We start from the raw sequence: 56870 nt of genomic DNA on the forward strand, positions 1-56870 counted from the left end.
CTGACCATCGGCATCGTCGCCCTGGAGACCCGGACCCGCGGACGGCGCGGGCACGCCAGGACCGGCGGCGGAACCGCCCGGCCGTCCGTCCCGGTCCCGCTCGGCCGGGCGACCGCCCCCGCGCTGGCCTGGTGCGGCGCCGTCGCCGCCGCCGCCGTCGCGTTCCCGCTGGGCACGCTCGCCTACTGGCTGGTGACCGGGAACCGCTCCACCTGGGACCCCGCCGGGCTGGCGAACACCGCGGGCACCACCCTCGCCGTGGCCGGGGCCGGCGCCGCGCTCACCGCCCTGCTCGCCCTGCCCGTCGGGGTGCTCGCCGCCCGCCACCGGGGACGCGCCACCGAGCTGATCGAGCAGGCCGCCTACGCCGGGCACGCGCTGCCCGGCATCACGGTCGCGCTGGCCCTGGTCTTCTTCGCGGTCCGCTACGCCACCCCGGTCTACCAGGAGCTGCCGCTGCTGGTCTGCGCCTACGCGGTGCTGTTCCTGCCGGTCGCGGTCACCGCCACCCGCGCCGCCGTGCTGCAGTCCCCGCCCGTCCTGGAGGACGTCGCCCGCTCGCTCGGCCGCGGCCCCGTGCGCGTGCTGCGCGCGGTGACCGTCCCGCTGGCCGCCCCCGGCATCGCGGCGGGCGCGGCGCTGACCTTCGTGATCTGCATGAAGGAACTGCCGGCGACACTGCTGCTGCGCCCCACCGGCATGGACACCCTCGCCACCCGGCTCTGGACGGAGACCGGCGTCGCCTCCTACTCCGCCGCCGCCCCCTACGCCGCCGCGCTGATCCTGCTCGCGGCCGTCCCCTCCTACCTCCTCGGAAGACAGCGCCCGTGACCGAACTGCGCATCGAAGGCCTGACCAAGGCCTACGGCCCGGACACCACCGTGCTGGACGGGCTCGACCTCACCGTCCCCGGCGGCTCGCTGGCCGCCGTCCTCGGCCCGTCCGGCTGCGGGAAGACCACGCTGCTGCGGATCGTCGCGGGTTTCCTGCGCGCCGACGCCGGCACCGTCACCGTGGGCGGACGCGCCCTCACCGGCCCCGGGACGCACGTCCCGCCGGAACGCCGCCGCATCGGCATCGTGCCCCAGGAGGGCGCGCTGTTCCCGCACCTGAGCGTGGCCCGCAACGTCGCCTTCGGCGTGACCGACCGGGCCGCGCGGCGGCGCCGCACCGAGGAGATGCTCGACCTGGTGGGCCTCGCCGGGTACAGCGACCGGATGCCGCACGAGCTGTCCGGCGGCCAGCAGCAGCGCGTCGCGCTGGCCCGGGCCCTCGCCCCGGAGCCCGCGCTGGTCCTGCTCGACGAGCCGTTCAACGCGCTCGACAGCGCGCTGCGCACCGGGATCCGCGCCGACGTGCGCGCCGCCCTGCGCACCATCGGCGCGACCGCCCTCCTCGTCACCCACGACCAGCAGGAGGCCCTGTCCACCGCCGACCTCGTCGCCGTCGTCCACGCCGGGCGCATCGCCCAGTGCGGCACCCCGCAGGAGGTGTACGGCCGGCCCGCGGGCCCGTGGGTCGCCGGATTCGTCGGGGACGCCGTGCTCCTGCCGGGGACCGCCGCGAACGGCACCGCCACGACCGCCCTCGGCACGATCGCGCTGGCCGCACCCGGCGAGGCCGGCCGCGACGGCACGGTGATACTGCGCCCCGAGCAACTGCGCCTCACCGACGCGGGCGGGACCGCCCCCGGCGGGACGGTGACCGACGTCCGCTACTACGGCCACAACGCCATGATCACCGTGTCGGTCGAGGGCCTCGCGGCCCCCGTCGACGTCCGCGTCGACGGCCACGTGCACCTCCGCCCCGGCGACCACACCGGCATCCGCCTCACCGGCAAGGCCACCTTCCACCCCACCACCCCCTAACCCCCACCCCACCAGCCCAGCAGAGCATCGACACCCCAGCCCCCGGGCCGACCGCGCACCAGAGCAGGACACCAAGGCCCCTACACCCCGGGGCCTCGGAACATCAGCACCAGAACACCACAGCATCGACATCCAGACCCCCAGGCCGACCGGCCACAGAGCAGGACACCAGCGCGCCTACACCCGGGGGCCTCGAAGCACCGGAACATCAACACCAGAACACCACAGCATCGACATCCAGACCCCCAGGCCGACCGGCCACAGAGCAGGACACCAGCGCGCCTACACCCGGGGGCCTCGGAGCACCGGAACATCAGCACCGGAGCACCAGAGCGTCGACGCCGCGGGCCGCTGGACCTGCGGGGCATCAGACCGTCGGCATCTCGGCCGGCGGGGCTTCGGCATCGCCGGCCATGGGGCCGGCGGCGGGTTGGCGGGTGGTGGCGCATGCGGGTGGGGTGGGGAACGTGGGCGTGGTCAGTCGAAGGGGGTGGGGTCGGGGATGGTCTCCAGGTCGGCGCCCTCTTCTGCCAGGGCCTCTTTGACCACTCGGTAGGCGAGGCCGGGCGGGTAGCCCTTGCGGGCGAGCATGCCGACCAGGCGGCGCATGCGTTTGGCGGGGTCGGCGCCTCGGGTGGACGGGAGCCGGCGCAGCACCAGGGCGCGGGCCGTCTCCTCCTCCTGGGCCGGGTCCAGGGATTCGACGGCCTCGTTGACGGTGTCGTCGGCCACGCCGCGCCGGCGGAGTTCGGCCGCCAGGGCGCGTTTGGCCAGGCCGCGCCCCGTGTGGCGTGACTGGACCCAGGCCTGCGCGAACGCCTCGTCGTCGATGAGGCCGACGTCGGTGAAGCGTGCGAGCACCCGGTCGGCGACGTCGGCGGGGACGTCCTTGCGGCGCAGCGCGTCCGCGAGTTGGGCGCGGGTGCGGGGCGATGCGGACAGCAGGCGCAGGCAGACCTCGCGGGCCTTCGCCTCGGGGTCGGCGCCGCCGCCCGGCGGGCGTCCTTCCCGTGCCGCCGCGCTCATCCGGCCCCGCCGCCCCGTGCGCGGGCCGGAACGTCGCGCACCTTGACCGCCGGAGTGCCCGAAGGCTCCGCCTCGTCGGCCGCACCGGGCGCTGGAGGCATCGGCGACCGGCCGCCCCCCGGCAAGCGTCGGGCAGGCGGGGCGGCGGGTGGGGCCGTGGGAGCGGCGGCGCCATCGGGGAAGGTCCGCGCACCGATCGTGCGGTGCCGGGTAAGGCGCCGCCGCCCTGCATACGAGATCATCGCCTACTCTTCGTCAAGCGTCACCCGGATCAGGGGATTCTCTGTCAGGAATCACCCGTCTTGGCGGCCCTGGCGCTCTTCTTCGCGGAGACCGGCTTGGGGGCCGCCACGGGCGCGGGGACGGCGTCCGGAGCGGCGGGCTCGGCCTCCTTGTCGACCTTGGGGCCGATGCCGAGCTTCTCCTTGATCTTCTTCTCGATGCCGTCCGCCAGGTCGGGGTTGGCCTTGAGGAAGTTGCGGGCGTTCTCCTTGCCCTGGCCGAGCTGGTCGCCGTCGTAGGTGTACCAGGCGCCGGACTTGCGGACGAAGCCGTGCTCCACGCCGAGGTCGATCAGGCCGCCCTCGCGGCTGATGCCCTGGCCGTAGAGCAGGTCGAAGTCGGCGACGCGGAACGGCGGGGCCATCTTGTTCTTGACGACCTTGACCCGGACGCGGTTGCCGACGGCCTCGGTGCCGTCCTTCAGGGTCTCGATGCGGCGGACGTCGAGGCGGACGGAGGCGTAGAACTTCAGCGCCCGGCCGCCGGTGGTCGTCTCCGGCGAGCCGAACATGACGCCGACCTTCTCGCGGAGCTGGTTGATGAAGATGGCGGTGGTCTTGGTCTGGTTGATCGCGCCGGTGAGCTTGCGCAGGGCCTGCGACATGAGGCGGGCCTGGAGGCCGACGTGGCTGTCGCCCATCTCGCCCTCGATCTCGGCGCGGGGCACGAGCGCGGCGACGGAGTCGATGACGACGATGTCGATCGCGCCGGAGCGGATCAGCATGTCGGTGATCTCCAGGGCCTGCTCGCCGGTGTCGGGCTGGGAGACCAGCAGGGCGTCGATGTCGACGCCGAGCTTGCTCGCGTACTCGGGGTCGAGGGCGTGCTCGGCGTCGACGAAGGCGGCGATGCCGCCCTTCTTCTGGACGCTCGCCACCGCGTGCAGGGCGATGGAGGTCTTGCCGGAGCCCTCGGGGCCGTACACCTCGACGACCCGGCCGCGCGGCAGGCCGCCGATGCCGAGCGCGATGTCGAGGGAGATCGCGCCGGTCGGGATGACCTCGACGGGCGCGCGCGCCTCCTCGCCCATCCGCATGACCGACCCCTTGCCGAACTGCCGCTCGATCTGGGCGAGTGCGGTCTCGAGAGCCTTCTCCCGGTCGTTCGCTGCCATTGAGATGTCCTTCTCGGTCGTGACTGCCGGCTCTCGGCCGCCGGTTGCGATGTCGAGGGCGACGTTACGGCGGGCCACCGACACTTTCGAGCCGCCGCCGCGATTGTGGATGACGCCGCGTGCCGGGCACCAGCCTACCGAACATCCGTTCGATCATCGTCCGGTATGGCGATTCGGGTGGGAATCGCCGTGCGCGCGATGGTCCGGACCCCGTACGCTGGCGCCGTCCACGGAGGGCTCCAATCATGACGCTGACCGTCCTTTTCTGCGTCGATCCGCTCCATCCCCGGCGCGTTGACCCCCATTTCTCCCGCGAGGCCGCGGCCGTAGGGGACCACTACGGCGAGACCGCCCTGATCGACCACGACGCGCTGCGGCGCGGTGACGTGGAGGACGCGGTCGAGGAAGTGCCCCCCGGCCTGGGCCCGGTCTGGTACCGCGGCTGGATGCTGTCGGCGGACGAGTACGCCGCCATGGCCGCGACCCTGAAGCGGCGCGGAACGTTCCTGCTGACGCACCCGGACGACTATAGGCGCGCGCACGAGCTGCCGGGCTGGCACGAGACGTTCGCCGGGCTGACGCCGCACAGCGTGTGGCGCCCGCTGGGCACGGGCCAGGATCCGGGCGACCTCGGCGAGCTGGCCGAACTGGTCCGGCCGCTGCGGCCCGGGCCCGCCGTGGTCAAGGACTACGTGAAGTCGTGCAAGCACGAATGGGAGGAGGCGTGCTTCGTCCCGGACGTGAGGAACCTGGCCCAGTTGCACGACATCGCCTCCAAGATGGTCGCGCTACGGGACGACCACCTGGCGGGCGGTCTCGTCGTGCGCGAGTTCGAGGAGTACGACGGCGACGGCGAGGCGCGCGTGTGGTGGGTGGACGGCGAACCCGCGCTGGTGGGCCCGCACCCCGACAGCCCCGGCGTGGAACTCGACCCTGATCTGGACGCGGTGGCCCCGGCCGTCCGCGCCCTGGGCTGCCGGTTCATCACGACCGACCTGGCCCGCCGCACGGACGGCGCCTGGCGCGTGGTGGAGGTCGGCGACGGCCAGGTCAGCGACCTGCCGTCGTCCGTGGACGCGATGGACCTCTACGCGCACCTGCCCGTCCCGGACTGATCCCCTGCGGCGCCGATCCCGCTACCGCAGCGCCGATCCCCCTACTGGAGGGTCGAGGGGACGTCGAAGGTGGCGACGACGGCCTGCCAGACCTTCTTGGCCGGCTCGCCGTCGGCGAGGGCCTGCTCTATGGTGCGGCCGCCCAGTTCGGCTATGACGTAGTCCTTGGCCACGCTCTGGGCATAGCTCTCGCCGAACTGCTGATTCATTCGATCCCAGAAAACTGTGAGCCGCACACCGTCCACGCTATCCGACGGAGGGTTCCTCCAAGGACTGCACGACCTCGCCGGGGACGGCGGGTCCGGTCCCCTGGCGGTACTGGCGGTGCAGTCCCGTCAGGTAGCGCTCGACGGCTTCGATGACGCGGGCCGTCCGGTAGGAGGGGAACACGTCGAACCCGTGCTGGGCGCCCTTCATCTCGGCGTAGATGACGGGTGACCCGGAGGCGTCCCGGAGCCGTTCGACGAAGCGGCGGGCCTCCGCTGCGGGGATGAGCGAGTCGCGGCTTCCGTGGATGACGAAGAAGGGCGGCGCGTCCTCGCCGATGTACGAGACGGGGGACGCCTGTGCGTACACCTCGTGGTTCTCGGCGAACGGCTTCTTCACCACCATCTTCTCCATGATGCGGGTGGCTCCCATGGGGACCGGCCATGGTCCCGCTTCAAGGAGGTTGTAGACGCCGTAGAACGGGACGGCACCCTGCACGGTGGTGTCGACGTCCTCGAAGCCGGGTTGGAACCGCGGTTCGTTGGCGGACAGCGCCACCAGCGCGGTGAGGTGCCCGCCGGCCGAGCCACCGGTCACGCAGAGGAAGTCGGGGTCGGCGCCGTACTCCTCGGCGTGCTCCTTGTACCAGGCGACGAAGTGCTTCAGGTCGATCAGATGCTCGGGCCAGGTGGCGCGGGGGCTGAGCCGGTAGTTGACGTTGAAGCCGACCCATCCCTGCAGGGCCATGTGGTTGAGCAGGGGCAGGCCCTGCTCGCGCTTGTCCCCGATGACCCAGGCGCCACCGTGGATCTGCATGAGCCCAGGGCGGAGCCGACCGTCCTCGGCGGGCCGGAAGACGTCCAGTTTCAGGCGCAGCCGGCCTTCCTCCCGGTACACGATGTTCCGGTCGACCCGCACGCCCTTGCGCGGGATCAGGCAGAGCGGCGGGACGATCAGGTGCGCCAAGGGGTAGCGGGGCGCGCCCTCGGGTTCCAGGTCGAGGGGCGCGCCGCAGTCCCGCAGGGTGACGACCGTACGGCGGGACGCGGCGATCGTGGCCGCGATGCCCGCCATGCCCGCGAGCGCCAGGGCGAGGCCCGTCCAGCCCGCCCAGCCGTCCAGCCCGCCGAACGCGGCCGCGAGCGCGGTGGCGGCGGCCCCGACGGCGAGCACGTGCGGCGCCATCTCGATCGTCAGCCAGCCGAGGAAGAAGCTCGGCACGAGCAGCACGGCGTCGCGCCGGGGAGCGTGCGCGTTGGCGGCGGCCAGCGCGACCAGGATCCCGAGGGCGAGCAGGACGTAGGGCATGGAGAGCTCCCTTGGGGGTGTGCGTCCTTCCCGTAGACCCTGCCCGGACAAGCGCTTGCTTACAACGTGACGCACGCCACATCGGCGCGTTCTGTCAGACCCGCGAGGCAGTATGGCGCCATGGGCGGTGACGTGCTCGAACGCTTCTCCCCGGCGACCCGCGCCTGGTTCGCCGGGGCCTTCGCCGCGCCCACGCCCGCCCAGGCGGGGGCGTGGGAGTCGATCGCGGGGGGCGACAGCACGCTGGTCGTGGCGCCGACCGGGTCCGGCAAGACGCTCGCGGCGTTCCTGTGGTCGCTCGACCGGCTCGCCACCGAACCCGTCCCGGACGACCCGCTCCGCCGCTGCCGCGTCCTGTACGTGTCGCCGCTGAAGGCCCTCGCCGTCGACGTCGAGCGCAACCTGCGCGCCCCGCTGACCGGCATCCGGCAGGCGGCGCGGCGCCTCGACCTGCCGGAACCGGGCGTCCGGGTCGGCATGCGGTCCGGCGACACCCCGGCCGACGAGCGCCGCCGGCTCGCCGTCAAGCCGCCGGACATCCTGATCACGACGCCGGAGTCGCTGTTCCTGATCCTCACCTCGCGGGCGCGCGAGTCGCTGCGCGGCGTCGAGACCGTCATCGTCGACGAGGTGCACGCGGTGGCGGGCACCAAGCGCGGGGCGCACCTGGCGCTGTCCCTCGAACGGCTCGACGCCCTCCTCGAACGGCCCGCGCAGCGGATCGGGCTGTCGGCGACCGTCCGCCCGGCGGACGAGGTGGCCGCGTTCCTCGGCGGCACCCGGGCGGCGACGGTCGTCCAGCCGCGCTCGGACAAGGTCTTCGACCTCGACATCGTCGTCCCCGTGGAGGACATGGGCGAGGTCGGCCAGTTCGTCGACGACTCCGGTGCGGCCGATCCCCGCCAGCGCAGCATCTGGCCGCACGTCGAAGACCGCCTGCTCGACCTCATCCAGGCGCACCGCTCGACGCTCGTCTTCGCGAACTCCCGCCGGCTGGCCGAACGGCTCTGCGGACGCCTCAACGAACTCGCCTATGAACGCGCGACAGGCGAGCCCCTGCCCGAAGACCACTCCCCCGCCGCCACGATGGCGCAGGCGGGCGCGGCCCGGGGCGCGCCTCTGGAGATCGCCAGAGCGCACCACGGCTCGGTGTCCAAGGAGGAGCGGGCGGGCATCGAGAACGCTCTGAAGGAGGGCCGCCTCCCCGCGGTCGTGGCGACGTCCAGCCTGGAACTGGGCATCGACATGGGCGCCGTCGATCTCGTCGTCCAAGTGGAGTCGCCGCCGTCGGTGGCCAACGGGCTCCAGCGGGTCGGACGCGCCGGTCACCAGGTCGGCGCCGTGTCCAAGGGCGTCATCTTCCCCAAGTACCGGGGCGACCTCGTCCAGACGACCGTGGTGGCCGAACGCATGCGCGGCGGCGAGATCGAGGAGCTGCGCTACCCGCGCAACCCCCTGGACGTCCTCGCGCAGCAGATCGTCGCGATGGTCTCCATGGACGAGTGGACGGTCGACGACCTCGAATCACTGGTCAAACGCGCCGCCCCCTACGCGACCCTCCCGCGTTCGGCGCTGGAGGCGACCCTCGACATGCTCGCCGGGCGCTACCCCAGCGACGAGTTCGGCGAGCTCCGCCCCCGCCTCGTCTGGGACCGCGTGACCGGCGTCCTGCGCGACCGCCCCGGCGCGCAGCGCCTCGCCGTGACCAGCGGCGGGACGATCCCCGACCGCGGCCTGTTCGGGGTGTTCCTCGTCGGGGAGAAGTCGTCCCGCGTCGGCGAGCTGGACGAGGAGATGGTCTACGAGTCCCGCGTCGGCGACGTGTTCGTGCTCGGCGCCAGCTCGTGGCGCATCGAGGACATCACCCCCGACCGGGTGCTCGTCTCGCCCGCGCCCGGCCAGCCCGGCAAGCTGCCGTTCTGGCACGGCGACACCCTCGGGCGCCCCGCCGAACTGGGGCGCGCGCTCGGCTCGTTCACCCGCGAGCTGGCGGGCCTGCCCGCCGAGGAGGCCCAGAACCGGGTCTCCGCCGCCGGGCTGGACGCGTGGGCGTCCGCCAACCTCGTCTCCTATCTGAGCGAGCAGCGCGAGGCGACCGGGCACGTCCCCGACGACCGCACGATGGTCGTCGAGCGCTTCCGCGACGAGCTCGGCGACTGGCGGATGGTCGTCCACTCCCCGCTGGGGGCGCGCGTGCACGCGCCCTGGGCGCTCGCCATCGCGGGCCGCCTGCGCGAACGGTACGGCGTCGACGCCCAGGCCATGCACGCCGACGACGGCATCGTCATCCGCATCCCCGACATGGACGAGCCGCCCGGCCTCGACCTCGCCGTCTTCGACGCCGACGACGTCGAACGCGTCGTCGTGGACGAGCTGGGCGGCTCGGCGCTGTTCGCCGCCCGGTTCCGCGAGTGCGCCGCGCGGTCGCTGCTGCTGCCCCGCCGCCGTCCGGACAAGCGCATGCCGCTCTGGCAGCAGCGCCAGCGCGCCGCGCAGCTCCTCGCCGTCGCGAGCAAGTACCCGTCGTTCCCGATCGTGCTGGAGACGATGCGCGAGTGCCTGCAGGACGTGTTCGACGTCCCCGGCCTGGTGCAGCTGATGCGCGACCTGTCGGGACGCAAGGTCCGCATGGTCGAGGTGGAGACGCCCGAACCCTCGCCCTACGCGCGCTCCCTGCTGTTCCACTACGTCGGCGCGTTCATGTACGAGGGCGACTCGCCGCTGGCCGAACGCCGCGCCCAGGCACTCGCGCTCGACTCGGCGCTGCTCGCCGAGCTCCTCGGTCAGGCCGACCTCCGCGAGCTGCTCGACCTCGACGCCGTCGCCGAGACCGAACGCGAACTCCAGCGCCTGGCCGCCGACCGCCGCGCCCGCGACCTGGAGGGCGTCGCCGACCTCCTCCGCACCCTCGGCCCCCTCACCACGGCCGAGGCGGCCGAACGCACCCTCTCCGCCGGCGAACCCGACGCCGGCGTTCCGAAGGCCGTCGACCCGGCGGAGAGGCTCAGTGCGGAAGCGGTCGACCCGGCAGAGGGCCTCAGCGCGGAGTCCGTCGACCAGGCGGAGAGGCTCAGCGCGAAGGCCGTCGACCCGGCGGAGAGCCTCAGCGCGAAGGCCGTCGACCCGGCGGAGAGGCTCAGTGCGGAGGCGGTCGCTCAGGTGGGCCGGTGGCTGGTGGAGCTGGAGGGGACGCGGCGGGCCATCCGCGTCCGGATCGCCGGAGAGGAGCGCTGGGCCGCGATCGAGGACGCCGGACGGCTCCGCGACGCGCTCGGCGCGCCGCTGCCCGTGGGCGTCCCGGAGGCGTTCCTCGAACCGGTGGACGACCCGCTCGGCGACCTGGTCTCGCGCTACGCGCGCACGCACGGGCCGTTCCGGGCGGACGCGGCCGCCGCCCGCTTCGGGCTGGGCATCGCCGTGGTGACCGAGACGCTGCGCCGGCTGGCGGGCGCCGGACGCGTCGTCGAGGGCGAGTTCCTGCCCGTCGAGGCGGTGGCGGGCCCGCTGACGACCGAATGGTGCGACACCGGCGTCCTGCGCATGCTGCGCCGCCGCAGCCTGGCCCGGCTGCGGGCCGAGGTGGAGCCGTCGCCACCGGAGTCGCTCGGCCGCTTCCTGCCCGTCTGGCACGGCATCGCGGGCGGGTCGCGGCTGCGCGGCATCGACGCGCTCGTCCAGGCGATCGAGCAACTGCAGGGCGCTGCTGTACCCGCGTCGGCGCTGGAGTCGCTGATCCTGCCGTCCCGCGTCCCCGGCTACACCCCGGCCATGCTGGACGAGCTGACGTCCGCCGGCGAGGTCGTGTGGGCCGGCCAGGGAGGCCTACCGGGAGGCGACGGCTGGGTGGCGCTCTACCTGGCCGACACCGCGCCGCTCCTCATGCCGGAACCCGCGGAGATCACCCTCACGCCCGTGCACCGAGCGGTTCTGGACGCGCTGGGCGACGGCGGGGCGCTCTTCTTCCGCACGCTGTCCGACCGGGTGAACCAGGACGCCACCGCCAACGACGCCGACCTGGTCACCGCCGTCTGGGACCTCGTCTGGTCGGGTCACCTCACGAACGACACGATGGCGCCGCTGCGTGCCGCGCTGGGGTCCGGCCGTCCGACGCACCGTTCCCGGACGACGCGCCGCGGACGTCCCGTCCTGCCGTCCCGGACGGGTCCGCCCACGGTCGCCGGGCGCTGGTGGCCCCTCCCCGAACGCGAGACCACCGCGACGCTGCGCTCCCACGCCCTGGCCGAGGCGCTTCTGGAGCGGTACGGCATCGTCATACGCGGCGCCGTCGCCGCCGAACGCACCCCCGGCGGGTTCTCCGCCGTCTACCCGGTGCTGCGCGCGTTCGAGGAGACGGGCCGCTGCCGCCGGGGCTACTTCGTCGAGGGCCTGGGAGCCGCGCAGTTCGCCCTGCCGGGTGCCGTCGACCGGCTCCGCGCGCTCCGTCCCGCGACCACTCCCCCGGACGACATCTCCGCACTCTGGGAGACACCACGCAAACCCGACGTCCGCGCCCTGGTCCTGGCCGCCGCCGACCCCGCCAACCCGTACGGCGCGGCACTGCCCTGGCCGGGCCGCGACGACGAGGTCGCCAGCGGCCACAAGCCCGGCCGCAAGGCGGGCGCCCTGGTCGTCCTGATCGAGGGACGCCTCGTCCTCTATGTCGAACGCGGCGGGAAGACCCTGCTGACCTGGGACGACGACCCGGACGTCCTGCAACCGGCGGTCGACGCCCTGGCCCTCGCCGTCCGCGAGGGCGCACTCGGCAAGCTCACCGTGGAACGCGCCGACGGCGAGTCGATCAACGACTCCCCCCTGGCCGCCGCGCTGGAAGCAGCAGGCTTCCACCCGACCCCCCGAGGCCTCCGCCTACGCTCCTGACCCGCCCGCACAAGGCGACCCGCCCAACCCGAGCAAGCCGCCCACCGCGTACCCGCACAGGGCGCGCTGCGTCTCGATGGGGTTGATGAAACGGGCGTGCCCGGGGGCTGACCGGGGGCTCTCAGGGTCAGCGGCGTTTGAACATGGCTATCAGGCCCCGTAGGGCTCGTTCGTCCAGGGAGCCGAAGGGGTTGTCGTGGACGAGGTAGGTCCAGGTCGCGGACGGGCGTTTCAGGCCGGCGGCGTCGAGGTCTATGCCGTCCTCGGTCGCCGTGAGGGACTCGAAGGTCTCCACTGAGCGCTTCCGGGCCTCGCCGAGGAGGCCCTTGCCGGCGGGGACGGCCTCCCGGTTGAACTCGACCAGGGGGTCGAGGCCGCGGCCCAGGGAGCGCAGGTGGATGCCCTCGCGCAGGTCCGCGAGGTAAGCGAGGTGCTCGGCCCAGCAGCGGTCCAGCGCGTAGAGGACGATCTGGCGGGCGGCGGCGGCCACCGCGGCGGCGCCAGCGATCTTGGTGAGTTCGGCGTGCTGAGCGGGGGATGAGGAGGCCATGGCCTTGTCGGCGGCGTCGCCGCGCAGGACGGCGTCGCGTTCGGTGAGCAGGTCGCGGCGCTGGAGGCCGATCAGGTGGTTGTAGCGCCAGGTGTTGCGGTGCAGTTCGAGGTCGACGCCTTCGGCGACGCGCTGGGCGTGGCCGACGATCCAGTGCGCGCCCTTGTCAGTGATGAGCCCGTCGTCGTCGGACGGGGCCTTGCTCTTCTCGTCGGGGGCGTAGCGGGTGACGAGGCCGTCCTGGAGGCTGGTGAAGAAGACGGAGGCGCCGGGGTCGCCCTGGCGGCCGGCGCGGCCGCGGAGCTGGTCGTCCAGGCGGCTGCTGTGGTAGCGGCCGGTGCCGATGACCAGGAGGCCGCCGGCCGCGGCGACGCGGTCGTGGTCGGAGCCGGGGGTGTCGGCGGGCGCGGTGCCGGGCGCGGCGGGCGGGCTGCCGCCGAGCCGGATGTCGGTGCCGCGGCCGGCCATCTGGGTGGAGACGGTGATCGCGCCGTACGCGCCGGCCTCGGCGATGATCGCGGCCTCCTCGGCGTCGTTCTTGGCGTTGAGGACGACCCGGTCGAGCCCGGCGCGGGCGAGGCTGCGGGCGAGGCGCTCGGACTCGGCGACGTCGCCGGTGCCGATCAGCACCGGGCGGCCGGCGGCGTGCGCGGCGGCGACCTCCTCGACGATCGCGACCTCCTTGTCGGCGGTGGTCGCGTAGAGGCGGTCGGGCCGGTCGTCGCGGACGCAGGGCCGGTTCGGCGGGACCACCGCGATCTGCAGCGCGTAGAACTCGGTGAGCTGGCCGGAAACGGCCATCGCCGTGCCGGTCATGCCGCACCGGACGGGGTAGCGGCCGATCAGCTCCTGCACGGTGATCGAGTCGAGGATCTCGCCGCTCGGGGACGCTTCGAGGGCCTCCTTCGCCTCGACCGCGGCCTGCAGGCCGTCCGGCCAGCGCTGCAGGAGGGCGACCCGGCCGCGCGACTCGCTGATCAGCTTCACCGCGCCGTCCCGGACGATGTAGTCGACGTCGCGGTGCAGCAGGACCTCGGCGTGCAGGGCCACGTTCACGGCGGTCAGCGTGCGGAGGTTCTCGGGGGCGTAGAGGTCGACGCCGAGGACGCGCTCCACCTCGCGCGTCCCGGCCGGGGTGAGCTGGACGTTGCGCGCCTCGTCGTCGCTCGCGTAGTGCAGGCCGGGCCGCAGCCGCCGGACGAGGTCGGCGTACCGCGGGTCGGCGGGGTCGAGGTCGGCGGCGCCGGCGAGGACGAGCGGCACCATGGCCTCGTCCACCAGCACCGAGTCGGCCTCGTCGATCAGCGCGACGGACGGCTCCGGCTGGACGAGGTCGGCGGCGTCGGTGCAGAGCCGGTCCCGGAGGAGGTCGAACCCGACCTCGCTGACCGGCGCGTAGGTCACGTCGGCCCGGTAGGCCGCGCGGCGCTCGTCCGGCGTGGACGACTGCCCGACCCAGCCGACGGTCACGCCGAGCATCGCGTAGAGGGGGCCCATCCACTCGGCGTCGCGGCGCGCCAGGTAGTCGTTCACCGACATGACGTGGACCCGGCGGCCGCGCAGCGCGTACCCGGCGGCGGCCAGCGCGCCCGACAGGGTCTTGCCCTCGCCGGTGGCCATCTCGGCGACGTGCCCGGACAGCAGCGCCAGCGTCCCGATCAGCTGCACGTCGTAGGGCCGCTCCCCGAGCGTCCGGCGGGCGGCCTCGCGGCCGAGGGCGCACAGTTCGGCGAGGTCCTCCTTCTCGCGGAGGGCGGAGGCGGCGGCGGTCAGCTCGGCGTCCGGCAGGTCCTGGACGCGCGACTCGCGCTCGCCCGCCTCGCCCACCAGCGCGCGGAAGGGCGCGAGGTCGACGCTGCCGGGCTTCTGCACGAGCCGCCGCAGCCGGTCACGCAGCGCCATGGCGGCCCTTCGGTTCTTCTCTCACGGTTCCCCCCAACGGCGGATACGCGGCGGTCGTTCCCTCCATGATCCCAGGGGGAACCCCCGCGGCGGTCCGGGCGGTCTCCGCTGTTGGTCTGACCTCGAATTCATCCCTCGGACGGACCCCCGCACCCCTCTCATTTGAGAGCATGGAGGCATCACGGGGTTTGCGGTGGCCAAGGGGAAAGCGCCACCGCGGAACGGGGTTTCGCCATGACACCTACGGCACGCAAGGCCGCCGCGCTCCGGCGCAAGCGCCAGATCATCAGCCAGACCGTCATCGACCGCGCGCTGAACGACCCGCGGCGCCACAAGGAGGCCGCGGTCGCGGTGGCGGCCGCCAAGTAGCGGAGCGCACCGCGCGGGGAACGGTCCACGCGAGGGAAGAGCCCCCGGCCGCACCGGCCGGGGGCTCTTCCCGTCTCTCAGGACGCGCCGTCCGCCGAGAAGACGTCGTCGCGGGCCTTCTGCAGCGCCGCGTACAGGGCGCCGCGCAGCACCGGGTTGCCCTCCACCTCGGTCACCGCCACGGTCGGGCGGGTCGGGGTGATCCGGCCGACGATCCGCTCTATGCGCGCGGCGAGCGGCCGGCCGCCGGCCCGGCCGAGGCTGCCCGACAGGACGACGAGGCCGGGGTCCAGGACGATGTTGACCGAGGTCACGCCGTAGGAGATGCGGTTGGCGAGCTCGTCCAGGAACGCGCCGCCGCGGTCCTCGTCGGCGGCGGCCGCGCTGACGCAGTCGTAGGCGGTCTCCCCCGCGATGCCGTGCCCGTGCGCGAGTTCGCGGACGGCGTCCGCACCGACCAGGGCCCCGTAGCCGCCGGAGAGGGTCGGGATGCCCCACGACCTCGACTCGGTGACGCCCTCGTCCTTCGGGCCCCGCCGGGCGGCCCCGACCGGCAGCGGCGCGCCCGGGACGGGCAGGTAGCCGATCTCCCCGGCGCCGCCCCACCGGCCGCGGTGCAGCCGGCCGCCCAGCATGACCGACAGGCCCATGCCGCGGTCGAACCACATCAGCGCGAAGTCGTCGGCGTCGCTCGCGGCGCCGTAGGCCCGCTCGGCAATGGCGGCGAGGTTGACGTCGTTCTCGATGGTCACGGGCCGGCGGAGATCGGTCTTCAGTGCGGCGAGGACGCCCTCATGCCACGTCGGAAGGTCGAAGGCGAACTGGACGTCACCGGACTGGGGGTCGACGACACCGGGCGACCCGATCACGAAGGCGCTCAGCTTCGACAACGCGACCTTGGCGGAGCGGCACGCCTTCACGACGGCGTCGTGCACCGTCTTCACCGGCTCGGCGGTGCCGTTCGGGTCCACGGTGACCTGGGCGGTGATGTGCCCGGTGATGTCGGCGACCCCGGCGGTCACCCCGTCCGGCCCGACCTCGAGCCCGGCGACGTAGGCGCTGGACGGGACGACGGCGTACAGCGCGGCATTGGGCCCGCGCCCCCCGGCCTGCTCGCCGACGACCGAGACCAGCCCCCGGTCCTCCAGTCTCGACAACAGCTGGGAAGCGGTTACCTTCGATAGCCCGGTGTGCTCGCCGATCTGCGCACGGGTCAGCGGGCCCTGCTCGACGAGCAGGTCCAGTGCCGCACGGTCGTTGAGCTCACGCAGCAGCCTCGGCGTTCCCGGGCGTCTGGCCATGCCGGCCCCCTCGATGTCTCAATCCGCTAACGAGCAGTTTTGTTTAGGAAAGTTTCTTGTTAGTTTACGCCCAAGCGCCGACCGGACCGGTACCCCGGACCGGGGGCGCGCGCAGAGCGCGGACTGGCGAGCAGGGCGCCCGCGAGCGATGCGAAAGCGAGTAGGACATGGCCAGGACCTTAAAGGGTCGGCGCCGTCTCCCTCGCACGCAGGCCATAAGGCCACGCGAGGCGACGCCGGAAAGGATCCCCCAGTGAAGTACATCAAGGTTGCGGCCGCCGCGGCCGCGATCGCCCTGGCCGCCACGGCCTGCGGCGGCGAGAGCAAGGACGACAAGGCCGACGCGGGCAAGGACCCCGCGCAGCTCAAGGTCTGGATGATGGGCGACGGGACGCCCGAGCAGACCAAGTTCCTCGACACCGTCGAGGCGGACTTCAAGCAGAAGCACCCGAACACCGACGTCCAGATCAAGTACGTCCCGTGGCCGCAGGTCGCCACCACCTTCCAGAAGGCGGCGGCGGGCGGCGAGGGGCCGGACGTCACCGAGCTCGGCAACACCGACGTCCAGTCCCACGTCGAGCAGGGCAGCCTGGCCGACGTCACCGACCAGTTCAACGGCTGGGCGGACGGCAAGACCCTCAACAAGACCGCCCTCGGCAACGACACCGCCGACGGCAAGATCTACGCGGTGCCGTGGTACGGCGGCGTCCGCGGCGTCTGGTACCGCACGGACTGGTTCCAGGAGCTCGGCATCCAGCCGCCGAAGACCTGGGCCGACCTGACCGCGGCCGCCAAGAAGGTGCAGGACTCCAAGAAGGTCCCCGGCATCGGCATCCCGAGCGACCAGACCAACGCGCTGCTCAGCTTCATCTGGGGCAACAACGGCGCGGTGGCCGTCGAGGACGGCAACGGCGGCTGGAAGGGCCAGCTCGACCAGCCCCAGGCCGTCGAGGCGGTCAAGTACTACGCCGGCCTGGTCAGCACCGAGAAGGTCGCGCCCGAGAAGTACATCGGCAAGAACGAGCTGGAGGGCCCGCAGCGCGACTTCGCGCTCGGCAAGCTCGGCATGTACATCGACGGCAGCTGGGCGCTGAAGGAGATGAAGAAGGTCTCCGACAAGAACGCCGACAAGTGGGGCGTCTTCCCGATCCCGAGCAAGACCGGCGGCAACGCCCCGGTCATGGCGGGCGGCTCCGACCTCGCCGTCTGGAAGGACAGCAAGGCCAAGAGCGCGGCGTTCGACTACATCACCGTCCTGAACAACGCCAAGAACGCCAAGGCGTGGGCCGACTACAGCGGCTTCTCGTCGATGCGCTCGGACGTGAAGTTCTCCGACCCCAAGCTGGAGATCTTCACCGAGATCGCCACCAACACCAAGTTCCCCCCGATCGGCCCCGGCTGGGCGGAGTTCGAGCAGGCCAAGAAGGTGCTGCCGAACACCGTCAAGGCGATCATGCAGGGCAAGAACGCCGACGAGGAGATGAAGAAGGCGAACGAGCAGGCCAACACGCTGCTGAACCCGTAGTACCCGGCTGATCGGAACGTCCATGCTCGACACCGCTCCCGCGGTGCGGAAGTCGCCCGGCCGGAGGTCCTCCGGCCGGGCGCACCCCCGCCGCCGGCCCCGTTTCGGGCCCTACCTGCTGATCGCGCCCACCGTGCTCGTGATCGCCGTCCTGATGTTCTGGCCGATGATCCAGATCGGGATCATGTCGTTCCAGAAGGTCGGCAACCGCCAGTTGCGCGGCGAGCCGGCCGAGCAGGTGGGCACCGAGAACTTCGACAAGATCCTCAACGACCCGTTCTTCTGGCAGACCTTCAAGCACACCGTGCTGTTCGCCGTCGTCGCGGTGAGCCTGACCATGCTCATCGGAACGCTGGTGGGCCTGCTGCTCCACAAGCTCGGCAAGAAGATGTCGAGCTTCGTCGCCGGCGGCGTGATGGTCGCCTGGGCGACCCCGCCGGTCACCGCCGCGATCATCTTCAGCTGGCTGTTCGGCACCACCGGCGGCCTGGTCAACTGGTCCCTCGACCTGCTGCCCGACTTCCTGGTCGGCGGCGGCTGGCTCGACTACAACTGGTTCGCGACGCCGCTGTCCACCTACACCGTCCTCACCGTCTGCGTCGTGTGGCAGGCGTGCCCGTTCGTCGCCGTGTCCGTGCTGGCCGGGCTGAAGAGCGTCCCGGGCGAGCTGTTCGAGGCGGCCCGGGTGGACGGGTCCGGCCCGTGGCGGACGTTCTGGAGCATCACCTACCCGATGCTCAAGCCGATCTTCATGGTGCTGCTGGTCATGTCGATCATCTGGGACTTCAAGGTCTTCACGCAGCTGTTCATCATGTCCGGGCTGGCCAACCGCGACGCGTTCAACCTGTCGCTGTACGCCTACTCCGAGGCGTTCGGCTCGCTCAATCCGAAGCTCGGCATGGGCTCGGCGATCGCGCTCGTGCTCACGTTCATCCTGCTCATCGTCACCGCCCTCTACGTGCGGGTCATGGTCCGTCAGGGGGAGACGCGATGAGGTCCTCGCTGCCGCGCAAGATAGTGCTGAACGGGACGGGCCTGCTCGTCTTCGTCCTCGCGGTCTTCCCCGTCTTCTGGATGGCCTCCACCGCGTTCAAGCCGAACACCGAGATCTTCAGCACGACGCCAAAGCCGCTGCCGACGCACCCGACGCTGGAGCACTTCGACCTGGTGCTGAACGGCGGCATCGCCGAGGTGTCCTTCTGGGAGTACTTCGCCAACAGCGCGATCCTCGCGATCGTCACCGTCGTCGCGTCCGGCCTGCTCGCGCTGCTGGCGGCCACGGCCGTCGCCCGCTTCCGCTTCCGGTTCCGCACGACCTTCCTGGTCATGCTCCTCGTGGTGCAGATGGTGCCCCTGGAGGCGCTGGTCATCCCGCTGTTCCTCGACCTGAAGCAGCTCGAGCTCTACAACAGCCTGTTCGGGCTGGCGCTCGTCTACATCGGGTTCGCCGTGCCGTTCGCGATCTGGATGCTGCGGGGCTTCGTCGCCGCGGTGCCGCGCGAGCTGGAGGAGGCCGCCGCGATCGACGGCGCAAGCCCGGTCCGGACGTTCTTCACGGTCATGCTCCCGCTGGTCGCGCCCGGACTCGTGGCGACCAGCATCTTCTCCTTCATCACCGCCTGGAACGAGTTCATCTTCGCCTACACCTTCCTGGAAGACCAGGACAAGTACACCCTGCCGATCATGCTGCAGTTCTTCTTCGGCCGCAGCGGCAACGCCTGGGGGCCCATCATGGCAGCGTCCACGCTGCTCACCATTCCCGTCATCGCCTTCTTCCTGCTCGTCCAGCGCCGCATGGTGTCCGGCCTCACCGCCGGGGCGGTGAAGGGGTGACGACCGACGACATCGCGACCACGGCGGAGATCGCCCGGCTGGCGCGCGGCACGCTGCTCCCGTCGTTCCCCGGGGCGACCGCGCCGCGCTGGCTGCTGGACGAGCTGGAGGCCGGCCTCGGCGGCGTCACGCTGTTCGCCCTCACCGGCAACGTGCCGAGCCCCGAGTCGCTCGCGGCGCTCACCGCGCAGATGCGCAAGGCGGGCGACCCGTTCGTCACGATCGACGAGGAGGGCGGGGACGTCACCCGGCTCGGCGGCCACGCCACCGGCAGCCCCTACCCCGGCAACGCCGCGCTCGGCGCCGTGGACGACCCGGAGCTGACCCGGCGCATCTACCGCTCGCTGGGCGCCGAACTGGCCGAGGTCGGCGTCAACTTCAACTTCGCGCCGTCGGTGGACGTCAACACCGCCGACGACAACCCCGTCATCGGGACCCGCTCGTTCGGCTCGGACCCGGAGCTGGTCGCCCGGCACGCCGCCGCGTCCGTCGCCGGGACGCAGGAGGCGGGCGTCGCGGCCTGCGCCAAGCACTTCCCCGGCCACGGCGCCACGGTGGACGACTCGCACCTGTCGATCCCGCTCGTGGACGCCGACCTGGAGCTGCTGGACCGCCGCGAGCTGGTGCCGTTCCGGGCCGCGATCGCCGCCGGCACCCGCGCGGTGATGACCGGCCACCTCAACCTGCCCTCGATCACCGCGGGCGCGCCCGCCACCCTGTCGCACGCCGCGATCACCGGGCTGCTCCGCGAGCACCTCGGCTACCAGGGCGTGATCGTCACCGACGCGCTCGACATGGAGGGCGCGAGCGGCGCGATCGGCATCCCGGAGGCGTCCGTGCGGGCCCTCATCGCGGGCGCCGACCTGCTGTGCCTGGGCCCGAACGAGCACGCCGAGACCGTCGAGGCGACGCTCGCCGCGATCGACGAGGCGGTGCGGGCCGGGCGGCTGCCGGCCGCCCGGCTGGCCGAGGCCGCCGAGCGCACCGCGCGGCTGCGGGAGTGGCTCGCCGGACACGGCACCGCCGCCGTCGACCGCGCCGCCGGCCTGGCGGCCGCCCGCCGCGCGCTGCGTGTCACGGGAGCGCTCCCAGGCTGGGACGGCCCGCCGCTGGTCGTCGAGACCGAGTCGACCGGCAACATCGCCGTCGGCCCCACCCCGTGGGGGCTGGGCCCGTGGGCGCCCGACGCCGTCCGGACCGACGGCGCGGACGGGGCGGCGGACCGGGTCCTGGACCGTGCCAAGGGACGCGGCCTCATCGTCGTCCTGCGCGACGCGCACCGGCACGCCGGGCAGCGCGCCCTCACCACGGCCCTGCTGACCGCCCGCCCCGACACCGTGGTCGTGGAGATGGGCCTGCCCGTCTGGCGCCCCGGATCGGCCGTCTACCTGGCCACCTACGGCGCCGCCGCCGCCAACGCCCAGGCCGCCGCCGAGCTGCTCGGCCTGACCGGCTCCCCGGCCGCGGCCGGCTAGACCCGCGGCGCGCCCGCCGGATTCAGAGCCCGGTTCCGGCGGGCGCACCGCGCCGCGGTCCAGGTCGCGCCCGTGTCCCGACCGGTGGGCGGGCCCGACCGGTCCGGCCGGCAAGGGATAATACGTACATGCGATTGTCCGCCCGGGTCGACTATGCGTTGCGCGCCGCCGCCGAACTGGCGGTCGCCGGGAGTCACCCGGTGACCGCGGTCCAGCTCGCCGAGGCCCAGCAGATACCGCCCAAATTCCTGGAGAACATCCTCGGCCAGCTGCGCCGGTCCGGCATCATACGGAGCCAGCGCGGCCCCGAGGGCGGCTACTGGCTGGCGCGGCCCGCCGAGCGGATCTCCCTCGCCGACATCATCCGCGCGATCGACGGGCCGCTGCTCGGCGTCCGCGGCGAGCGCCCCGAGCACGTCGGGTACGAGGGGCCCGCGCGGTCCCTGCAGGAGGTGTGGATCGCGCTGCGCGCCAGCGAGCGCGCCATCCTGGAGCAGGTCACGCTCGCGCACATCGCGGCCGGGGAGCTGCCCGCCCCCGTCGCCAAGCTCACCGAGGACCCGTCCGCCTGGGAGAGCCCCTCACTGATCTGACTCCCGGCATCCGTCCGGAGGAGAGAAGGCCCATGCCGGAAGGGGACGTCGTCTGGCTGACGGCGCGTCGGCTGCGCGAGGCGCTCGCGGGGCGGGCGCTCACGCGGTCGGACTTCCGGGTCCCCCGGTTCGCGACCGCCGACCTGCGCGGGCGGACGGTCCTCGACACCGTGCCGCGCGGCAAGCACCTCCTCACCCGGGTCGAGGACGGGCTCACCGTCCACACGCACCTGCTGATGGAGGGCCACTGGCAGATCCGCCGGGCGGGCCCCGTCCCGCGCGACCACCGCGTGCGGCTGGTGCTGGGAAACGCGGAGTGGCAGGCGGTCGGGTACTCGCTCGGCGTGGTCGAGCTCCTGCGGACCGCCGAGGAAGACCGGGTGGTCGGCCATCTCGGGCCCGACCTCCTCGACCCGTCCTGGGGGCCGGACACGGCCGCGGAGGCCGCCGCGCGGCTGGCCGAGCAGCCGGCGCGGCCCGTCGGCGAGGCGCTCCTCGACCAGACGCGGCTCGCCGGGATCGGCAACGTCTACAAGGCCGAGGTCCTGTTCCTGAGGGGCGTGAACCCGTGGGCCCGCGTCGGGGACGTCCCCGACCTCCCGGCGCTCGTGGAGCTGTCTCACCGGCTCCTGGACGCCAACAAGGAGCGGCACGGCCACATCACCACCGGCGAGCGCGGACGGGGGCGCGAGCACTGGGTGTACGGGCGGGCGGGGCGCCCCTGCCGGCGCTGCGGCACCCGGATCGAGCGCGCGGAGCAGGCCGGCGAGCGCGTCACGTTCTGGTGCCCGCGCTGCCAGCCCGCCCCGTCCTAGCCGGCGCCGCAGTGGACACTCGGCCGGGGCCTTTCCGCGCCCGGACGCGGAAAGGCCCCGGCCCCCGCCGAAAGGGATCGGCGGGGGCCGGGGCCATCGCACTCGGGTCCGGTTCGCGCCGGGATCGCGGCGGCGCGGGGCCGGAACCGGGTCGCGGTCCGGAACTACCGGTCGGTCAGGTCTGGGCCTGGAACATCCAGTGCTGCTTCTCGAGTTCGGCGGTGATGCCGATGAGCAGGTCCTGGGTGACCTGGTCGGGCTCGTCGGTCGCGGCGATGCGCTCGCGGAAGCGGCCGATGATCTGCGCCAGGATGTCGGTGATCGCGGCGACGACCTTGTCGTCGTCGAGGTAGCCGGCCTCCAGCTGCGGCAGCTCGGTGCGGTCGGCCACGGTGCGGGACCGGCCGTCGGGGTTCACCCCGACCGCCACGGCACGCTCGGCCACGTCGTCCTGCCCGGTGCGGGCGAGGGCCACGACCTCGTCGAGGTGCTCGTGCACGACCTTGAAGTTGCGCCCGGTCAGGTTCCAGTGCGCCTGCTTGGCCACCAGGGCGAGATCAACGAGGTCGACCAACGCGCCCTGCAGGGCCTGGCCCACCACCTTCACGGCGTCGTCGGGAAGCGGGCTCTTGACCGTCGCCATTATCGGGCTCCTTCCGCATCGTTACGGTTATCCGTTACAACACGGAAAGATCCCCGGTAATGCCGCGTTCATGCGTGAGACCGCGCACACCCGCGGCCCCGGTAGGGCATGAACGCGTCAGGAGCGGGTCAGGCCGCGACCATGTCGGCGCGGAACTCCCCGGTGATCTCCTCCGGCGTCTCCGGAATGCTCTCTGCGGTGATGCGCTCGTGCTCGGGCGCGCCCGCCATGACGGGCTCGTGCTGCAGCTCGGCGAGGGCCAGCTGATCCGCGACGTCCCTCAGCACGTGCGACAGCGGGACTCCCAGGGCCTTGCAGATCGAGGACAGCAGCTCCGACGAAGCCTCTTTCTGTCCCCGCTCGACCTCGGAGAGATAGCCGAGTGACACCCGCGCCGCCGCGGACACCTCACGGAGGGTGCGTCCCTGGCGCAGCCGCAGCTGCCGCAGTACGTCACCGAGCAGCTGGCGAAGCAGGACCATCGTCTCGCTCCCTCCCTCAGTTCGGACCATCTGCCGGTTCCACCGTACCCGCCTTGACGGTGACCATGGCAGACCGTTGATTTCGTGTTCGCTCGGAACGTAACGCTGTAATCAGTCCCGGTCTTCCCGATCTGCCTGAGCCTCCTCGCTCTCGCCCTCGGCGTCAAGCCCCAGCAGGACGCGTCTCAGCAGCTCAAGGGCGTGCACGACGGTCATCCGCCGGATCACCGCGCGGATCTCCGGCCCGGCGCCGGGCACGGGGAGTTTCGGGCTGACCACAGTGCGCGAATCGCCGGGACCGGCCACGCCGATATAGACCGTTCCGACCGGCTGCCCGTCCTGGGTGACGGGACCGGCGACACCGGTGACGGCGAGCCCGTAGGTCGCGCCGACCGCGTCGCGGACGCCCGCGGCCATCGCGGCGGCCACGTCCGGGTGGACGGCGCCGTGCTCGGCGAGCAGGTCCGCCAGGACGCCGAGCAGCCGGTGCTTCGCCTCCGTCGCGTACGTCACCATGCCGCCCGCGTAGGTGGCGGACGAGCCGGGCATCGCGGTCAGCTCCGCGCCGATGAGCCCGCCGGTCAGCGACTCGGCCGTCGCGACCGTCTCCCCCCGGGCGGCGAGCAGGCGGTGGACGACCCGGTCGAGCGTCTCGTCCTCGACGCCGTAGACGGCCGATCCCAGCAGCTCCCGGACGCGCGCCTCGACGCCCTCCAGCCGCCCGGCGGCGTCCGGACCGGCCACGGTGATGCGGATCTTCACCTCGGCGGGGTCGGGCAGGTAGGCGAGCCGGACCCCCTCCATGGCCTCGACCTCGGCGAGCTTCGTCGCGACGACCGACTCCCACACCCGGTCGGTGCGCAGCGTGCGGCGCGCGACCGCGGGCAGCCCGGCGACGCGGGCCAGCTCCGGCAGCACCACCTCGTCCATGATCGTGCGCATCTCGAACGGGACGCCGGGCAGCGCGTAGACGACGCCGCCGGGCAGCTCGACGCGCAGGCCGGGCGCCGAGCCGGCGGAGTTGGCCAGCACTCCCGCGCCCTTCGGCACGTCCGCCATGCGCAGCGCCATCGGCTGCAGCTCGCGGCCGGCGCGGGCCACCCGCTCGCGCAGCCGCCGCTCCAGCTCCGGGTCGCGGACGAGCGGCACGCCCGCCGCCGCGGCGAGCGCGTCGCGGGTGAGGTCGTCGGAGGTGGGGCCGAGCCCGCCGGTGGTGATGACCGCGTCCGCCCGCTCGAGCGCCGACGCCACCGCCGCGACGATCACGTCGAGCTCGTCGCCGACGACCACGCTGCGCGTGACGTCGACGCCGTGGTCGGCCAGCCGGCGGCCCAGCCACGCCGCGTTGCCGTTGACGGTGTCGCCGAGGAGCAGTTCGTCCCCGACCGTGAGCAGTTCGACTCGCATGGCGTCCGAATCTACCGCCAGGGGCGGCGCGCCACGGGCGCGGGACGGCGCCGGCGCATCTCCGGTTCACCGGGAAATACGGCCGAATGAGGACGCCGCGGGCCGCGGCGCGTTCGCACCGGTCCAACGGGCGCATCCCTTTTCCGTCCCGGCGTGAAAGAGGCGGCCGCGCTTTGTCCGCCGCGACGGGACCGCGCCCGTCAGGGCACGCGGGCGAGGCGGGCGCGCGAACGCGGATCGTCGCCGCGGATCATTGATCGCAGGTCCGACAAATACCGCGAAGCCCAGGTCACGCTGTGAGTCAAAACTCATTTGATCGATTCGTCCGCACGGACGCGAGCGGGGATAATCGAATTCGCGTGGCGCCCGCGAGACGGGGCCGCGGGACCACGACCGGGGTGGGCGTGGCCTCGCGGCCCCCCGCGGGCGCCACGGCTTCAACCCCCGGAGCCTCCGGCAGGCCGCGTCAGGCCGCCGCGGAGCGCCGGCGCAGCCGCCACGCCTGGACGAGGTAGTCCACCCCGGTGACGACGGTGACGACGAGGGCGGCGCCCATCGTGACCCAGCGGACGTAGTCGAGCGGGCCGGGCAGGATGTAGAAGCCGATCGCGATCACCTGCAGCATCGTCTTCAGCTTCCCGCCCTTGCTGGCCGGGATCACACCGTGCCGGATCACGACGAAGCGCAGCACCGTGATGCCGATCTCGCGGACCATGATGGCGGCCGTCACCCACCACCACAGCTCCCCCATCACCGACAGGCTGACCAGCGCGGCGCCGGTGAGCGCCTTGTCGGCGATCGGGTCGGCGATCTTGCCGAAGTCGGTGACCAGGCCGCGCGCCCGGGCGATGTCGCCGTCGATCTTGTCGGTGACCGAGGCGGCCGCGAACACCGCGAACGCGGCGAGCCGCCAGCCGGTGCCGTCCAGGAACAGCAGCCACACGAACAGCGGGACCAGCGCGATCCGCACCATCGTCAGCGCGTTGGCGATGTTCCACACCCCGGCCGGGGGCGGATCGCCCGCGACCGGTTCCGCGGCGCCGGCGATCATGCGGGGCCCGCGTTCGGGCCGGCGCTCGCGTCCGCGGCGCGGTCGGCGGTCGCGTCCGCGATGAGGTCGGCGCCGTCGCTGCCGATGACGCGGGCCGCCACGATCTCGCCGAGCGCCAGGCCCTCGCCGCGGACGAGGACCGTCCCGTCCACCTCCGGCGCCTGGTGCTCGGCGCGGCCCTCGAAGCCGCCCTCCTCGCCCTTGTCCTCCAGCAGGACGCGGACGAGCGAGCCGATCCGGTCCTCGGCCCGCTGGGACGTCAGCTCCTCGGCCAGTCCGGACAGCTCGTCGACCCGGCGGGCGATCTCGGCCGGGTCGAGCTTGCCCTCCAGGTCCGCGGCCTCCGTGCCGTCCTCGTCGGAGTAGCCGAACACGCCGACCGCGTCGAGGCGGGCGGCGGACAGGAACTCGGCCAGCTCCTCGAAGTCGTCCTCGGTCTCGCCGGGGAAGCCGACGATGAAGTTCGACCGGACGCCCGCGTCCGGGGCCAGCTCGCGGATCTGGTCGAGCAGCCCGAGGAACCGCTCCCGGTCGCCGAACCGCCGCATCGAGCGCAGCACCGGCCCGGACGCGTGCTGGAACGACAGGTCGAAGTAGGGCGCGACGCCGGGCGTGCCGCAGATCGCCTCGATGAGGCCGGGACGGGTCTCGGCGGGCTGCAGGTAGCTGACCCGCACCCGCTCGATGCCGTCCACGGCGGCGAGGCCCGGCAGCAGCCTCTCCAGCGCACGCAGGTCGCCGAAGTCCTTGCCGTAGGACGTCGAGTTCTCGCTGACCAGGACCAGCTCGCGGACGCCGTGCCCGGCGAGCCAGCGCGCCTCCTCCAGCACCTCCGCCGGCGGCCGGGACACGTACGCGCCGCGGAACGCGGGGATCGCGCAGAACGTGCAGCGCCGGTCGCAGCCGGACGCCAGCTTCAGCGGCGCCACCGGGCCGCCGCCGAGCCGCCGCCGCAGCACCCGCGGGCCGGACGCGGGGGCCACCCCGTCCGGCAGGTCGGCGGGCGCGCCGTGCCCGGGGACCGCCACCCCGGACGCGGACCGGTCCACCGGGCTGATCGGCAGCAGCGTCCGGCGGTCACGCGGCGTGTGCGCGTCCCGCCTGCGGCCCGCCATGACGTCGTCGAGCCGCTCCCCGATGCCGGCGTAGTCGTCGAAGCCGAGCACCGCGTCGGCCTCCGGCAGCGCCTCCGCCAGCTCCTTGCCGTACCGCTCGGCCATGCAGCCGGCCGCCACGACCTTGGCGCCGGAGTCGTGCGCGGCGAGCAGCGTGTCGATGGAGTCCTTCTTGGCGGCCTCGATGAACCCGCAGGTGTTCACGACGACCACGTCCGCGCCGCCGGCGTCGTCGGCCAGGTCCCAGCCGGCGGCCTCCATGCGCGCGGCGAGTTCCTCGGAATCGACCTCGTTGCGGGCGCAGCCGAGCGTGATGAGAGAGACCTTGCGGCGAGTCGACATGCCCTCAAAGGTAATGGGCGCGGGCGCCGGGACGTACCAGCGGGCCCCCGGGCGGGTCATCGCGGGGGGACGGCCGCCGCGCACCCCCGGCTCAGGCGTGTTCCGGGTCCTGGCGGTCGAAGCTCAGGCGCTGCACGCCCTTGCCCTTGCCGGGCGAGCCGATGTCCTTGCCGTTGACGGTCAGGTTGACGCTGCCGCCCACGCCGATCACCAGCTTGACCTTCTTCTTGGCGCTGAAGTCCTTCTCCTCGCCCTTGTGCAGCGTGCCGATGAACAGCGTCCTGCCCTGGTCGCCCATGACGTTCAGCCAGGTGGTCCGCTTGGCCTCGACCCGCACCTCGACCTTGGTGCGCGGCGCCTCCGCGACCGGCGCGCCGCTCTGCGACGCCGACGGCTTCGGGCTCGGCGGCGCGGGCGTCCCGGCGACCTGCTGCGCGGTGCGCTGCTCGCGGCCGCCGTCGTGCCCGACCACCTGGACGACCCCGTAGATGACGACGAGCGCGAGGGCGAGCGCCATCGCGGCGCTCCAGTTCGGCGCCTTGCGCTCGCGGAACGCGACGGGCTGCTCCGGCTCGAACGCCGACACCGCCGAGACGGGCTGCGGGGCGCCGCCGTGCGCGGCGTCGAACTCGGCGACGAGCGGTTCGGGGTCGATGCCGATGACCCGGGAGATGCTGCGGATGTGGCCGCGGGCGTAGAAGTTGCCGCCGCAGAGCGAGAAGTCGTCGGCCTCCATGCCGCGGATCACGGTCTCCCGGATCCGGGTCTGGAGACTGACCTGTGTCACCGAGAGACCGGCCCGCTGACGCTCCTCCGCCAAGGTCTCACCGATGCTCACCTCGGGCCTCCTTCGGGGGCGCTCGTGGCCGATCTTCTGGGACACCAGTCTAGGAACGGGGATGCCCGTTGAGCGACTGCCGACACGTTCGAAACAGGGCAAGATTTCGCATCATTCCGCAATGCCCCGCCCTTGCCCCGCACGACCTGCACCGGCCTCCGCGGGCCCCGGCTCAGCCTCCGCCGCGCAGTTCCGCGAGGACCCCGGGGAGATCGTCCGGCTTGGCGAGGACGTCCCGCGCCTTGGACCCCTCGCTCGGCCCGACGATGTCGCGGCTCTCCATCAGGTCCATGAGCCGGCCGGCCTTGGCGAACCCGACGCGGAGCTTGCGCTGCAGCATCGACGTCGACCCGAACTGGGTGGACACGACCAGCTCGATCGCCTGGACGAGCAGGTCCATGTCGTCGCCGATCTCCTCGTCGATCTCCTTCTTCGGCTTGTTGGCCTCGGCGACGTCCTCCCGGTAGTTCGCCTCCATCTGCCCCTTGCAGTGGTCGACGATCCCGTGGATCTCCTTCTCCGCCACGTAGGCGTTCTGGAGGCGCATGGGCTTGCTCGCGCCCATCGGCAGGAACAGCGCGTCGCCCTGCCCGACGAGCTTCTCGGCGCCGGGCTGGTCGAGGATGACGCGGCTGTCGGACAGCGAGGACGTCGCGAACGCCAGCCGGGACGGCACGTTGGCCTTGATGAGCCCGGTGACGACGTCCACCGACGGCCGCTGCGTCGCCAGGACGAGGTGGATGCCGGCGGCGCGCGCGAGCTGGGTGATGCGGACGACCGAGTCCTCGACGTCGCGGGGCGCGACCATCATCAGGTCGGCCAGCTCGTCCACGATGACCAGCATGTACGGGTACGGGGTGTAGACGCGCTCGCTGCCGGGCGGCGGCTTGAGCTTGCCCGCCTTCACCGCCTTGTTGAAGTCGTCGATGTGCCGGTACCCGGACGCGGCGAGGTCGTCGTAGCGGCGGTCCATCTCGCCGACGACCCACTCCAGGGCCTCGGCGGCCTTCTTCGGGCTGGTGATGATCGGCGTGATCAGGTGCGGGATGCCCTGGTACATGGTCAGCTCGACCCGCTTGGGGTCGACCAGGATCATCCGCACCTCGTCGGGCGTGGCGCGCATCAGGACCGAGGTGATGAGCCCGTTGATGCACGTCGACTTGCCCGCGCCGGTGGCGCCCGCGATGAGGATGTGCGGCATCTTCGCCAGGTTCGCCACGACCGTGCGGCCCTCGACGTCCTTGCCGAGCCCGACGATCATCGGGTGGTGCTCGTTGGTCGCGGCGGGCGAGCGCAGCACGTCGCCCAGGCTGACGATGTCCTTGTCGGTGTTGGGGATCTCCACGCCGATCGCCGACTTGCCGGGGATCGGGGAGATGATCCGCACGTCGGCGCTCTTCACCGCGTAGGCGATGTTCTTGGTCAGCGCGGTGACCTTCTCGACCTTCACCGCCGGGCCCAGCTCGATCTCGTACCGGGTGATCGTCGGGCCGCGGGTGAACCCGGTGACCTGCGCGTCGATGTCGAACTGCTCCAGCACGCCGGTGAGCGCGTTCACGACCGTGTCGTTGGCCTTCGTCCGCGGCTTGGACACGCTGCCGGGACGCAGCATCGACGGGTCGGGCAGCAGGTAGATCTCGCCGGACGACGAGAGCGGCAGCTGCTCGGACCGGCGCGGCGCGGGCGTCGGGTCGGGGACCTCGTGCCGCGCCTCGTGCCCGGCCTCGGGCCCGGCGTCGGCCATCGACTCGCCCGCGACGTGCGCGTCCATCGGCTCGTCGTCGCCGGGCGGCGCGGGCGGCGGGACGTCGGCGCCGAACGGGTCGGGCTCGAACAGCTCGTCGGCGAGGTCGCGCTGCGGGCGGGCGGCCTTCTTCGGCTCGTCCTCCAGCAGCGGCGTGTCGTAGGGGCGCGAGTGCTCGCCGACCTCCAGCTCGTCGCCGTCGTCGTCGGCCTTCTTCTTGCGGCGGCGCTTCTTCGGCGCGTCCTCGCCCTCCTCCCCCGCGTCGGACGGACGCTCCGGGCGGCTCTGCAGGGTCGCCATCGCCCACAGGTCGGCGACCCGCTCGGGGACCTTCGCGATCGGCGTCGCGGTGACGACCAGCAGCCCGAACCCGGACAGGAGCAGCAGCAGCGGGACGGCCACCCACCCGCTGAGCGCCGCGTCGAGCGGCGCCGACACCAGCCAGCCGAGCACGCCGCCGGACTCGCGGACGCCCGCCATGTCCTCCGCCGGGGACGGGACGCCGGCGGCGATGTGCAGGATGCCGAGCACGCCGACGCCGAGCGCGGTGATGCCGATGACGATGCGGCCGGTGTCCTCGTGGTGCTCGGGGTGGCGCAGCGTCCGCCACGCCAGCAGGGCCAGCAGCACCGGCAGCGCCATCGCCAGGATGCCGAGGCCGCCGCGCACGACCTTCTCCAGCGCGATCGTGACGACGCCGTCCGGCCGGAACCAGGTGACGGAGGCCAGCACGATGGACGAGCCGAGCAGCGCCAGCCCGAGGCCGTCGCGCCGGTGCTCGGGGTCGAGGCTGCGGGCGCCGTGCCCGTAGGCGCGGAAGACCGACCCGACCGCGACGGCCGCGAGCAGGTACAGCTTGAACAGGAGCTTGAAGAAGCCGAGGACGGCCTGGGAGATCGGGTCGGGCTTCTGCGGGGGGCGCCCCCGCGCCGAGCCCCGGCCGCCCTTGGAGGTGCCGCTCGGTCGCTTCCGGGGGGACGAACCTGCGGGCTTGCGAGCCGCACTGCCCCCCGCACGCGAAGAGGCTTTCGCACCTCCGGACGCACGTGTGGCCATGCTTATGAGAGTAACCAAGGACCCTAGAGGTTCCCGGGGAGGCGGCCGGGCGTGTTGGAGAACGGACGGCCGCCTCCCCGCGGCCGCCCGTTCTCCCGGGCCTAGACCTCCACGACCACCGGGACGATCATCGGGCGGCGCCGGTAGTTCTCGCTCACCCACTTGCCCACGGTGCGCCGGATGAGCTGGCTCATCTGGTGCAGGTCGTTCACGCCGTCGCCGGCGGCGTCCCGCAGCGCGCCCTCGATGCGGGCGATGACCTCGTCGAAGTCCTCGTTGACGATGCCGGCGCCGCGGGCGTGCACCTCGGGCCCGGCGACGACCTTGCCGGACGTCGAGTCGATGCCGACGACGATGGAGACGAAGCCCTCCTCGCCGAGGATCCGCCGGTCCTTCAGCGAGGTCTCGGTGACCTCGCCGACCGACAGCCCGTCCACGTAGACGTAGCCGGCGGGCACCGCGCCGACGATCTTGGCGCGGCCGTCCACGAGGTCGACGACCACGCCGTCCTCGGCGATGACGATGCCCTCCTCGGGGACGCCGGTGAGCGCGGCCAGCTTGGCGTGCGCGCGCAGGTGCCGCCACTCCCCGTGGATGGGGATGAAGTTGGCCGGCTTCGTCACGTTCAGCACGTACAGCAGCTCGCCGGCCGACGCGTGCCCGGACACGTGCACGAGCGCGTTGCCCTTGTGCACGATGCGGGCCCCCCAGCGGGTGAGGCCGTTGATGACGCGGTTGACCGCGTTCTCGTTGCCGGGGATCAGCGAGGACGCCAGCAGCACGGTGTCGCCCTCGGTGATGCGGATCGAGTGGTCGCGGTTCGCCATCCGCGACAGGGCCGACATCGGCTCGCCCTGCGACCCGGTGCACACCAGCACGAGCCGGTCGCCGGGGATGTCGTCCAGGTCCCTCTGCTCGACCATGATGCCGTCGGGCACGTTCAGGTAGCCCAGCTCGCGCGCGACGCCCATGTTGCGCACCATGGACCGGCCGACGAAGCACACCTTGCGGCCGTTGGCGACGGCGGCGTCCAGGACCTGCTGGACGCGGTGGATGTGCGAGGCGAAGCAGGCGACGATGAGCCGCTCCTGCGCGGTGCGGAACACCTCGTCCACCACCGGGCCGATGTTGCGCTCGCTGGTGACGAACCCGGGCACCTCGGCGTTGGTCGAGTCCGACATCAGCAGGTCGATGCCCTCGGCGCCGAGCCGGGCGAACCCGGGCAGGTCGGTGAGCCGGCCGTCCAGCGGCAGCTGGTCCATCTTGAAGTCGCCGGTGTGCAGGACGAGCCCGGCGGGCGTGCGGATCGCGACGGCGAGCGCGTCCGGGATGGAGTGGTTGACGGCGAGGAACTCGCAGTCGAACGGCCCGAAGTCGCGCCGCTCCCCCTCCGCGACCACGTCGGTCACCGGCTTGATCCGGTGCTCGGTGAGCTTGGCCTCCAGCAGCGCGAGCGTGAGCTTCGAGCCGACGAGGGGGATGTCGCGGCGTTCGCGCAGCAGGTAGGGGACGGCGCCGATGTGGTCTTCGTGGCCGTGCGTGAGGACGATCGCCTCGATGTCGCCGAGGCGGTCCCTGATGTATTCGAAATCGGGCAGGATCAGATCGACACCGGGCTGCTCGGTCTCGGGGAACAGCACGCCGCAGTCGACGACGAGCAGGCGTCCGCCGTACTCGTACACCGTCATGTTGCGGCCGATCTCCCCGAGCCCGCCGAGCGCGACGATGCGCAGGCCGCCCCCGGGCGGCGCGGGCGGGTCCGACAGCTCCGGGTGAGGGTGACTCACCTGGTGACCTCCGGGATGACTACCTCCGGCACTTTGACTCCCCCTATCGTGAGGTCTTCTCGCAGGCGCGCGGCGAACTCCGGCGAGGCCTCCACCAGCGGCGCGCGGAGCGGGCCGCCTCCGGGGAGGCCGAGCAGGTTCAGCGCTGCCTTGACGGCGATGGCGCCCTGCGTACGGGTCATGATGGCGGTGACCACGGGCAGCAGCCGGCGGTGGATCTCCAGCGCCCGGCCGTGCTCACCGGCGCGGTATGCGTCGATCATCTCATGGAGCTCGACGCCGACGACATGCCCGACCACGCTGACGAACCCCGCCGCACCGACCGAGAGCCAGGGCAGGTTGAGGTTGTCGTCGCCGGAGTACCAGACCAGGTCGGTCGCCGCCATCACGCGGGACGCGCCGAACAGGTCGCCCTTGGCGTCCTTGACGGCGATGATCCGCGGGTGCTCGGCGAGCTGGACGAGCGTGTCGTTCTCGATCGGCACCCCGGCGCGCCCCGGGATGTCGTACAGCATGCAGGGCAGCCCCGTCGCGTCGGCCACCGCGGTGAAGTGGCGGACGAGGCCCTCCTGCGGGGGCTTGTTGTAGTAGGGCGTGACCACGAGCAGCGCGTGCGCGCCGGCGGCCTCGGCCTGCCGCGCGAGCTGCAGGGTGTGCTCGGTGTGGTTCGTGCCGGCACCGGCGACGATCACGGCGCGGTCGCCGACCGCCTCGATGACCGCGCGCAGCAGTCTGCTCTTCTCGTCGTCGCTCGTCGTGGGCGACTCGCCCGTCGTCCCGTTGACGACGAGGCCGTCGTGGCGCCGCTCGTCGACCAGGTGGGTCGCGAGGCGCGCGGCGCCGTCGTAGTCGACGCCGCCGTCGGGCAGGAACGGGGTGACCATGGCGGTCAGCATCCGTCCAAACGGAGCGTCAGTCGTTGTGCTGGGTGCCATGCAACGAACGGTACCGTTACGGCCGTTCGACTTGGACCCGCAGGTCGAACAGAAAGGCAGAAGCCGCCGCCACACGCTCGGGGGTACGCGTGGCGACGGCTCCCACATCCCACATCGTGGCACGCAAAAGCCGCGTTACGGGGTCAGTCCGGCCACTTCCCGGACTCGATCGGATAACGTGACCCAGCGGTCATCTCATGCAGCCGGACGCGCAGCTCCTCGACGTCGGGAGTGCGCACGAGATCGTTGCCGCGGACGGCCCACCAGAGGCCGGACCCGCCCCGTCCGATCCGCCAGCCGGCGAACTCGGCTGACAGCTCGCCGATCCGGTCGGCATCGCGCCGCGCGGTCCGCTGAACGCTCATCGGCCTCGTCCCCACTTCCTTTGCCATCCGGTGACCCGGCCCTGACTTCCGCACCGGGCAATACCCTCGGAGGTGAACGGCTACCCAACCCTTTCTACCTGCACCTTCAAGAGAATCGGAACGTGGCGGCGAGGGTTTCTCAACCGCCAACTCTTTCTGTCGCCCGGGGCAGCCAGGTGGAGCGGTAACGGGCCCACTCCTCGTCCCGCGTCGTCCAGCCCGCGTACACGCCGACGCCGTACGGACGCCTCGGAGGGCGCTTCAGCTCGTCCACCCCGCGCCGGACGCCGCGCACCGCGACCTGCAGGTTCTCCGCCCAGCCCATGAGCGGCGTGTAGGTCGGGACGCCCATGAAGACCGTGGTGCGGTCGCCGATGAGCTCCAGCGTGGCCCGGGTGTGCCGGGCGTAGTGCCATCCGGCGAGCGACCGGGTCGGCAGCGACACGTCGTAGGTCATGATCGCGACCTGGTCGGCGCGGTCGGCGACGGCGCGCAGGAAGTCCCTCGTCGGGCGCGGCGGGTAGTGGACGGCGCCGGTCCGCGGGATCAGCGCCTTGTAGACCGGCTGGAGGCCGTCGAAGAGCGTCGGCTGCTCCAGGGCCACCGACAGCAGCCTGCCCCGCGACCTGGTCAGCTCGCGGGTCCGGTCCATCAGCGCAAGGAACGCGCGGTCGTCGGGGTAGATCGGCTCGAAGTCGTAGTGGATCCCGTCGAAGCCGAGGTCGAGGAAGGCGGCGTCGGTCCGCAGGACCCTTTCCCGGACGGCCGGGTCGTCGAGGTCGATGACGCCCTTGCCCTCCACCACCCGGATCTGCCCCAGGTACGCCTGCGAGCGGACGCCCGGCGCGTACTCGCGCATGGCCTCGATGAGCCGCCGCGCGTTGCGGTACTTGGCCGCGGGGACCGTCCCGTCCGCCTCGAACGGGCCCGCGTGGAAGAACACGTCGGTGATCCGGTTCCGCTTCAGCAGATCTCCGAACGCGCGGTACTCGGCGTCGCCGTGCGTCTCCCCCACCCACTGGTGCCTGGCCCACAGCGCGTTGGCCTCGGTGCCCCGCGCCTCCGGCTCGGGCTGCCACCAGACCCACGCGCCGGCGAAGACGAGGGCGGCCAGGCCGAGGGCGTACGCGGTCGCCCACCCGGTCCAGCGCAGCAACCGGCGCGCGATCCCCGAAACCCGCCCTTTGTGCTTCATCACGTAATGATCCCGGATGAGCGGGGCGCTCCGGACGCCCGGTGCCAGGAATCCGCCATGAAACGATCATGGTTGCGGCGCGATCGCGCGCCGCGCGCCTCAGCCGTTGACATGCGGGGAACCCTGTGATGACGAGGCGGCTCAGCGATGCGCCCGTCGTCCCCGACGGGAGCCGCCCCGGTCCTTACCGTCCGTCCGGATGGAGGTCGAAACGGCATGCGAGTACGACCGGAGCAGGTGCCGTCCCGGCACGGGGAGCCGCGCCCCATGATCAGCACGCGGACCCTCGTGATCTTCCTCGCGGCGGTCGGCGCCGCCGCCCTCACCGCCGCCGCCCCGCGGTTCGCGATCCCGATAGGCGTCGGCGTGGGCGTCGTGACGCTGCTGGCCCAGATCGTCAAGGACTGACCGGGGCCGCGGATGCGCCGGGTGAGCGCGGCACGGACCGGCACGGCGCCGGCGGCCGGTGGCGGCCGCCGGGACCGCACCGGGTCACGCCAGTGGGCAGAAGCAGAACTCGTTGCCCTCGGGGTCGTGCCAGACCTGGAAGGTCGCTCCGGGCGGGGTGGGCGCCCGGGTGGCGCCCAGGCCCGCCGCCCGCTCACCGGCCGCCCGGACGGCAACCGCACCAAGACCCGCGCCTACCGCGCGAGGCAGAAGCCCGCGGCCGGCTGACGGCCGGGGGTCGCTAGGGTGAGGCGGCGGGTTTCCAGCGAGAGGACGGGCGGCATGGCCGATGTGGGAGTACGGCCCGCGCGGCGCGCGGACGCGGCCGCCGTCGCCGGCATCCAGGTGCGGGCGTGGCGGCACGGGTACCGCGATCTGCTTCCGGACGGCGTCCTCGACGAGGTCACCGCGCCCGAGGCCGTGGAGACGTGGCGGGACCGGTGGGCGGAGGCCGCGGCGGCGCCGCCGACCCCGCGGCACCGGCTGCTGGTCGCGGTGGCGTCCGACCTGGTCGTCGGCTTCGCCGCGCACGGCCCCGCCGAGGACGCCGACCTCGACGCCGCCGCCACCGCGGAGCTGATCACGCTGCTGGTCGACCCGCTGCACGCCCGCGCCGGGCACGGCAGCCGGCTGCTCGCCGCGACCGCCGACCTGCTGCGCGAGGACGGCTTCACCACCCTGACCAGCTGGGTCTTCGAGGGCGACGAGGTCACCCGGACGTTCCTCGGCTCGGCCGGCTGGGCCCCCGACGGCACGGCCCGCACGCTCGACATGGGCGAGCCCGTCCGGCAGATCCGCCTGCACACCGACATCGGCGCCTGACCGCTTCACCAGGGGTCGGTGAGGTGCACGCCCGGCCCGGCAATATCTTTGAATCCGTGCCCGAGTCCACCTCCTTGACGCCGCCGCGCGCCCCCGCGGCCGCGGCTCCCGCCGTCCGGCACCGCCGGCTCGGCATGGTCGTCATCAGCCTCGGCGTCTCGCTGATCGTGGTGGACGCCACGATCGTCGGCGTGCTGCTCCCCCGGATCGTCGCCGACCTCGGCCTGACGACCACGGACGCCGAATGGGTGACCTCGGTGTACGCGCTGGTGTTCGCGGCGCTGCTCATCCCGTTCGGGCGGGCCGGCGACCTGTTCGGGCGGCGCCGGCTGTTCGTGCTCGGGACCGCGGTGTTCGCGGCGGCGAGCGTCGCCGCCGCGCTGGCCGGGGACGGCTCGGCGCTGATCGCCGCGCGGGCCGCGCAGGGCGTCGGCGCCTCCATGATCATGCCGGCCACGCTCGCCACGCTGAACGCCGTGTTCACCGGGCGGGACCGCGCCGTCGCCTTCGGGATCTGGGGCTCGATGATCAGCGGGATGGCCGCGCTCGGGCCGCTCGCCGGCGGGGCGATCGCCACCGGCGGCGGCTGGCGCTGGGCGTTCGGGATCAACCTGCCGCTCGGCGCCCTGCTCGTCGCGGGGGCCCTGTGGCTGCTGCCGGAGACCCGGCGGCCCGGTGCGGGGCGCGCCCGGCGGGAGATCGACTGGCCGGGCGGGCTGCTGTCGGCGCTCGGGCTCGGCGCCCTCGTGTGCGGGATCATCGAGGGCCAGACCTACGGCTGGTGGACGCCGACGCGCCCCTTCACGCTGGCCGGGTTCGACTGGCCCGAGACGGCGCTGTCGCCGGTCCCGGTCGTCCTCGCGCTCGGGGCGCTGCTGATCGCGGCGCTGGTCGTGGTGGAGCGGTCCCGGGCCGCCGCCGGGCGCCCGGTGATGCTCGACCTGGAGCTGTTCCGCATCCCGAACTTCCGCCGCGGCAACCTCGCCTCGGCGCTCATCAACGTCGGCGAGCTGGGGCTGCTGTTCGTCCTGCCGCTGTTCCTGCTGGGCGTGCACGGCACCGACCCGCTGCAGATCAGCCTGGCGATCCTGCCGCTCGCCGTCGGCGCGTTCCTGTCCGGCGGGTATGCGGGCCGGCTGGCCAACAAGCGCGGCGCGCACCGGGTCGTGCAGACGGGCATGGTGCTCGAGGTCGCCGCCGTCGTCATGCTGGCCCTCACCCTGTCCCCGTCCACCGGCGGGCTCGGTCTCGCGCCGTGGATGCTGCTGTACGGGCTCGGGCTCGGCCTCACGTCGGCGCAGCTGACGAACGTGTCGCTGGCGGACGTCCCGCCGGCGCAGTCCGGGCAGGCGTCCGGGACGCAGTCGACGGCCCGGCAGGTCGGCGCGGCGCTCGGCATCGCCGCGATCGGGACGGTGTTCGCGACGAGCCTCGGGCACGCGATGGCCGACCGGCTGGCCGACTCGGCGCTCCCGCCCGAGCGGCAGGCCGCCATCGCGCACGACCTGCGGGAGAGCGCCGGGACGTACGGCCGCGACCTGCACGCGGCGCCCGGGCTGGAGGCCGAGGCCCGCGCCGCCGACGAGAGCCTCGCCGCCGCGACCCGGCACGCGGCCCTCACCACCGCCGCGATCCTCGCGCTCGGGCTCGGCGCGTCCCTGCGGCTGCGCCCGAGCGGTGATCGCGATCGGGAAGAATCGAAGAGGTAGTCCCCCTGTCGTCCCACGAGAACAAGCGGTAACTGTGGCCACGCTCTCCCAATGGGTCGCCGGATCCCGGCCCCGCACCCTGCCCGCGTCCCTCGTTCCCGTCGTCGTCGGCACCGGCGTCGCGGTCGGCGAGGGCGAACCCGTCTGGTGGCGCGCCGTCCTCGCCGGCGTCGTCGCGCTCGTCCTGCAGATCGGGGTGAACTACTCCAACGACTACAGTGACGGCGTCCGCGGCACCGACGAGGACCGCGTCGGCCCGCTCCGCCTCGTCGGGTCGGGGGCCGCGCCGCCGAAGCAGGTCCTCGCCGCCGCGCTCGGCTGCTTCCTCGCCGCGGTCGTGGCCGGGCTGGTGCTCGCCGCCGTGACGACGTGGTGGCTGCTGCTGGTCGGCGCCGTCGCGATCCTCGCGGCCTGGTTCTACACCGGCGGGAAGACCCCGTACGGCTACCGGGCGCTGGGCGAGGTGTCGGTGTTCGTGTTCTTCGGCCTCGTCGCCGTCGTCGGGACGGTGTACGTCCAGGTCGAGGCGCTCCCGTGGGAGGCGTGGGCGGCGGCGGTCCCGATCGGGCTGCTGGCCTGCGCGCTGCTCGTCGCGAACAACCTGCGCGACATCCCGACCGACCGGGAGTCGGGCAAGCGGACCCTCGCCGTGCTGCTCGGCGGCCCCTGGACGCGGATCCTGTACGCGGCGTGCACCGCGCTGCCGTTCATGGTCGTCCTGGCGCTGGCGGCGCCGCACCCGTGGGCGCTGCTCGCGCTGCTCGCGGCGCCGCTGTCGCTGCCGCCGACGCAGAAGGTGCTGCAGGGCGCGACCGGCCCCGCCCTGATCCCCGTGCTGGGCGAGACCGGCCGGCTCCAGATGGCCTACGGCGCGCTGCTGGCGATCGGCCTCGCGCTCTGACGCTCGGCGAGCAGGAAGGCTCCGGTGAGGCCCATGATGAGCCCGCCGAGCAGCCCGGACACGGCCGCCAGCCCGGCCGCCGCGGTCGCGTCGCCCCCGAGGTCGCCCAGCTGGGCGACCAGCACGAGGAGCCCGTAGAGCGACCAGGTGAACGTGGCGGCCGCGCCGACCCACGCGACGGCCAGCGGCACCGCGAGCCTCTCCGGGCGCCCGCCGCGCCGGACGATCAGCAGCAGCGCGGCGGCGCCGGCGAGCGCGAGGCCGCCCCAGGCGCCGTCGGCGAGCTGCTGGGCGAGGTTCCTGCTCTCGATCTGGTCGGCGCGGAGCCCCGCCGTCCCGCCGAAGGCCCAGAAGAAGTGCACGGCCGCGAAGGGCGCCGCGAACACGGTCGCCGTGCGCGCCAGGAGCACTTGCAGGGGGTGGGTCGCGCCCTTGGGGACGTCCTCGGTGCGGACGGTGAAGACGTCCGTCCACCGGTCCCGCGCGTACAGGACGAAGGCCGTGAGCAGGCCGAGCCCCTGCACGGTGAAGCCCCCGTAGACGATGCCGAACACCCAGTCTTGGAGCGCGCCGTCGCCGGAGGCCACCGGCTCCGACGAGAAGAGCGCCTGCAGGAGCGTCCCGAGCGGGACGGCGAGGACGATCGGCGCGAGCAGCCCGGCGGCGACCCAGATCGGCGTCAGCACCAGCCACGCCGGGAGCCGCCGGCCCCACGGGAACGTGAACGCCAGCGCGACCAGCACGGCGATCGCGTCCATGCCCATGGTGATCGCGTTGCCGACGTAGAGCGCCGACTCCCGCGCCGCATCGGCGTCGTTCCATCCGACGGTGCTGCCGGACAGCCACGCGATCTTGATGGTGAGGTAGGGGACGCACGCGGCGATCGTCGCCGCGCAGACGGCCAGGCGCAGGCGCCCCGGCCCGCCGCGCGCCGCGCGCGCCGGCCGGGTGAGCGGGTGAGCTGAAACGGTCATGCCCCGACCATGCCGAGGCCGGCCCCGGCCGCGCTTCCCGCCGCGGGGTGAGACCGGGCCCGCCCCTCCCCCGCACGGGTGAGGGGCGGGCGCGGGACGCTACCCCCAGCTGATCTCCGGGAGGCCGGCGTCGACGAGGGCCTTGTTCACGGCGCTGAACGGACGCGTCCCGAAGAACTTCTTCGCGCTCAGCGGGCTCGGGTGCGCCGACTCGATCACGGTGTGCTGCGGCCCGGTGATCAGCCGGGCCTTCTTGCGGGCGTAGGCGCCCCACAGCACGAAGACGACGCGCTCGCTCTTGTCGTTCAGCGCGCGGATCGCGGCATCGGTGAAGTCCTCCCAGCCCTTGCCGGCGTGCGAGCCCGCCTCGCCGCCGCGCACGGTCAGCACCGCGTTCAGCAGCAGGACGCCCTGGTCGGCCCACCGGGTCAGATCACCCGACGCCGCCGCCGGGACGTCGAGGTCGGTCGCCAGCTCCTTGTAGATGTTGCGCAGCGACGGCGGCAGCCGCACCCCCTCGCGGACGCTGAAGCTGAGCCCGTGCGCCTGGTCGGGGCCGTGGTACGGGTCCTGGCCGAGGATCAGCACGCGGGTGCCGTCGAACGGGCAGTGCCGGAACGCGTTGAACAGGTCCTCTCGCGGCGGGTAGACGGTCTGCGCCGCGTACTCCCCGGCGACGAACGCGCCCAGCGCGGCGGTGGCGATCGGGTCGAGCAGCGGATCGAGCCGCTCCCGCCAGTCGCCGGGCAGCAGTTCCATCAGGTCGAGGGACATCGTCGGGCCTCCGAGGACGTGATCTCCAATTGCCGGAAACACTAGTGCGCGCCACTGACACGCCACGCCGAATCACGGGCGGGAAAGGGCACCGACCGTAGGATGACGCCATATGCCCGATTCCCCCCGTCGGCGGCGCCTCCGCGCGTCCGTGCTGCTCGCCGCGCTCGCCCTGCCCGCCCTCGCCTCGGGCTGCGGCGGCCCGTCCGGGCCGGCCACGCTGACCGTCCTCGCCAGCTCGTCCCTCACCGAGGTGTTCGGCGAGATGGGGACGGCCTACCACCAGGAGCATCCGGGGGTGAGGCTGCGCTTCGTGTTCGGCGGGTCCGTCGAGATGGCCGACCGGCTCTCCGAACGCGCCCCCGGCGACGTCCTCGTCACCGCGGACCGGGCGAGCATGGACGACGCCGCCGACGACCTGGCCGGACGCCCCCGGGTCGTCACCCACGACACGCTCACCATCGCGGTCGGCCCCGGCAACCCCAAGCACGTCCGCAGCCTGCGCGACCTGGAGCGGCCGGGCCTGCGCGTCGTGGTCGGCGCGGGCACGGTCCCGGTCGGCCGCTACACCCGCCAGGTCCTGACGAACGCGGGGCTGACCGTCCGGTGGAGCTCGGAGGAGATCAGCGCCCGCGCCGTCCTGGACCGCATCCGCGCCGGCGAGGCCGACGCCGGCCTGGTCTACATCACCGACCTGCGCTCGGCGGGCGTCGCGGCGAGCAGCGTCCCCATCCCGGCGGACCTGAACGTCACCGCCGCCTTCAACGCCGCCGCCGTCAAGGACTCCGAGCACGAGGACGAGGCGAACGCCTTCGTCACGTGGCTCCTAACACCCACCGCGCAAAAGCTGTTCCACAAGTACGGCTTCCCGAACCCGCCCTCCCCCCGCTAACCCGCCTCCCCAAAGGGATCACCGATTCCGGATACGCTGACTACACACGGTCTCTATAGTGACGGGAGCCGAGCGTGATGGAGGAATCACCCAAAGTGAGCATTATTGCCACTGTTCACCACCACCGCGAGCTCCCCGACACCCCCTACAACCTCTGGATGCGGGACGAGCTCGCCGACGTACTGGATCTCCCCCACGACGGCACCCGTGTCGAAATCATCGGTGGGGAGATCGTCGTGTCACCAGGGCCGGACATGGCTCACAACTTCATCGTCCAGGATGTCTCGGACGCCTTCGCGGCCGCGCGTGTCAGGGACGCCTCCTTTCCGTGGCGCTGTGTCGCCACGCAGGACCTGAACGTCAGCGACATCCATGACGGCTACATCCCCGACCTGTGCGTCCTCAACAAGCGGACCGCCATGGAGGGACGGCGTGCGCAACTCCGCAAGGCCCTGCCCGCCCACCTCGAACTCGCGCTCGAGGTCACGTCGCCGAGCAATGCCCCGGACGACCGCCGCCCTGGCAGGCGGCGCGCCAATCCGAGCAAGTGGAACGGCTACGCACGGGTCGGCATCCCCTTCTACCTGCTGGTCGACCGCGATCCGAAGGAAGCGCGAACGACTCTCTTCAGTCGCCCCCACACCGTGGTCGGCGAATACCAGGAGGCGGTGAGCTGGGCGTTCGGCGAGCCCGTCAAGCTGCCGGAGCCGTTCGGGCTGGAGATGCCCACCGACGAGTGGGAGCCCTGGCAGCGCGGCACGGCCTGAGCGATCGCCGCGAAGCCCCACGCTTGTCGGCCGCCAGGCGAACACCAAGCCCCCCCCCCCCGCAACCTCCCGCTTCCCCGGCCCGTCCCGGGGAAGGTGGAGGTCATGGAGATCCTGGACCGGCCCGCACCCCCGAAGGGACTGGGCCGCACACTGGCGCGCCTGCCCGTCCACCTGTACCGGATGCACCTCGGCCGGTTGATGGGCGGACGCTTCCTTCTGCTCGAGCACATCGGCCGGAAGTCCGGCAGGCCCCGGCAGGTGGTGCTCGAAGTAGTCGAGCACCCAGAGGACGGCTACATCGTCTGCTCGGGTTTCGGCCCCAAGGCCGACTGGTACCGCAACGTCCTCGCCCATCCCGAGGTCACCATCCAGGTGGGCCGGCACCGCAAGGACGTCACCGCCCACCAGCTCACCCCTGCCGAGGGTGGCGAGATCATGGCTCGCTACGCCCCGCGCCACCCGAAGGCCGCCGCGAGACTCGTCCGCCTGATGGGCTTCAGCGTCGACGGCACCGCCGACGACTACCGCCGCGTAGGCCGAGAACTCCCCTTCCTCCGCCTCTCACCGAGAGCATCGCGGGACTAGACGAACACTAGAGCCGCTCACACCCTCCACGGCATTGACGAGTTCCTGCGGCGACGTGAGGGCCCGGACGGTGCTGCGGCCGTCACTGCGGGCCAGGGCGAAGAAGGCACCATAGAGGCGGCGGGCGAGACCGGTGCCGCGGAAGGCGGGGTTCACGCCGACGAAGTGGATGCAGGCAGCGCCCGCAACCGCATCAGAGGTCGGCGGGGAGGGGTGTGGGGTGGGGCATTGACTTCAGGGCCTCCAGGACGGTTTCTGGGGGTGCCGCGTAGATCGTCGGGTGGATCGGGTCGGCGGGGTAGGCGAGGCTGTCCTCGGAGGGGGAGAACTGGACGTCTATGCCCGGTTTGTTGCCTCGGGGGTCGAGGAGGACCCAGCGGTCGTCCACCAGGGCGGCGGTCAGGCCGTGGAGGGTGCCCGACGCCTGCTGGTAGGCCAGGCCCGCCTGGATGCCGCCTGCGCGCAGCAGGGCCGCGTAGGCGTGGGACTTGGCATAGCAGAGGCCCGTGCGCTGGTCGAGGACGTCGGAGGCGCGCCAGGGGACGCGGGGGTCGCCGGTGTCCATGGAGTGCGGGACCCGGTCGCGGACGTGGTCGAACGCGGCGTGGGCGTAGGCGATGTCGTCGCCGGTCCGCAGCTCCGCGGCGATCGACTGGACGAGCGGGTGCTCGATGTCGATCGCCTCGGAGGCCGCGAGGTAGTCCCAGGGGTCGGCGGCGAAGTCCATCACAGGCCGAGGAGGGACTCGATACCGAGGGTGAGGCGGTCGAGTTCGGGGACCCTGCGGACGGCGAGCAGGACGCCCGGCATGAACGACTCGCGGTTCATCGAGTCGTGCCGGATGGTGAACAGCTCGCCGTGGCCGCCGAGCACGACCTCCTGGTGCGCGACGGCGCCGGACATCCGGACCGCGTGCACCCGGACGCCGTCCACGTCCGCGCCGCGGGCGCCGTCGACCTCGGAGGTCGTGGCGTCCGGGGACGGGGCCACGCCGGCCTCCGCGCGGGCGGCGGCGACGAGTTCGGCGGTGCGGTAGGCGGTGCCGGACGGGGCGTCGGCCTTGTTCGGGTGGTGGGTCTCAACGATCTCGACGGATTCGAAGAACGGCGCGGCCTTCTGCGCGAAGTGCATCATCAGCACCGCGCCGATCCCGAAGTTCGGGGCGATGAGCACGTTCCCGGACGACGCGTCGGTCAGCCAGGAGCGGACCGTGTCGAGGCGGGACGGGTCGAACCCGGTGGTGCCGACGACGGCGTGCAGGCCGCGCTCGACGCACCATCTGAGGTTGTCCATGACGACGCCGGGGTGGGTGAAGTCGACGACGACCTCGGCGGCGGTGAGCGCGTCGAGCGCGTCGCCCTGGTCGACGGCGGCGACGAGCTCCATGTCGCCGGCTCCCTGCACGGCACGGCACACCTCGGCGCCCATGCGGCCCCGCGCGCCCAGCACCCCGACCTTTGTCACGTGTTCCTCCCGGATGGCGTCCCGCCGAGCCTATCGTCAGAAGCGCTTGCCCAGCTCGCGCGCCTCGGCGTGCGCGGCCCGGCGTCCCGCGTCGGCGTCGGCGACCGCGAGGTTGGGGCGGAACTCGATGCCCGCGAGGTCGGTGATCCCGGTCCAGCGCAGCCAGCCGTCCAGGAAGGGGGCCTGGTGGTCGCGGCCGAACGCGGGCGGGCGGCCGTCGCCGTAGACGGCGCTCGTGCAGACGACGGCGGCCTTCTTGCCGTGGAGCAGGCCGGTGTAGCCCTTCTCCGGATCGAAGCGGAACACCCAGCCGGGCTGCGAGATCACATCGATGAACTGCTTGAGGATGTAGGGGACGCCGGAGTTCCACATCGGGACGCTGAACAGGTACCGGTCGCAGGAGTCGAAGCGGTCGAAGACGGCGCGGGCGGCCCGCCACGCGGCGGCCTGCTCACCGGACGGGTCCTCCCCCGCGAACACCGCCATCTTGGCGCCGGCGCCGGCCGGGCCGAACGCGGGGAGGGTGCCGTCCCACAGGTCGAAGTGGTCGACGACGTCGCCGTGGACGTCGCGGTAGGCGTCCAGGAAGGTCCCGGCGATCGCCAGGGACTCGGACGCGGCGCCCCGGGGCGACGCGGAGATGTGCAGCAGACGGGACATGGGAGTCCTCTCAACGCGGACATGCGGACCACGGTCCGATTACCTCTCACAAGGTAACGGACCGCAGTCCGCTTAACAAGCCCGCGTCGGTCGTCGGCGACGAAGAGGTGGACACCAAGACGGAGGGCCCCAGGGCCCGAAGGAGGAGAGAAGGGCGATGACTGGAGTTCAGGCGGAGAAGTCGCGGTCTCCGACGGGGCCGATGACGGTGAGCGCCTGCGGGGCGGACAGGACGTCGCGGGCGACGGCGCGGACGTCGTCGAGCGTGACGGCCTCGATGCGTGCCAGGACCTCGTCCACCGGCAGCAGCGACTCGTAGACCAGCTCGCTCTTGCCGATGCGGCTCATGCGGGAGCCGGTGTCCTCCAGGCCGAGCACCATGGCGCCGCGCAGCTGGCCCTTGCCGCGCTCCAGCTCCTCGTCGGTGAGGCACGCGTCGGCGGCCTTGCCCAGCTCGTCCCGGCAGATCGACAGGACCTCCTCGGCCTTCGCCGGCTGGCAGCCCGCGTAGACGCCGAAGATGCCCGAGTCGGCGTACTGCGCCGTGTAGCTGTAGACCGAGTACGCCAGGCCGCGCTTCTCCCGGATCTCCTGGAAGAGGCGGGACGACATGCCGCCGCCGAGCGCGGCGTTCAGCACGCCGAGCGCGAACCGGCGGTCGTCTGTGCGGGACACGCCGGCGCCGCCGAGGATGATGTGCGCCTGCTCGGTGTCCTTGTCGATCACCACGCTGCGCGGGTCGAGCGGCGCGGGCGCCCCGTCCAGGCGGGGCGCGGCGGGCTCGGCACCGCCGGTGAGGTGCCCGGCGAACGCGCGGGACACCAGCCCGACGACCTCGTCGTGGTCGATGTTGCCCGCGACCGACACCACCAGCTTGGACGGGACGTAGTGCTCCCGGTAGTAGCCGTGGATCCGGTCCCGGGACAGGGCGTTGATCGAGTCCTCGGAGCCGAGGATGGGGCGGCCGAGCGGGGTGTCGCCGTACAGCGCGGTGGAGAACTCGTCGTGGATCAGGTCGCCGGGGTCGTCGTCGCGCATGTGGATCTCTTCGAGGATCACACCGCGCTCGGCCTCGACGTCCTCGGGACGGTTGACCGAGTCGGCGACCATGTCGGAGACGACGTCGACGGCGAGCGGCAGGTCGGCGTCGAGGACCCGCGCGTAGTAGCAGGTGTACTCCTTGGCGGTGAACGCGTTGAGGTCGCCGCCGACCGCGTCGATCGCCGCGGAGATCTCCAGCGCCGAGCGCCGCCGCGTGCCCTTGAACAGCACGTGCTCCAGGTAGTGGCTGGCACCGGCGTCGGCGGGCGCCTCGTCCCGGGAGCCGACCGCCGACCAGATGCCGAACGCCGCGGACCGCACGGTCGGCATCGACTCGGTGATGATCCGCAGCCCGCCGGGCAGGACGGTGCGGCGCACCGCGCCGGCACCGTCGGTGTGGATCGTGGTGGTGGTGCCGGGCTCCTGCGCCCGCGCCGGCAGGGTCACGTGTCGCTCACATTCCGTCGTGGGAAAGCACCCAGCCGGCCGTCCCGCAGCGGGACGGCCGGCTGGGCATGGACCGGGTCAGGAGTTGCGCTGGCCGGCGTCGTCGCCGCCGCGGCGGGTGCGGCGGCGGCGCGGGCCGCGCTCGCCGTCGTCCCGGCGCGGCCGGCGCTCGCCGGAGCCGTCGCCGTTGGACGCGGCCTCGGCGGCGGTGTCGTCGCCGCCCTCGGCCGTGTCGGCGGCCTCGCGCTCGATCACCTCGACCGGCACCAGCGACAGCTTGCCGCGCTGGTCGATCTCGGTGACCTCGACCTGGATCTTCTCGCCGACGCCCATGACGTCCTCGACGTTCTCGATCCGGGCGCCGCCGTGCAGCTTGCGGATCTGCGAGACGTGCAGCAGGCCGTCCTTGCCGGGCAGCAGCGATACGAACGCGCCGAACGTGGTGGTCTTGACGACGGTGCCGAGGAACCGCTCGCCGACCTCCGGCATGTGCGGGTTGGCGATCGAGTTGATCGCCTGCCGCGCGGCCTCGGCGGACGGGCCGTCGGTCGCGCCGACGTAGATGGTGCCGTCGTCCTCGATCGTGATGTCGGCGCCGGTGTCGTCCTGGATCGAGTTGATCATCTTGCCCTTGGGGCCGATGACCTCGCCGATCTTGTCGACCGGGACCTTGATCGTGATGATCCGCGGCGCGTTCGGGCTCATCTCGGCGGGCGCCTCGATGGCCTCCTGCATGACGTCCAGGATCGCGAGGCGCGCGCCCTTGGCCTGCTTCAGCGCGGCGGCCAGCACCGAGGCGGGGATGCCGTCGAGCTTGGTGTCGAGCTGCAGCGCGGTGATCAGGTCGCGGGTGCCGGCGACCTTGAAGTCCATGTCGCCGAACGCGTCCTCGGCGCCGAGGATGTCGGTGAGGGTCACGTACTCGTCGCCCTCGTTGATGAGGCCCATCGCGATGCCCGCCACCATCTGCTTCAGCGGGACGCCCGCGTCCAGCAGCGACATGGTGGACGCGCACACCGAGCCCATCGAGGTGGAGCCGTTGGAGCCGAGCGCCTCCGACACCTGCCGGATCGCGTACGGGAACTCCTCGCGCGTCGGCAGCACCGGCAGCAGGGCGCGCTCGGCGAGCGCGCCGTGCCCGATCTCGCGCCGCTTCGGCGAGCCGACCCGGCCGGTCTCACCGGTGGAGTACGGCGGGAAGTTGTAGTTGTGCATGTAGCGCTTGGTGCGCTCGGGGTTCAGCGTGTCGATCGTCTGCTCCATGCGGAGCATGTTCAGCGTCGTCACGCCGAGGATCTGCGTCTCGCCGCGCTCGAACAGCGCCGAGCCGTGCACGCGCGGGACGACGTGCGCCTCGGCGGTCAGCTGGCGGATGTCCTTCAGGCCGCGGCCGTCCATGCGCAGCCCGTCGCGGATGACCCGCTCGCGGACCAGCTTCTTGGTGACGGCGCGGTAGGCGGCGGAGATCTCCTTCTCGCGCCCCTCGAACTGCTCGGCGAGCTTCTCGGCGGCGGCCGCCTTGATCTCGTCGAGCCGGGTCTCGCGCTCCTGCTTGCCGGCGATGCTCAGCGCCTGCGCGAGGTCGCCGCTGACGGCGTCGGAGACGGCGGCGAGGACGTCGTCCTGGTAGTCCAGGAAGATCGGGTACTCGCGGGTCTCCTTGGCGGCGACGGCCGCGAGGTCGCTCTGCGCCTTGCACAGGACCTTGATGAACGGCTTGGCCGCCTCCAGGCCCTCGGCGACGGTCTCCTCGGTCGGGGCGGTGGCGCCCTCGCCGACGAGCCGCAGGGTGTCGCGGGTGGACTCCGCCTCGACCATCATGATCGCGACGTCGCCGTCGGCGAGCACGCGCCCGGCGACGACCATGTCGAAGGTGGCGCGCTCCAGTTCGGGGTGGGTGGGGAAGCCGACCCACTGGCCCTCGATCAGCGCGACGCGGACGCCGCCGATCGGGCCGGAGAACGGCAGCCCGGCCAGCTGCGTGGACATCGAGGCGGCGTTGATCGCCACGACGTCGTACAGGTGGTCGGGGTGCAGCGCCATGATCGTCTCGACGATCTGGATCTCGTTGCGCAGGCCCTTGGTGAACGACGGGCGCAGCGGCCGGTCGATCAGCCGGCAGGTGAGGATCGCGTCCTCGGAGGGGCGGCCCTCGCGGCGGAAGAACGAGCCGGGGATGCGCCCGGCCGCGTACATCCGCTCCTCGACGTCCACGGTCAGCGGGAAGAAGTCGAGGTTGTCCTTCGGCTTCTTGGACGCGGTGGTCGCCGACAGCACCATCGTCTCGTCGTCGAGGTAGGCGACGGCCGAGCCGGCCGCCTGCCGGGCCAGCCGGCCCGTCTCGAAACGGATGGTGCGGGTGCCGAACGTGCCGTTGTCGATCACGGCCTCGGTGCTCTGCGCTCCGTCGATGCGCACGGCTTCTGTCACGGGAAACCTCCTCAGGGTTCCATGTCGGACCTCGCGGCCGTTTCCCGTCGGCTTGTCACGCTGCCGGTCTTCGATCGAAGCACCCGGATCGAGATCGCCGCCGATGCGGCGGAACGGATCCGGAAGCCACTACCGAGGACCGGCCCGCACCAGCGGTGTCCGCGAGGCTTGTCTGCAGTTGTGCGGCCGGGGCGGGCGGCGTCGTGCGCGCCCGCCCGGCCATAAAAGGAAGGGAGCGGCCCGGCGGGCCACTCCCTCACCGTGCTAGCGGCGCAGGCCGAGACGCTCGATCAGCTGCCGGTAGCGGTTGATGTCCTTGTTGCTCAGGTACTTCAGGAGGCGGCGACGACGGCCGACCAGCAGCAGGAGGCCGCGGCGGCTGTGGTGGTCGTGCTTGTGCTCCTTGAGGTGCTCGGTCAGATCGTTGATACGGCGCGTGAGCAGCGCGACCTGGACCTCCGGCGATCCGGTGTCACCCTCAGTGGTCGCGTACTCGGCGATGATCTGGTTCTTCGTGGCGGTGTCGAGCGACACGTGGCTCCTTCGATGGGATCGTCACCCGCAGATCCGGGCCCGGAGGGCGCACGGGTCCGCATGGTGCGTTTCAAGAGGGTGGCGGGCCGCATGAGGGTGCAGCCAGCCGCGCCGGGGCCCTTCCCGGCGACTATTCACCGTACCATGCCGGAAACCCACCCGGTCACGAAGCGGAAACCCCTGCTATCGGAGTGTACGCACAGGTCAGGGCGGGTCTGCGGACGATCAGGCGGAGGTGATCTCCCGGGCCCGCGCCACGTCCCGGTGCATCTCCTCGATCAGCGCGTCGATCGAGTCGAACTTCAGCGTGTCGCGGATGCGGGCGGTGAAGTCCACCGCCATGTGCTCGCCGTACAGGTCGAGGTCGTCGCGGTCCAGCGCGTACGCCTCGACGGTCCGCTCCCCCGCGCCCTCGAAGGTCGGGTTCGTCCCGATGGAGATCGCGGCGGGCCACCGGAAGCCCGGGTACCGGCCGGAGTCGCAGACCAGCCAGCCGCCATAGACGCCGTCGGCCGGGATCGCGGTGTTCGGCGGCATCTCCAGGTTGGCCGTGGGGAAGCCGAGCGCCCGCCCCCGCTGGTGGCCGCGCACGACGACGCCCTCGACGCGGTGCGGCCGGCCGAGGGCGCGCGCCGCCGCCTCGACCTCGCCCGCGTCCAGCCGCTCCCGGATGTAGGTGGACGAGATCGTGCCGCCGTTGGCCACCAGCGGCATGCCCTCGGCGGTGAAGTCGTACTTCTCGCCGAGCTCGCGCAGGAGCGCGACGTCGCCCTTGGCCTTGTGCCCGAACCGGAAGTCCTCACCGACGATGACGTGCGCCGCGTGCAGCCGGTCGACGAGGACCTGCCGGACGAACTCGTCCGGCGGCGTCTTCGACAGCTCCAGGGTGAACGGGACGACGACGACCGCGTCCGCGCCGAGGCCCTCCAGCAGCTCGATGCGGTGCCGGGTCGTGGCGAGCAGCGGCGGGTGGGTGCCCGGCCGGACGACCTCGTCGGGGTGCGGGTCGAACGTGATGACCACCGAGCGCAGGCCGCGGCGGCGGGCCTCCGCCACCGCGGCGCCGACGATCCGCTGATGGCCGCGGTGCACGCCGTCGAACACCCCGATGGTGATCACTGAACGGCCCCAGTCCGCGGGAACCTCGTCGAGGCCATTCCAACGCCGCACCATTCTCTCCCTGCGTAGGACGTGCCTGTCCGGCCTTCTCTGCCGACCTTAAGAGTGCCATGGCCGGGCGCCCGCGGTCGCACCGAGGGGTACCCGTCAGGCCGACTGGTAGACGACCAGGGAGACGGCGATGTACTGCAGGATGTACGCGGCGAGCGTGCAGGCGTGGAAGACCTCGTGGAAGCCGAACCAGCGCGGGGACGGGTCGGGGCGGCGCAGGCCGTAGACGACGCCGCCGACGCTGTAGCAGATGCCGCCGGTCGCGACCAGGACGCAGGCGGCGACGCCCGCACCGTCCAGGAACTGGGGCAGGAAGAACACCGCCACCCAGCCGAGGACGATGTAGAGGGTCACGTAGAGGGCGCGGGGGGCGCCGATCCAGGCGGTGCGGAACACGACGCCGGCGATGGCGCCCGTCCACACGGTGATGAGGACGGCGAGGCGCACGCCGCCGTCCAGCGCCAGGACCGCGAAGGGGGTGTACGTCCCGGCGATGATCAGGTAGATGTTGGCGTGGTCGAACCGGCGGAGCACCTCGATCAGCCGGTGCGAGCGCTGCCGGTGGTACGTCCCCGAGATCCCGAACAGCATCCCCGATGTCGCCACGTACAGCGCCGACGCGAGCCGCGCCTCCACGCTCGGGCCCAGCGCGACGAGCACCAGCCCGGCGACCAGCACCGCGGGGAACGCGCCGAGGTGCAGCCAGCCGCGCAGCCGCGGACGGGTCGGGGACGCCACCGGGGGGTGGTCCTTCACAGTGGTCACGGACACCTCCTCACCTTCGAACCTACGCTTACGTAGGTTACGCGTGCGTAGGTTACCGCGCAGCCCCTTCGCCCGGTGATGCTCGCCACGGAGCCCGCGCGGTCAGGGGACGAACACCGCGAGGGGCCTGGCGGCCCGGCCCTGCTCCTCGACGAGGGCGAGCAGCGTGCCGTCGGGCGCGAAGACGCCGACCGGGCCGGGCCCGAGGCCGGCGGCCGGGAGCCGCCCGCCGTGCGCGACCTTGCGGGCGTCCTCGGCCGAGACGTCCCGGCGCGGGAACACCTTGGCGACCGCCTCGTTCATCGGGAGGATCTCCAGCTCCTCCGCGAGCCGGTCGAGCGTGCGCGCCATGGACAGGTCGTAGGGCCCGACGCGGGTGCGGCGCAGCGCGGTGAGGTGCCCGCCGCAGCCGAGGGACGCGCCGAGGTCGCGGGCCAGCGCCCGGATGTAGGTGCCGGACGAGCACGAGACGGACGCGTCCACGTCGATCAGGTCGCCGTCGCGGCGGACGGCGGTGACCGTGAACGCGTGCACGGTCACCGGGCGGGCGGCGAGCGCGACCTCCTCGCCCTTGCGGGCCATCTTGTAGGCCCGCTCGCCGTTCACCTTGATCGCGCTGACCTGCGGCGGGACCTGCTGGATCATCCCGGTCAGCTCCGCGATGCCCGCGTGCAGCGCCGCGTCGGCGACGTGCGCGGCGGACGCGGTCGCGGTGATCTCGCCCTCCGCGTCGTCGGTGTTGGTCGACTGCCCCAGGCGGATCGTGGCGTCGTACCCCTTCTCCGTCAGCGCGAGGTGGCCGAGGAGGCGGGTCGCCTTGCCGATGCCGAGGACGAGCACGCCCGTCGCCATCGGGTCGAGCGTGCCCGCGTGCCCGACCCGGCGGGTCTTCGCCAGCCGCCGCATCCTCCCGACGACGTCGTGCGACGTCCAGTCGGCGGGCTTGTCCACGATGACGAGTCCCGAGTTGTCCACGCGCGCTCCGAAAGGTCAGTCGTCGGGGTCGCCGGGCACGCGCAGTGCCGCGCGCAGCCGGTCGATGATGGCGGCGGGCTCCCCGCCCATGGTGAACGCGGCGGCGGTGCGGTGCCCGCCGCCGCCGAGGTCGACGCAGGCGCGGCCCACGTCGACCGCGCCCTTGGAGCGGGTGGACACGTACCACTCGCCCCGGTCGTTCTCCTTGCACACGACCGCGACCTCGGCCTCGTCGGTGCGCCTGAGCTGGTCGATGACCCCTTCGAGCTGGTCGTAGTGGACGTCGCGGGCGGCCCGGTCGGAGCGGGCGACCGCCGTCCACACCAGGCCGAGGCCGCCGGCGGCGTCGCGCTCCAGCCGGGCCCGCGCCAGCGCGCCCGCGAGGACCTGCAGGTACCCGAAGGGCGCCCGGTCCCACAGTTCGCGGCTGACCGCGTCCGGCCGGACGCCCGCCGTCAGCAGCCGTCCCGCCAGGTCGTGGACCTCGGGGGTCGTGCACGGGTACTTGAACGAGCCGGTGTCGCTGGCGAGCCCCGCGTACAGGCCCTGCGCGATGTCGCGGTCCAGCGGGACGCCGAGCCTGCGGATCAGCTCCTCGACCAGGACCGCGGTCGCGGCGGCGTCCGGGTCGACGAGCCGCACGCCGCCGAACCCGGTGTTGGACGCGTGGTGGTCGACCACGATCAGCGCGCCGGCCCGGTCGGCGTGCTCGGCGAGGCCGCCGAGCCGCGCCCGGCCCGCCGCGTCCAGCGAGATCATCAGCTCCGGGGCGGCCGGCATCCGCGCGGGCTCCACCAGCAGCTCCTGGCCGGGCAGGAACCGCAGGATCGCCGGGACGACGAACGGCTCCGCGAAGGACGCCGCGCACCGCTTGCCCAGCGCGCGGAGCGCCTGCGCCAGCGCCAGCATGGAGCCGAGCGCGTCGCCGTCGGGGGCGACGTGGCAGGCGAGGCAGATCTCCTCCGCGGCGCGGATCAGCTCGATCGCGCGGTCCCACTCCAGGTCGGCGGACGACCCCGCGGACGCCTCGGCCGGCACCGCGGCGGACGCCTCGGCCGGCACCGCGGCGGGCACCGCGGCTCCGGCGCGGGCGCCGCCGCCTCCGCCGCGCGGGACGACGTCATGGCCGCTCACGGCGTGCCCGTCGTGCAGGTGGAACTGCTCCGGCCGGCCGCCGCCCGGCGGTTCCGCGCGGCCCTGCGGCCCGCTCACGACGACGGGCGTCCGGAACGGCCGTCCTCACCGTCCCCCGCGGCGTCGTGCCCGTCCGAGCCGGGGTCCGCGTCGTCGAGCTCCGCGTCGGGGGCGGCGGGTTCGCGGTAGGGGTTCGCCTCACCGGCCGGGGAGGCGCCCTGCGCGGCCTTCGCGACCTCGGCGTCCTTCGCGCGGGCCTTGGCCAGCAGGTCGTCGATGTGCGCCGCGTTCTCCATCAGGGAGTCCATGACGAACGTGATGCTGGGCGTGTGCCGGACCCCGGTCTTCCTGCCCACCTCCGACCGGATCACGCCCTTGGCGCTCTCCAGCGCGGCGGCCGTCTCGGCGCGCTCGCCGTCCGACCCGTACACCGTGTAGTACACGGTCGCGTCGCGCAGGTCGTTGGTGATGCGGGTGTCGGTCACGGTCACGAAGCCGAGCCGCGGATCCTTGATCCGCCGCTCCAGCATCTCGGCCACGATCTGCTGGATGCGGTCGGCGAGCTTGCGCGCCCGGGCTGCGTCCACCATGATCGCACTCCCTTTCTATGGTCTGCCGACCCGTTATTCGTCGTCGCTGAATATCCGCTGGCGGGCGGACAGGAGTTCGATCTCCGGCCGCCCGGCCACCAGGCGTTCGCACTGGTCGAGCACCTGGGTGCAGTTCGCGGCGGTCCCGGAGACCACCGCCACCCCGATCTCCGCCCTGCGGTGCAGGTCGTTGCCGCCGGTCTCGGCGACGGCCACCGCCGGGAAGTGCTTGTGCACCTCGGCGATGATGGGCCGGACGACGGACCGCTTCTGCTTCAGCGAGCGGACGTCCCCCAGCAGCAGGTCGAGTGTCAGCGCACCCACGTACACCTGGTCGATCACCTCGGGATCTTCTGGAAATGGAACGACGGGGATCACCCGCCGTGTTCCCGGCCCTGCCCGCACGCGGCGGGACGGGCCGGACATGACGGACGCCAGGCTAGAAGATCAGCCTGGCGTCGTGTCATCCGATTCGACGATCACATCGGCGACGGGCCGCCGCCCGCGCGGACCGGGCCCGCAGGCCCGGCCGCGCGGACGTGCCGCCGGCCTCAGACGCGGGGCTTCTCCCGCATCTCGAAGCACTCGATGACATCGCCGAGCTTGATGTCGTTGTACCCCACGCCGATACCGCACTCGAAGCCCTCGCGGACCTCGGTCGCGTCGTCCTTGAAGCGGCGCAGCGACGACACCGTGAGGTTGTCGGCGACCACGACGCCGTCGCGGACGAGGCGCGCCTTGGCGTTGCGCTGGATGATCCCCGAGGTGACCATCGAGCCGGCCACGTTGCCGATCCGCGGCACCTTGAAGATCTCGCGGACCTCGGCGGTGCCGAGCTGGACCTCTTCGAACTCCGGCTTGAGCATGCCCTTGAGGGCCGCCTCGATCTCCTCGATCGCCTGGTAGATGATCGAGTAGTACCGGATGTCGACGCCCTCGCGGTCGGCCAGCTCCTGCGCGTTGCGCTCCGGCCGCACGTTGAAGCCGATGATGACCGCGCCCTCCTCGGACGCCAGCGACAGGTTGACGTCGTCCTGCGTGATCGCGCCGACACCGCGGCGGATGATCCGCAGGCTGACCTCGTCGCCCACGTCGATCTTGAGGAGCGAGTCCTCCAGGGCCTCGACCGAACCGGACACGTCGCCCTTGAGGATGAGCAGCAGTTCCTGCCGCTTGCCCTCCTGGAAGTCCTTGAACAGCTCTTCCAGGGAGCTGCTCTTGCGACTCTTGAGCAGCTCGGCGTTGCGCTTGCGCGCGACCCGCTTGTCGGCGATCTGCCGGGCGATCCGGTCGTCGTCGACGACCAGGAAGTTGTCGCCCGCGCCGGGCACGGCCGCGAGGCCGAGCACCATCACCGGACGGGACGGGCCCGCCTCCTCGACGTTGTTGCCGTTCTCGTCGAGCATCGCCCGGACGCGGCCGTTGGCCACGCCGCAGACGATCGAGTCGCCGACCCGCAGCGTGCCGCGCTGCACCAGCACGGTCGCCACGGCGCCCCGGCCCTTGTCCAGGTGGGCCTCGATGGCCGAGCCCTGGGCGGGCATGTCGGGGTTGGCCTTCAGCTCGAGCTCGGCGTCGGCGGTCAGGATGATCGCCTCCAGCAGCCCGTCGATGTTGGTCCCCTGCTTGGCGGACACGTCGACGAACTGCGTCTGCCCGCCGAACTCCTCGGCGACCAGGCCGTACTCGGTCAGCTGCGCGCGCACCTTGTTCGGGTCCGCGCCCTCGACGTCGATCTTGTTGACCGCGACGACGATCGGGACCCCCGCCGCGGTGGCGTGGTCGATCGCCTCGGTGGTCTGCGGCTTGACGCCGTCGTCCGCGGCGACCACCAGCACCACCAGGTCGGTGGTGTCGGCACCGCGGGCGCGCATGGCGGTGAACGCCTCGTGGCCCGGGGTGTCGATGAAGGTGATCTTGCGCTCTTCGCCGTCGACCTCGGTCTCGACCTGGTAGGCGCCGATGTGCTGGGTGATGCCGCCGGCCTCGCCCGCCTGCACGTTGGCGTGCCGGACGGCGTCCAGCAGCTTGGTCTTGCCGTGGTCGACGTGGCCCATGACGGTGACCACCGGAGGACGGGCCTGGAGGTTCTCCTCGCCGCCCTCGTCCTCGCCGTACTCGATGTCGAACGACTCGAGCAGCGCGCGGTCCTCGTCCTCGGGGCTGACGACCTGGACGTCGAAGTCCAGCTCGAGCCCGAGCGCCATGAGGTCGTCGGGGTCGACCGACTGGGTCGCGGTGACCATCTTGCCGAGGTGCATCATGATCGCGACGAGCGACGCCGGGTTGGCGCCGATCTTCTCGGCGAAGTCGGTCAGGGTCGCGCCCTGCGGCAGCCGGATGGTCTTGCCGTTGCCGCGCGGAGCCGAGACGCCGCCGGCGGCGGGCGCCTGCATGTTCTCGAACTCTTGACGACGCGCCCGCTTCGACTTGCGTCCGCGCGCGGGACGGCCGCCGGGGCGTCCGAAGGCGCCCTGCGTGCCGCCGCGGCCGCGACCGCCGCCGCCCGGACGGGGACCGAAGCCGCCGCCGGGACGACCGCCGCCGCCTGCGCGGGGACCGCCGAAGCCGCCGCCGGGACGACCGCCGGCACCGGGACGGCCGCCGCCAGCGCCGCCGGGACGACCGCCGCCGCCTTGACCGCGGCCGCCGCCGGGACGCCCGC

The 56870-nt window shown here is 72.7% G+C and carries 51 protein-coding genes and 1 pseudogene (1 of these 52 running past the window's edge); 18 read left to right on the plus strand and 34 right to left on the minus strand.

Annotation, left to right across the window (positions count from 1 at the left end; genetic code table 11):
- Together ABFX46_RS26465 and ABFX46_RS26470 are read left to right on the plus strand one after the other, a co-directional pair.
- Window positions 1-831, plus strand: partial view of an ABC transporter permease gene (locus ABFX46_RS26465; RefSeq protein WP_346046119.1) — the 3' portion only. The gene continues 681 nt to the left of window position 1, outside the view; 831 of the gene's 1512 nt are visible here — the last part of the coding sequence; the start codon falls outside the window, past its left edge; its stop codon occupies window positions 829-831.
- Window positions 828-1868, plus strand: a complete 1041-nt coding sequence (locus tag ABFX46_RS26470) for an ABC transporter ATP-binding protein (protein ID WP_346046121.1) — start codon at window positions 828-830, stop codon at window positions 1866-1868. The genes ABFX46_RS26465 and ABFX46_RS26470 overlap by 4 nt, the downstream gene beginning before the upstream one ends.
- A gap of 477 nt (window positions 1869-2345) precedes the next feature.
- On the opposite strand, the pseudogene ABFX46_RS26475 reads toward ABFX46_RS26470, so the two are convergent.
- Window positions 2346-2930, minus strand: a pseudogene (locus ABFX46_RS26475) (regulatory protein RecX); the annotation flags it as partial.
- A 250-nt stretch (window positions 2931-3180) separates the two neighbouring features.
- Window positions 3181-4290 (minus strand): recombinase RecA, encoded by a 1110-nt coding sequence (gene recA / locus ABFX46_RS26480; RefSeq protein ID WP_346046122.1) that lies wholly within the window; start codon window positions 4288-4290, stop codon window positions 3181-3183.
- A gap of 245 nt (window positions 4291-4535) precedes the next feature.
- Between recA and ABFX46_RS26485 the strand changes: the two genes are divergently transcribed.
- On the plus strand, window positions 4536-5405 hold the full coding sequence (locus ABFX46_RS26485; RefSeq protein ID WP_346046124.1) for an ATP-grasp domain-containing protein: 870 nt from the start codon (window positions 4536-4538) through the stop codon (window positions 5403-5405).
- Window positions 5406-5446: 41 nt separating this feature from the next.
- Here ABFX46_RS26485 and ABFX46_RS26490 read toward each other — a convergent pair whose 3' ends face one another.
- Together ABFX46_RS26490 and ABFX46_RS26495 are read right to left on the minus strand one after the other, a co-directional pair.
- Complete coding sequence (locus ABFX46_RS26490; RefSeq protein ID WP_131944387.1) at window positions 5447-5641, minus strand: DUF3046 domain-containing protein; 195 nt, start codon at window positions 5639-5641, stop codon at window positions 5447-5449.
- Between the two features lie 10 nt (window positions 5642-5651).
- The gene (locus tag ABFX46_RS26495) at window positions 5652-6920 is read right to left on the minus strand and encodes an alpha/beta hydrolase fold domain-containing protein (RefSeq protein WP_346046126.1); all 1269 of its coding nucleotides are present in this window, start codon (window positions 6918-6920) and stop codon (window positions 5652-5654) included.
- Window positions 6921-7040: 120 nt separating this feature from the next.
- Here ABFX46_RS26495 and ABFX46_RS26500 point away from each other — a divergent pair, with 120 nt between their 5' ends.
- Window positions 7041-11798, plus strand: a complete 4758-nt coding sequence (locus tag ABFX46_RS26500; protein WP_346046128.1) for an Lhr family helicase — start codon at window positions 7041-7043, stop codon at window positions 11796-11798.
- Between the two features lie 127 nt (window positions 11799-11925).
- Here ABFX46_RS26500 and secA2 read toward each other — a convergent pair whose 3' ends face one another.
- Window positions 11926-14250 carry an accessory Sec system translocase SecA2 gene (gene secA2 / locus ABFX46_RS26505; protein ID WP_346046130.1) on the minus strand — a complete coding sequence of 775 codons (2325 nt, stop codon included), beginning with the start codon at window positions 14248-14250 and terminating at the stop codon, window positions 11926-11928.
- A 234-nt stretch (window positions 14251-14484) separates the two neighbouring features.
- On the opposite strand from secA2, the gene ABFX46_RS26510 reads away from it, so the two are divergent.
- Entirely contained in the window at window positions 14485-14619 is a 135-nt protein-coding gene (locus ABFX46_RS26510) for a hypothetical protein (RefSeq protein WP_275407033.1), read from the plus strand.
- Between the two features lie 77 nt (window positions 14620-14696).
- On the opposite strand, the gene ABFX46_RS26515 is transcribed toward ABFX46_RS26510, so the two are convergent.
- Entirely contained in the window at window positions 14697-15920 is a 1224-nt protein-coding gene (locus ABFX46_RS26515; RefSeq protein ID WP_346046132.1) for an ROK family transcriptional regulator, read from the minus strand.
- A 253-nt stretch (window positions 15921-16173) separates the two neighbouring features.
- Between ABFX46_RS26515 and ABFX46_RS26520 the strand changes: the two genes are divergently transcribed.
- The 6 genes from ABFX46_RS26520 (at window position 16174) to ABFX46_RS26545 (ending at window position 22161) form a co-directional block, all read left to right on the plus strand.
- Entirely contained in the window at window positions 16174-17445 is a 1272-nt protein-coding gene (locus tag ABFX46_RS26520) for an extracellular solute-binding protein (RefSeq protein ID WP_346046133.1), read from the plus strand.
- A 22-nt stretch (window positions 17446-17467) separates the two neighbouring features.
- On the plus strand, window positions 17468-18439 hold the full coding sequence (locus ABFX46_RS26525) for a carbohydrate ABC transporter permease (RefSeq protein ID WP_346046135.1): 972 nt from the start codon (window positions 17468-17470) through the stop codon (window positions 18437-18439).
- Window positions 18436-19278, plus strand: coding sequence for a carbohydrate ABC transporter permease (locus tag ABFX46_RS26530; protein ID WP_346046137.1), 843 nt, complete (start codon window positions 18436-18438; stop codon window positions 19276-19278). The genes ABFX46_RS26525 and ABFX46_RS26530 overlap by 4 nt, the downstream gene beginning before the upstream one ends.
- Window positions 19275-20753 carry a glycoside hydrolase family 3 protein gene (locus ABFX46_RS26535; RefSeq protein ID WP_346046139.1) on the plus strand — a complete coding sequence of 493 codons (1479 nt, stop codon included), beginning with the start codon at window positions 19275-19277 and terminating at the stop codon, window positions 20751-20753. The genes ABFX46_RS26530 and ABFX46_RS26535 overlap by 4 nt, the downstream gene beginning before the upstream one ends.
- Before the next feature lie 128 nt (window positions 20754-20881).
- The gene (locus tag ABFX46_RS26540; RefSeq protein WP_346046141.1) at window positions 20882-21346 is read left to right on the plus strand and encodes an RrF2 family transcriptional regulator; all 465 of its coding nucleotides are present in this window, start codon (window positions 20882-20884) and stop codon (window positions 21344-21346) included.
- A gap of 32 nt (window positions 21347-21378) precedes the next feature.
- Complete coding sequence (locus ABFX46_RS26545; RefSeq protein WP_346046143.1) at window positions 21379-22161, plus strand: DNA-formamidopyrimidine glycosylase family protein; 783 nt, start codon at window positions 21379-21381, stop codon at window positions 22159-22161.
- Between the two features lie 175 nt (window positions 22162-22336).
- Here ABFX46_RS26545 and ABFX46_RS26550 read toward each other — a convergent pair whose 3' ends face one another.
- The 11 genes from ABFX46_RS26550 to ABFX46_RS26600 all read right to left on the minus strand — a co-directional run bounded on the left by ABFX46_RS26550 (window position 22337) and on the right by ABFX46_RS26600 (window position 35121).
- The gene (locus ABFX46_RS26550) at window positions 22337-22804 is read right to left on the minus strand and encodes a Dps family protein (protein WP_346046145.1); all 468 of its coding nucleotides are present in this window, start codon (window positions 22802-22804) and stop codon (window positions 22337-22339) included.
- A 128-nt stretch (window positions 22805-22932) separates the two neighbouring features.
- Window positions 22933-23286, minus strand: a complete 354-nt coding sequence (locus tag ABFX46_RS26555) for a helix-turn-helix domain-containing protein (protein WP_344893717.1) — start codon at window positions 23284-23286, stop codon at window positions 22933-22935.
- A 111-nt stretch (window positions 23287-23397) separates the two neighbouring features.
- Window positions 23398-24693: a CinA family nicotinamide mononucleotide deamidase-related protein gene (locus tag ABFX46_RS26560; RefSeq protein WP_346046146.1), complete on the minus strand. Its 1296-nt coding sequence runs from the start codon at window positions 24691-24693 to the stop codon at window positions 23398-23400.
- 466 nt (window positions 24694-25159) lie between these two features.
- Entirely contained in the window at window positions 25160-25744 is a 585-nt protein-coding gene (locus tag ABFX46_RS26565; RefSeq protein WP_346046147.1) for a CDP-alcohol phosphatidyltransferase family protein, read from the minus strand.
- Window positions 25741-27201 (minus strand): 30S ribosomal protein S12 methylthiotransferase RimO, encoded by a 1461-nt coding sequence (gene rimO / locus ABFX46_RS26570; RefSeq protein ID WP_346046148.1) that lies wholly within the window; start codon window positions 27199-27201, stop codon window positions 25741-25743. Before rimO ends, ABFX46_RS26565 begins: the two co-directional genes overlap by 4 nt.
- Window positions 27202-27292: 91 nt before the next feature.
- Window positions 27293-28039, minus strand: a complete 747-nt coding sequence (locus ABFX46_RS26575; protein ID WP_346046149.1) for a helix-turn-helix domain-containing protein — start codon at window positions 28037-28039, stop codon at window positions 27293-27295.
- 172 nt (window positions 28040-28211) lie between these two features.
- Window positions 28212-30839 carry a DNA translocase FtsK gene (locus ABFX46_RS26580; RefSeq protein ID WP_346046150.1) on the minus strand — a complete coding sequence of 876 codons (2628 nt, stop codon included), beginning with the start codon at window positions 30837-30839 and terminating at the stop codon, window positions 28212-28214.
- Between the two features lie 101 nt (window positions 30840-30940).
- Window positions 30941-32626, minus strand: a complete 1686-nt coding sequence (locus tag ABFX46_RS26585) for a ribonuclease J (protein ID WP_346046152.1) — start codon at window positions 32624-32626, stop codon at window positions 30941-30943.
- Window positions 32623-33522: a 4-hydroxy-tetrahydrodipicolinate synthase gene (gene dapA / locus ABFX46_RS26590; RefSeq protein WP_239067672.1), complete on the minus strand. Its 900-nt coding sequence runs from the start codon at window positions 33520-33522 to the stop codon at window positions 32623-32625. Before dapA ends, ABFX46_RS26585 begins: the two co-directional genes overlap by 4 nt.
- A gap of 182 nt (window positions 33523-33704) precedes the next feature.
- Window positions 33705-33926 carry a hypothetical protein gene (locus tag ABFX46_RS26595; protein ID WP_346046154.1) on the minus strand — a complete coding sequence of 74 codons (222 nt, stop codon included), beginning with the start codon at window positions 33924-33926 and terminating at the stop codon, window positions 33705-33707.
- A gap of 139 nt (window positions 33927-34065) precedes the next feature.
- The gene (locus ABFX46_RS26600; protein ID WP_346046156.1) at window positions 34066-35121 is read right to left on the minus strand and encodes a glycoside hydrolase family 18 protein; all 1056 of its coding nucleotides are present in this window, start codon (window positions 35119-35121) and stop codon (window positions 34066-34068) included.
- Window positions 35122-35337: 216 nt separating this feature from the next.
- On the opposite strand from ABFX46_RS26600, the gene ABFX46_RS26605 reads away from it, so the two are divergent.
- Window positions 35338-35529, plus strand: coding sequence for a hypothetical protein (locus ABFX46_RS26605; protein WP_346046158.1), 192 nt, complete (start codon window positions 35338-35340; stop codon window positions 35527-35529).
- Between the two features lie 84 nt (window positions 35530-35613).
- On the opposite strand, the gene ABFX46_RS26610 is transcribed toward ABFX46_RS26605, so the two are convergent.
- Window positions 35614-35931 (minus strand): VOC family protein, encoded by a 318-nt coding sequence (locus ABFX46_RS26610; RefSeq protein ID WP_346046160.1) that lies wholly within the window; start codon window positions 35929-35931, stop codon window positions 35614-35616.
- On the opposite strand from ABFX46_RS26610, the gene ABFX46_RS26615 reads away from it, so the two are divergent.
- The 3 genes from ABFX46_RS26615 to ABFX46_RS26625 are packed head-to-tail and all read left to right on the plus strand — an operon-like array spanning window position 35851 to window position 39000.
- Window positions 35851-36390, plus strand: a complete 540-nt coding sequence (locus ABFX46_RS26615; protein ID WP_346046162.1) for a GNAT family N-acetyltransferase — start codon at window positions 35851-35853, stop codon at window positions 36388-36390. The genes ABFX46_RS26610 and ABFX46_RS26615 overlap by 81 nt on opposite strands.
- Before the next feature lie 56 nt (window positions 36391-36446).
- Window positions 36447-38099, plus strand: a complete 1653-nt coding sequence (locus ABFX46_RS26620) for an MFS transporter (RefSeq protein ID WP_346046164.1) — start codon at window positions 36447-36449, stop codon at window positions 38097-38099.
- A 34-nt stretch (window positions 38100-38133) separates the two neighbouring features.
- Window positions 38134-39000: a 1,4-dihydroxy-2-naphthoate polyprenyltransferase gene (locus ABFX46_RS26625; protein WP_346046166.1), complete on the plus strand. Its 867-nt coding sequence runs from the start codon at window positions 38134-38136 to the stop codon at window positions 38998-39000.
- Here ABFX46_RS26625 and ABFX46_RS26630 read toward each other — a convergent pair.
- Window positions 38964-39974 carry a hypothetical protein gene (locus tag ABFX46_RS26630; protein ID WP_346046168.1) on the minus strand — a complete coding sequence of 337 codons (1011 nt, stop codon included), beginning with the start codon at window positions 39972-39974 and terminating at the stop codon, window positions 38964-38966. The two genes, ABFX46_RS26625 and ABFX46_RS26630, sit on opposite strands and share 37 nt — an antisense overlap.
- A gap of 99 nt (window positions 39975-40073) precedes the next feature.
- Entirely contained in the window at window positions 40074-40748 is a 675-nt protein-coding gene (locus ABFX46_RS26635; protein ID WP_346046170.1) for a uracil-DNA glycosylase, read from the minus strand.
- A gap of 112 nt (window positions 40749-40860) precedes the next feature.
- On the opposite strand from ABFX46_RS26635, the gene modA reads away from it, so the two are divergent.
- From modA to ABFX46_RS26650, 3 genes are all read left to right on the plus strand, one after another.
- Complete coding sequence (modA, locus tag ABFX46_RS26640) at window positions 40861-41640, plus strand: molybdate ABC transporter substrate-binding protein (RefSeq protein ID WP_346046172.1); 780 nt, start codon at window positions 40861-40863, stop codon at window positions 41638-41640.
- 77 nt (window positions 41641-41717) lie between these two features.
- A complete protein-coding gene (locus ABFX46_RS26645) occupies window positions 41718-42407 on the plus strand; it encodes a Uma2 family endonuclease (RefSeq protein ID WP_346046203.1) in 690 nt (229 codons plus the stop codon).
- Window positions 42408-42512: 105 nt separating this feature from the next.
- Window positions 42513-42995, plus strand: coding sequence for a nitroreductase family deazaflavin-dependent oxidoreductase (locus tag ABFX46_RS26650; protein WP_346046174.1), 483 nt, complete (start codon window positions 42513-42515; stop codon window positions 42993-42995).
- On the opposite strand, the gene ABFX46_RS26655 is transcribed toward ABFX46_RS26650, so the two are convergent.
- The 14 genes from ABFX46_RS26655 to infB form a co-directional block, all read right to left on the minus strand.
- The gene (locus tag ABFX46_RS26655; protein ID WP_346046204.1) at window positions 42972-43166 is read right to left on the minus strand and encodes an N-acetyltransferase; all 195 of its coding nucleotides are present in this window, start codon (window positions 43164-43166) and stop codon (window positions 42972-42974) included. The genes ABFX46_RS26650 and ABFX46_RS26655 overlap by 24 nt on opposite strands.
- Window positions 43167-43188: 22 nt before the next feature.
- Window positions 43189-43722 (minus strand): transglutaminase-like domain-containing protein, encoded by a 534-nt coding sequence (locus ABFX46_RS26660; RefSeq protein ID WP_346046205.1) that lies wholly within the window; start codon window positions 43720-43722, stop codon window positions 43189-43191.
- Window positions 43722-44459 (minus strand): 4-hydroxy-tetrahydrodipicolinate reductase, encoded by a 738-nt coding sequence (gene dapB, locus ABFX46_RS26665; RefSeq protein WP_346046176.1) that lies wholly within the window; start codon window positions 44457-44459, stop codon window positions 43722-43724. Before dapB ends, ABFX46_RS26660 begins: the two co-directional genes overlap by 1 nt.
- Window positions 44460-44495: 36 nt before the next feature.
- The gene (locus ABFX46_RS26670) at window positions 44496-45119 is read right to left on the minus strand and encodes an FMN-dependent NADH-azoreductase (RefSeq protein WP_346046178.1); all 624 of its coding nucleotides are present in this window, start codon (window positions 45117-45119) and stop codon (window positions 44496-44498) included.
- Window positions 45120-45287: 168 nt separating this feature from the next.
- Window positions 45288-46607 carry a M16 family metallopeptidase gene (locus ABFX46_RS26675; RefSeq protein ID WP_346046180.1) on the minus strand — a complete coding sequence of 440 codons (1320 nt, stop codon included), beginning with the start codon at window positions 46605-46607 and terminating at the stop codon, window positions 45288-45290.
- Window positions 46608-46685: 78 nt separating this feature from the next.
- Complete coding sequence (locus tag ABFX46_RS26680; RefSeq protein ID WP_346046206.1) at window positions 46686-49019, minus strand: polyribonucleotide nucleotidyltransferase; 2334 nt, start codon at window positions 49017-49019, stop codon at window positions 46686-46688.
- Window positions 49020-49301: 282 nt separating this feature from the next.
- Window positions 49302-49571: a 30S ribosomal protein S15 gene (rpsO, locus tag ABFX46_RS26685; RefSeq protein WP_021599383.1), complete on the minus strand. Its 270-nt coding sequence runs from the start codon at window positions 49569-49571 to the stop codon at window positions 49302-49304.
- A 225-nt stretch (window positions 49572-49796) separates the two neighbouring features.
- Window positions 49797-50741, minus strand: coding sequence for a bifunctional riboflavin kinase/FAD synthetase (locus ABFX46_RS26690; protein WP_346046208.1), 945 nt, complete (start codon window positions 50739-50741; stop codon window positions 49797-49799).
- Window positions 50742-50837: 96 nt separating this feature from the next.
- Window positions 50838-51506, minus strand: a complete 669-nt coding sequence (gene trhA, locus ABFX46_RS26695; RefSeq protein ID WP_346046183.1) for a PAQR family membrane homeostasis protein TrhA — start codon at window positions 51504-51506, stop codon at window positions 50838-50840.
- A gap of 102 nt (window positions 51507-51608) precedes the next feature.
- Window positions 51609-52481 carry a tRNA pseudouridine(55) synthase TruB gene (gene truB, locus ABFX46_RS26700; protein ID WP_346046185.1) on the minus strand — a complete coding sequence of 291 codons (873 nt, stop codon included), beginning with the start codon at window positions 52479-52481 and terminating at the stop codon, window positions 51609-51611.
- 15 nt (window positions 52482-52496) lie between these two features.
- Window positions 52497-53693 carry a DHH family phosphoesterase gene (locus ABFX46_RS26705; RefSeq protein WP_346046187.1) on the minus strand — a complete coding sequence of 399 codons (1197 nt, stop codon included), beginning with the start codon at window positions 53691-53693 and terminating at the stop codon, window positions 52497-52499.
- The gene (rbfA, locus tag ABFX46_RS26710; protein ID WP_346046189.1) at window positions 53690-54205 is read right to left on the minus strand and encodes a 30S ribosome-binding factor RbfA; all 516 of its coding nucleotides are present in this window, start codon (window positions 54203-54205) and stop codon (window positions 53690-53692) included. Before rbfA ends, ABFX46_RS26705 begins: the two co-directional genes overlap by 4 nt.
- A 33-nt stretch (window positions 54206-54238) precedes the next feature.
- On the minus strand, window positions 54239-54547 hold the full coding sequence (locus tag ABFX46_RS26715) for a DUF503 domain-containing protein (protein ID WP_243714247.1): 309 nt from the start codon (window positions 54545-54547) through the stop codon (window positions 54239-54241).
- A gap of 209 nt (window positions 54548-54756) precedes the next feature.
- The coding region (infB, locus tag ABFX46_RS26720; RefSeq protein WP_346046191.1) for a translation initiation factor IF-2 at window positions 54757-56870 on the minus strand (2114 nt) is incomplete at its 5' end.

Source organism: Actinomadura chokoriensis (assembly GCF_039529475.1).
Classification (GTDB): Bacteria; Actinomycetota; Actinomycetes; order Streptosporangiales; family Streptosporangiaceae; genus Spirillospora; species Spirillospora bangladeshensis.

Bases quoted from the DNA above. Each gene is read 5' to 3' on its own strand.
- recA (WP_346046122.1), bottom strand. From the start codon at position 4,290: ATGGCAGCGAACGACCGGGAGAAGGCTCTCGAGACCGCACTCGCCCAG.
- ABFX46_RS26485 (WP_346046124.1), top strand. From the start codon at position 4,536: ATGACGCTGACCGTCCTTTTCTGCGTCGATCCGCTCCATCCCCGGCGC.
- ABFX46_RS26495 (WP_346046126.1), bottom strand. From the start codon at position 6,920: ATGCCCTACGTCCTGCTCGCCCTCGGGATCCTGGTCGCGCTGGCCGCC.
- ABFX46_RS26500 (WP_346046128.1), top strand. From the start codon at position 7,041: ATGGGCGGTGACGTGCTCGAACGCTTCTCCCCGGCGACCCGCGCCTGG.
- secA2 (WP_346046130.1), bottom strand. From the start codon at position 14,250: ATGGCGCTGCGTGACCGGCTGCGGCGGCTCGTGCAGAAGCCCGGCAGC.
- ABFX46_RS26510 (WP_275407033.1), top strand. From the start codon at position 14,485: ATGACACCTACGGCACGCAAGGCCGCCGCGCTCCGGCGCAAGCGCCAG.
- ABFX46_RS26515 (WP_346046132.1), bottom strand. From the start codon at position 15,920: ATGGCCAGACGCCCGGGAACGCCGAGGCTGCTGCGTGAGCTCAACGAC.
- ABFX46_RS26525 (WP_346046135.1), top strand. From the start codon at position 17,468: ATGCTCGACACCGCTCCCGCGGTGCGGAAGTCGCCCGGCCGGAGGTCC.
- ABFX46_RS26530 (WP_346046137.1), top strand. From the start codon at position 18,436: ATGAGGTCCTCGCTGCCGCGCAAGATAGTGCTGAACGGGACGGGCCTG.
- ABFX46_RS26540 (WP_346046141.1), top strand. From the start codon at position 20,882: ATGCGATTGTCCGCCCGGGTCGACTATGCGTTGCGCGCCGCCGCCGAA.
- ABFX46_RS26545 (WP_346046143.1), top strand. From the start codon at position 21,379: ATGCCGGAAGGGGACGTCGTCTGGCTGACGGCGCGTCGGCTGCGCGAG.
- ABFX46_RS26550 (WP_346046145.1), bottom strand. From the start codon at position 22,804: ATGGCGACGGTCAAGAGCCCGCTTCCCGACGACGCCGTGAAGGTGGTG.
- ABFX46_RS26555 (WP_344893717.1), bottom strand. From the start codon at position 23,286: ATGGTCCTGCTTCGCCAGCTGCTCGGTGACGTACTGCGGCAGCTGCGG.
- ABFX46_RS26560 (WP_346046146.1), bottom strand. From the start codon at position 24,693: ATGCGAGTCGAACTGCTCACGGTCGGGGACGAACTGCTCCTCGGCGAC.
- ABFX46_RS26565 (WP_346046147.1), bottom strand. From the start codon at position 25,744: ATGATCGCCGGCGCCGCGGAACCGGTCGCGGGCGATCCGCCCCCGGCC.
- rimO (WP_346046148.1), bottom strand. From the start codon at position 27,201: ATGTCGACTCGCCGCAAGGTCTCTCTCATCACGCTCGGCTGCGCCCGC.
- ABFX46_RS26580 (WP_346046150.1), bottom strand. From the start codon at position 30,839: ATGGCCACACGTGCGTCCGGAGGTGCGAAAGCCTCTTCGCGTGCGGGG.
- dapA (WP_239067672.1), bottom strand. From the start codon at position 33,522: ATGCTGACCGCCATGGTCACCCCGTTCCTGCCCGACGGCGGCGTCGAC.
- ABFX46_RS26595 (WP_346046154.1), bottom strand. From the start codon at position 33,926: ATGAGCGTTCAGCGGACCGCGCGGCGCGATGCCGACCGGATCGGCGAG.
- ABFX46_RS26600 (WP_346046156.1), bottom strand. From the start codon at position 35,121: ATGAAGCACAAAGGGCGGGTTTCGGGGATCGCGCGCCGGTTGCTGCGC.
- ABFX46_RS26605 (WP_346046158.1), top strand. From the start codon at position 35,338: ATGCGAGTACGACCGGAGCAGGTGCCGTCCCGGCACGGGGAGCCGCGC.
- ABFX46_RS26615 (WP_346046162.1), top strand. From the start codon at position 35,851: ATGGCCGATGTGGGAGTACGGCCCGCGCGGCGCGCGGACGCGGCCGCC.
- ABFX46_RS26630 (WP_346046168.1), bottom strand. From the start codon at position 39,974: ATGACCGTTTCAGCTCACCCGCTCACCCGGCCGGCGCGCGCGGCGCGC.
- ABFX46_RS26635 (WP_346046170.1), bottom strand. From the start codon at position 40,748: ATGTCCCTCGACCTGATGGAACTGCTGCCCGGCGACTGGCGGGAGCGG.
- modA (WP_346046172.1), top strand. From the start codon at position 40,861: ATGCCCGATTCCCCCCGTCGGCGGCGCCTCCGCGCGTCCGTGCTGCTC.
- ABFX46_RS26645 (WP_346046203.1), top strand. From the start codon at position 41,718: ATGGAGGAATCACCCAAAGTGAGCATTATTGCCACTGTTCACCACCAC.
- ABFX46_RS26650 (WP_346046174.1), top strand. From the start codon at position 42,513: ATGGAGATCCTGGACCGGCCCGCACCCCCGAAGGGACTGGGCCGCACA.
- ABFX46_RS26660 (WP_346046205.1), bottom strand. From the start codon at position 43,722: ATGGACTTCGCCGCCGACCCCTGGGACTACCTCGCGGCCTCCGAGGCG.
- ABFX46_RS26670 (WP_346046178.1), bottom strand. From the start codon at position 45,119: ATGTCCCGTCTGCTGCACATCTCCGCGTCGCCCCGGGGCGCCGCGTCC.
- rbfA (WP_346046189.1), bottom strand. From the start codon at position 54,205: ATGGTGGACGCAGCCCGGGCGCGCAAGCTCGCCGACCGCATCCAGCAG.